At 59.5% G+C, this 56,689-nt stretch carries 53 protein-coding genes and 1 tRNA gene (2 of these 54 only partly in view); 18 read left to right on the forward strand and 36 right to left on the reverse strand.

Annotated features, from left to right (window positions below; genetic code table 11):
- The 3 genes from RS75_RS00480 to RS75_RS26725 form a co-directional block, all read left to right on the forward strand.
- Positions 1-321 carry the 3' end of a dihydrodipicolinate synthase family protein gene (locus RS75_RS00480; protein ID WP_045016310.1) on the forward strand. It extends 552 nt beyond the left edge of the window, so only the last 321 of its 873 coding nucleotides appear in the window; its start codon lies beyond the left edge, outside the window; the stop codon is at positions 319-321.
- A gap of 207 nt (positions 322-528) precedes the next feature.
- Positions 529-618: transfer RNA gene (locus tag RS75_RS00485), tRNA-Ser, on the forward strand.
- A gap of 412 nt (positions 619-1,030) precedes the next feature.
- Positions 1,031-1,393 carry a hypothetical protein gene (locus RS75_RS26725; RefSeq protein ID WP_045016311.1) on the forward strand — a complete coding sequence of 121 codons (363 nt, stop codon included), beginning with the start codon at positions 1,031-1,033 and terminating at the stop codon, positions 1,391-1,393.
- Between the two features lie 88 nt (positions 1,394-1,481).
- Here RS75_RS26725 and RS75_RS00495 read toward each other — a convergent pair whose 3' ends face one another.
- Positions 1,482-2,444: a LysR family transcriptional regulator gene (locus tag RS75_RS00495; RefSeq protein ID WP_045016312.1), complete on the reverse strand. Its 963-nt coding sequence runs from the start codon at positions 2,442-2,444 to the stop codon at positions 1,482-1,484.
- A 155-nt stretch (positions 2,445-2,599) separates the two neighbouring features.
- Between RS75_RS00495 and RS75_RS00500 the strand changes: the two genes are divergently transcribed.
- The 5 genes from RS75_RS00500 (at position 2,600) to RS75_RS00520 (ending at position 6,925) form a co-directional block, all read left to right on the forward strand.
- The gene (locus tag RS75_RS00500; protein WP_045016313.1) at positions 2,600-3,736 is read left to right on the forward strand and encodes an iron-containing alcohol dehydrogenase; all 1,137 of its coding nucleotides are present in this window, start codon (positions 2,600-2,602) and stop codon (positions 3,734-3,736) included.
- 37 nt (positions 3,737-3,773) lie between these two features.
- Complete coding sequence (locus RS75_RS00505; RefSeq protein WP_084686313.1) at positions 3,774-5,108, forward strand: MFS transporter; 1,335 nt, start codon at positions 3,774-3,776, stop codon at positions 5,106-5,108.
- 159 nt (positions 5,109-5,267) lie between these two features.
- Positions 5,268-6,134 carry an alpha/beta fold hydrolase gene (locus RS75_RS00510; protein WP_045016314.1) on the forward strand — a complete coding sequence of 289 codons (867 nt, stop codon included), beginning with the start codon at positions 5,268-5,270 and terminating at the stop codon, positions 6,132-6,134.
- 225 nt (positions 6,135-6,359) lie between these two features.
- Positions 6,360-6,569 (forward strand): cold-shock protein, encoded by a 210-nt coding sequence (locus tag RS75_RS00515; RefSeq protein WP_045016315.1) that lies wholly within the window; start codon positions 6,360-6,362, stop codon positions 6,567-6,569.
- Between the two features lie 131 nt (positions 6,570-6,700).
- Positions 6,701-6,925 carry a hypothetical protein gene (locus RS75_RS00520; protein WP_045016317.1) on the forward strand — a complete coding sequence of 75 codons (225 nt, stop codon included), beginning with the start codon at positions 6,701-6,703 and terminating at the stop codon, positions 6,923-6,925.
- 104 nt (positions 6,926-7,029) lie between these two features.
- Here the strand turns inward: RS75_RS00520 and RS75_RS00525 are convergent, their stop codons facing one another.
- Together RS75_RS00525 and RS75_RS00530 are read right to left on the reverse strand one after the other, a co-directional pair.
- A complete protein-coding gene (locus RS75_RS00525; protein ID WP_045016319.1) occupies positions 7,030-8,031 on the reverse strand; it encodes an NADP-dependent oxidoreductase in 1,002 nt (333 codons plus the stop codon).
- A gap of 143 nt (positions 8,032-8,174) precedes the next feature.
- Positions 8,175-8,762, reverse strand: a complete 588-nt coding sequence (locus tag RS75_RS00530; protein WP_045016321.1) for a TetR/AcrR family transcriptional regulator — start codon at positions 8,760-8,762, stop codon at positions 8,175-8,177.
- 108 nt (positions 8,763-8,870) lie between these two features.
- Here RS75_RS00530 and RS75_RS00535 point away from each other — a divergent pair, with 108 nt between their 5' ends.
- Entirely contained in the window at positions 8,871-9,677 is an 807-nt protein-coding gene (locus tag RS75_RS00535; RefSeq protein WP_045016323.1) for an oxidoreductase, read from the forward strand.
- Positions 9,678-10,131: 454 nt separating this feature from the next.
- Here the strand turns inward: RS75_RS00535 and RS75_RS00540 are convergent, their stop codons facing one another.
- A complete protein-coding gene (locus RS75_RS00540) occupies positions 10,132-11,004 on the reverse strand; it encodes a GNAT family N-acetyltransferase (RefSeq protein WP_045016325.1) in 873 nt (290 codons plus the stop codon).
- Between the two features lie 464 nt (positions 11,005-11,468).
- On the opposite strand from RS75_RS00540, the gene RS75_RS00545 reads away from it, so the two are divergent.
- Entirely contained in the window at positions 11,469-11,945 is a 477-nt protein-coding gene (locus RS75_RS00545) for an Lrp/AsnC family transcriptional regulator (RefSeq protein WP_045016681.1), read from the forward strand.
- A 124-nt stretch (positions 11,946-12,069) separates the two neighbouring features.
- Here RS75_RS00545 and RS75_RS00550 read toward each other — a convergent pair whose 3' ends face one another.
- Positions 12,070-13,002, reverse strand: coding sequence for an ornithine cyclodeaminase family protein (locus RS75_RS00550; RefSeq protein WP_045016327.1), 933 nt, complete (start codon positions 13,000-13,002; stop codon positions 12,070-12,072).
- Between the two features lie 265 nt (positions 13,003-13,267).
- On the opposite strand from RS75_RS00550, the gene RS75_RS00555 reads away from it, so the two are divergent.
- The 3 genes from RS75_RS00555 (at position 13,268) to RS75_RS00565 (ending at position 16,872) form a co-directional block, all read left to right on the forward strand.
- Entirely contained in the window at positions 13,268-14,137 is an 870-nt protein-coding gene (locus tag RS75_RS00555; protein ID WP_045016329.1) for a GNAT family N-acetyltransferase, read from the forward strand.
- Between the two features lie 12 nt (positions 14,138-14,149).
- The gene (locus tag RS75_RS00560) at positions 14,150-15,328 is read left to right on the forward strand and encodes an alanine racemase (protein ID WP_084686327.1); all 1,179 of its coding nucleotides are present in this window, start codon (positions 14,150-14,152) and stop codon (positions 15,326-15,328) included.
- A gap of 86 nt (positions 15,329-15,414) precedes the next feature.
- A complete protein-coding gene (locus RS75_RS00565) occupies positions 15,415-16,872 on the forward strand; it encodes an aldehyde dehydrogenase family protein (protein WP_045016333.1) in 1,458 nt (485 codons plus the stop codon).
- An 89-nt stretch (positions 16,873-16,961) separates the two neighbouring features.
- On the opposite strand, the gene RS75_RS00570 is transcribed toward RS75_RS00565, so the two are convergent.
- The 11 genes from RS75_RS00570 to RS75_RS00620 form a co-directional block, all read right to left on the reverse strand.
- Entirely contained in the window at positions 16,962-18,275 is a 1,314-nt protein-coding gene (locus tag RS75_RS00570; RefSeq protein WP_045016335.1) for an NAD(P)/FAD-dependent oxidoreductase, read from the reverse strand.
- 385 nt (positions 18,276-18,660) lie between these two features.
- Positions 18,661-19,389, reverse strand: a complete 729-nt coding sequence (locus RS75_RS00575; protein ID WP_045016337.1) for a ribonuclease activity regulator RraA — start codon at positions 19,387-19,389, stop codon at positions 18,661-18,663.
- A 34-nt stretch (positions 19,390-19,423) separates the two neighbouring features.
- Positions 19,424-20,221, reverse strand: a complete 798-nt coding sequence (locus tag RS75_RS00580) for an NAD-dependent epimerase/dehydratase family protein (protein WP_045016339.1) — start codon at positions 20,219-20,221, stop codon at positions 19,424-19,426.
- 16 nt (positions 20,222-20,237) lie between these two features.
- A complete protein-coding gene (gene araD, locus RS75_RS00585; RefSeq protein WP_045016341.1) occupies positions 20,238-21,962 on the reverse strand; it encodes an L-arabinonate dehydratase in 1,725 nt (574 codons plus the stop codon).
- A 39-nt stretch (positions 21,963-22,001) separates the two neighbouring features.
- Complete coding sequence (locus tag RS75_RS00590; protein ID WP_045016343.1) at positions 22,002-23,081, reverse strand: ABC transporter ATP-binding protein; 1,080 nt, start codon at positions 23,079-23,081, stop codon at positions 22,002-22,004.
- 23 nt (positions 23,082-23,104) lie between these two features.
- Positions 23,105-24,148 (reverse strand): carbohydrate ABC transporter permease, encoded by a 1,044-nt coding sequence (locus tag RS75_RS00595; protein ID WP_045016345.1) that lies wholly within the window; start codon positions 24,146-24,148, stop codon positions 23,105-23,107.
- Entirely contained in the window at positions 24,141-25,109 is a 969-nt protein-coding gene (locus RS75_RS00600; protein ID WP_045016347.1) for a carbohydrate ABC transporter permease, read from the reverse strand. The genes RS75_RS00595 and RS75_RS00600 overlap by 8 nt, the downstream gene beginning before the upstream one ends.
- Positions 25,110-25,168: 59 nt before the next feature.
- Positions 25,169-26,437 carry an ABC transporter substrate-binding protein gene (locus RS75_RS00605; RefSeq protein ID WP_045016349.1) on the reverse strand — a complete coding sequence of 423 codons (1,269 nt, stop codon included), beginning with the start codon at positions 26,435-26,437 and terminating at the stop codon, positions 25,169-25,171.
- A 22-nt stretch (positions 26,438-26,459) separates the two neighbouring features.
- Positions 26,460-27,533, reverse strand: coding sequence for a Gfo/Idh/MocA family protein (locus RS75_RS00610; RefSeq protein ID WP_045016351.1), 1,074 nt, complete (start codon positions 27,531-27,533; stop codon positions 26,460-26,462).
- Positions 27,530-28,546 carry a Gfo/Idh/MocA family protein gene (locus RS75_RS00615; RefSeq protein WP_045016353.1) on the reverse strand — a complete coding sequence of 339 codons (1,017 nt, stop codon included), beginning with the start codon at positions 28,544-28,546 and terminating at the stop codon, positions 27,530-27,532. Before RS75_RS00615 ends, RS75_RS00610 begins: the two co-directional genes overlap by 4 nt.
- Complete coding sequence (locus RS75_RS00620; RefSeq protein ID WP_045016355.1) at positions 28,539-29,591, reverse strand: Gfo/Idh/MocA family protein; 1,053 nt, start codon at positions 29,589-29,591, stop codon at positions 28,539-28,541. The genes RS75_RS00615 and RS75_RS00620 overlap by 8 nt, the downstream gene beginning before the upstream one ends.
- A gap of 106 nt (positions 29,592-29,697) precedes the next feature.
- Between RS75_RS00620 and RS75_RS00625 the strand changes: the two genes are divergently transcribed.
- Together RS75_RS00625 and RS75_RS00630 are read left to right on the forward strand one after the other, a co-directional pair.
- Positions 29,698-30,411, forward strand: coding sequence for a GntR family transcriptional regulator (locus tag RS75_RS00625; RefSeq protein ID WP_045016356.1), 714 nt, complete (start codon positions 29,698-29,700; stop codon positions 30,409-30,411).
- 37 nt (positions 30,412-30,448) lie between these two features.
- Positions 30,449-31,372, forward strand: a complete 924-nt coding sequence (locus tag RS75_RS00630) for an SMP-30/gluconolactonase/LRE family protein (protein ID WP_045016358.1) — start codon at positions 30,449-30,451, stop codon at positions 31,370-31,372.
- Positions 31,373-31,441: 69 nt separating this feature from the next.
- Here the strand turns inward: RS75_RS00630 and RS75_RS00635 are convergent, their stop codons facing one another.
- From RS75_RS00635 to RS75_RS00645, 3 genes are read right to left on the reverse strand one after another with little or no spacing between them, the layout of a single operon-like run.
- A complete protein-coding gene (locus RS75_RS00635) occupies positions 31,442-32,038 on the reverse strand; it encodes an NUDIX domain-containing protein (protein WP_045016360.1) in 597 nt (198 codons plus the stop codon).
- A 27-nt stretch (positions 32,039-32,065) separates the two neighbouring features.
- A complete protein-coding gene (locus RS75_RS00640) occupies positions 32,066-32,911 on the reverse strand; it encodes a PhzF family phenazine biosynthesis protein (protein WP_045016362.1) in 846 nt (281 codons plus the stop codon).
- Between the two features lie 50 nt (positions 32,912-32,961).
- A complete protein-coding gene (locus tag RS75_RS00645) occupies positions 32,962-33,591 on the reverse strand; it encodes a LysE family translocator (protein ID WP_045016364.1) in 630 nt (209 codons plus the stop codon).
- 152 nt (positions 33,592-33,743) lie between these two features.
- Between RS75_RS00645 and RS75_RS00650 the strand changes: the two genes are divergently transcribed.
- On the forward strand, positions 33,744-35,069 hold the full coding sequence (locus RS75_RS00650; RefSeq protein WP_324607180.1) for an aminotransferase-like domain-containing protein: 1,326 nt from the start codon (positions 33,744-33,746) through the stop codon (positions 35,067-35,069).
- Positions 35,070-35,126: 57 nt separating this feature from the next.
- Complete coding sequence (locus RS75_RS00655; protein ID WP_045016368.1) at positions 35,127-35,735, forward strand: nucleotidyltransferase domain-containing protein; 609 nt, start codon at positions 35,127-35,129, stop codon at positions 35,733-35,735.
- A gap of 46 nt (positions 35,736-35,781) precedes the next feature.
- On the opposite strand, the gene RS75_RS00660 is transcribed toward RS75_RS00655, so the two are convergent.
- Positions 35,782-36,564, reverse strand: a complete 783-nt coding sequence (locus tag RS75_RS00660; RefSeq protein WP_045016370.1) for a pyrroline-5-carboxylate reductase — start codon at positions 36,562-36,564, stop codon at positions 35,782-35,784.
- Between the two features lie 115 nt (positions 36,565-36,679).
- Positions 36,680-37,534: a LysR family transcriptional regulator gene (locus tag RS75_RS00665; RefSeq protein WP_045016372.1), complete on the reverse strand. Its 855-nt coding sequence runs from the start codon at positions 37,532-37,534 to the stop codon at positions 36,680-36,682.
- A 165-nt stretch (positions 37,535-37,699) separates the two neighbouring features.
- Between RS75_RS00665 and RS75_RS00670 the strand changes: the two genes are divergently transcribed.
- The gene (locus tag RS75_RS00670) at positions 37,700-39,217 is read left to right on the forward strand and encodes an MFS transporter (protein WP_045016374.1); all 1,518 of its coding nucleotides are present in this window, start codon (positions 37,700-37,702) and stop codon (positions 39,215-39,217) included.
- Between the two features lie 28 nt (positions 39,218-39,245).
- Here RS75_RS00670 and RS75_RS00675 read toward each other — a convergent pair whose 3' ends face one another.
- From RS75_RS00675 to RS75_RS00745, 15 genes are all read right to left on the reverse strand, one after another.
- Positions 39,246-40,427: an acyl-CoA dehydrogenase family protein gene (locus RS75_RS00675; RefSeq protein WP_045016376.1), complete on the reverse strand. Its 1,182-nt coding sequence runs from the start codon at positions 40,425-40,427 to the stop codon at positions 39,246-39,248.
- Between the two features lie 113 nt (positions 40,428-40,540).
- Positions 40,541-41,644: an LLM class flavin-dependent oxidoreductase gene (locus RS75_RS00680; RefSeq protein WP_045016378.1), complete on the reverse strand. Its 1,104-nt coding sequence runs from the start codon at positions 41,642-41,644 to the stop codon at positions 40,541-40,543.
- Between the two features lie 142 nt (positions 41,645-41,786).
- Entirely contained in the window at positions 41,787-42,866 is a 1,080-nt protein-coding gene (locus RS75_RS00685; RefSeq protein WP_045016380.1) for an LLM class flavin-dependent oxidoreductase, read from the reverse strand.
- Positions 42,863-44,593 (reverse strand): dipeptide ABC transporter ATP-binding protein, encoded by a 1,731-nt coding sequence (locus RS75_RS00690; protein WP_045016382.1) that lies wholly within the window; start codon positions 44,591-44,593, stop codon positions 42,863-42,865. The genes RS75_RS00685 and RS75_RS00690 overlap by 4 nt, the downstream gene beginning before the upstream one ends.
- Positions 44,572-45,420, reverse strand: coding sequence for an ABC transporter permease (locus RS75_RS00695; RefSeq protein ID WP_045016384.1), 849 nt, complete (start codon positions 45,418-45,420; stop codon positions 44,572-44,574). Before RS75_RS00695 ends, RS75_RS00690 begins: the two co-directional genes overlap by 22 nt.
- Positions 45,417-46,421, reverse strand: coding sequence for an ABC transporter permease (locus tag RS75_RS00700; RefSeq protein ID WP_045016387.1), 1,005 nt, complete (start codon positions 46,419-46,421; stop codon positions 45,417-45,419). The genes RS75_RS00695 and RS75_RS00700 overlap by 4 nt, the downstream gene beginning before the upstream one ends.
- Positions 46,422-46,450: 29 nt before the next feature.
- Positions 46,451-48,100, reverse strand: a complete 1,650-nt coding sequence (locus RS75_RS00705; protein ID WP_045016389.1) for an ABC transporter substrate-binding protein — start codon at positions 48,098-48,100, stop codon at positions 46,451-46,453.
- 477 nt (positions 48,101-48,577) lie between these two features.
- Positions 48,578-50,887 (reverse strand): molybdopterin guanine dinucleotide-containing S/N-oxide reductase, encoded by a 2,310-nt coding sequence (locus RS75_RS00710; RefSeq protein ID WP_045016391.1) that lies wholly within the window; start codon positions 50,885-50,887, stop codon positions 48,578-48,580.
- 18 nt (positions 50,888-50,905) lie between these two features.
- Entirely contained in the window at positions 50,906-52,312 is a 1,407-nt protein-coding gene (locus tag RS75_RS00715; protein WP_045016393.1) for an FAD-binding oxidoreductase, read from the reverse strand.
- Between the two features lie 132 nt (positions 52,313-52,444).
- Positions 52,445-53,047 (reverse strand): 2-hydroxychromene-2-carboxylate isomerase, encoded by a 603-nt coding sequence (locus RS75_RS00720; protein WP_045016395.1) that lies wholly within the window; start codon positions 53,045-53,047, stop codon positions 52,445-52,447.
- Positions 53,044-53,622, reverse strand: a complete 579-nt coding sequence (locus RS75_RS00725; protein WP_045016397.1) for a TetR/AcrR family transcriptional regulator — start codon at positions 53,620-53,622, stop codon at positions 53,044-53,046. The genes RS75_RS00720 and RS75_RS00725 overlap by 4 nt, the downstream gene beginning before the upstream one ends.
- A gap of 49 nt (positions 53,623-53,671) precedes the next feature.
- Positions 53,672-54,700, reverse strand: a complete 1,029-nt coding sequence (locus RS75_RS00730) for a ketopantoate reductase family protein (RefSeq protein WP_045016399.1) — start codon at positions 54,698-54,700, stop codon at positions 53,672-53,674.
- A gap of 344 nt (positions 54,701-55,044) precedes the next feature.
- On the reverse strand, positions 55,045-55,329 hold the full coding sequence (locus RS75_RS00735; protein WP_045016401.1) for a copper-binding protein: 285 nt from the start codon (positions 55,327-55,329) through the stop codon (positions 55,045-55,047).
- Positions 55,330-55,351: 22 nt separating this feature from the next.
- Complete coding sequence (locus RS75_RS00740; protein ID WP_045016402.1) at positions 55,352-55,825, reverse strand: cupredoxin domain-containing protein; 474 nt, start codon at positions 55,823-55,825, stop codon at positions 55,352-55,354.
- Between the two features lie 40 nt (positions 55,826-55,865).
- Positions 55,866-56,689, reverse strand: the 3' portion of a protein-coding gene (locus tag RS75_RS00745) for a multicopper oxidase family protein (RefSeq protein WP_045016404.1). 526 nt of this gene lie beyond the right edge of the window; 824 of the gene's 1,350 nt are visible here — the last part of the coding sequence; its start codon lies beyond the right edge, outside the window; the stop codon is at positions 55,866-55,868.

Raw genomic sequence — 56,689 nt, forward strand, 5'->3', positions numbered from 1 at the left:
TATTCCGGTCCGGATCATCTCGTTCTCTGGTCGTTGCAGAACGGTGCCGCAGGCTGCATCTCTGGCCTCGGCAACGCGCTACCGGATGTTCTCGCTGGCATTCTCAGCGCCTTCAACACGGGCGATATCGCCGAGGCGGAACGCCAGCAGTCGATTTATACCGCCTTTCGCACCGATCTCTACGCACTCGGTTTTGCGCCTGCCATGGTCAAGCGCTCGCTCTACCTCCAGGACCCATCCGTCGGCGCCAGCCGGCAACCCGCCCTGCTGCCGGATCAGGAACAGGATAAACAGATCCTGGAAATCTTACGGCGTTATTAACGGCTGTGACACCATGGCCGATGTGGCGCGCGCGGGTGACCGCGCCTGTCGCGCCACCTGAAAAATATCCGAAAAAATGGCTAAAAGGCGAAGCCCCTCTCCAGCCCCGGTTACGACGAACAATTTGTGACACAAACACGAAATTCCCCTTGTCAGCCCCGCTATTGATGTTTATGAGGAGCGCGCAACGCAAGCGTTCGCGCATGCGGAGAGGTGGCAGAGTGGTCGAATGCACCGCACTCGAAATGCGGCATACCTGCAAGGGTATCGTGGGTTCGAATCCCACCCTCTCCGCCATAATTTGCCTTGGTTGCCAAGCAATTCTGACGGTGTTCAACCGTATTCATCTCGCGGCTCAGCCACAGTGCTGGACCCAAAAATTGGGCTTCCTTACCGATAAATTATTCCATGCGCTACCAAACTGAGATGGACGTATGAAGAAGAGCGATTTGCAGCTTGATTTACGTCACTACGACTTTCGCGACCCACGTTACGCAAAGCGCGCCGACGCCCGCAACTGCTTTTGCTGCACCCTTCGCCCAGCTCTGAGCTTGTAGCGGAACCGATATTCATCGGAGATCAGGATGGCGACGATCCCGAAAATTGGGATGTCGGGAAGTGCAGGTTCATATCCCCCATTGCCTCTCGCGGCAGAGGCGCTATCATAATTGTGTTGTAGGAGCTTTGGGAGGAGCGATACGTGAGACGGATGTGGCCAGACGAATTTGCCTTTCTGCTTGATGGTGCGGAAGAGGTTGACCTGCATATTCCAGCGGTGGCGCACGACGATAGTTCGCCCGGAGAAGCGATATCCAAGAAGGCCTTGAAAGCCCGCATCAGTCAGCAGGATTTTGAGAAGATCTGGCCTCTGGCAGAGTCTCGTTATCGGCTGAAAGGGAGGTTTTCGGGCAAGGCGATTACGCTGATCGCCAACAACCCTCATTACCAGAAATGGCATCCCTCCGACGGTGGCAGCGTCGAGAGCGTGTCCGATAGCGGTCAGAAATACACGACGCGCTATGTGATCGTGCACTTTCTCGTTGATGATGTTCGCGAGTCTGTCGAAGCCTGAAGCCCGCAGGGACGGTTCTTGCCAGCGATTGGTTATTGACCCCGAAAGAGATTGACCTTGTCTGCAAGGGCTCCTTCGGGGTTGTCTCCTACACTAACTTCGCCGCCGACTGGCTTAGGCTCGAGCGCGCCACTCCAGCCACCAGCTCTTCGATGAAAAGTGCTGCATCCTCAGGGAGATCGTATGAGCGGCGGGTGATCACTTCGTATGGATCGCTTTTCGATCGGAGATGCATGGGCAGCGTGCAGGCCATTCCGAAATTTACGAAGAATGTCGCCACATCGCTCGACAGCAGGGCAACCGTGTTCGGATTGCCCTGGATGAGAGACATCGTTGCCAGCGCGGAGCGGGTTTCCAGCAGCGCTGACGGGAAGGGTAGCCCGGCATTGCGGTATTCATGCTCAAGGGAGATGCGCATCGGCATCGACGCCGTGTAGACGATCCAGCGTGAATCCGCGAGCTCTTCGAGCTGAACTCGCTTGCGCCCGACAAGGGGGTGGGCCGGGTTTGCGACAACCGCCAGGAGTTCGTCATGGAAGGTCGTGACGTTGTAGAGCTGCGGCGTTGAGCTTACCGAACTTCGACCGATCGCGAGGTCCAGCAGCCCGCGATCCAACTGCCTGAGAAGTTCCGCACTCGTATCCTCGATGATCTCGAAGGACGTTTGGGGAAAACGCTGAAGGTGCCGCTGGATGACTTCGGTCACGAATGGGACGGCGCCCATGATCGTTCCGACGCGAAGCCGGCTCCAGTTGCCTCCCGCCATTCCATCCAGTTCCTGCTCCATCTTGCCAAGCTGGGCAAGCATGGTTTTCGCGTTCCGGATCACGCACTCGCCCGCTGCAGTCGGCAGCAGCCCCCTGTTGGTGCGATGAAAGAGCTTTCGTTCCACAAGCTCCTCGGCCTCCTGAAGGGATTTCGTCGCTCGAGGCTGACTCATTCCGATCATCTCGGCTGCCCGCTTCAGCGACCCGTTGTCATCGATCGCGGCGATCAGTGAAATCTGTCGGAGGGCGAGCCGCGAAAGCGGCGAGCTACGTGATGTCCGCACTACCAAATTCTCCTTTGGTTATATCAGTATCCGAATATAGTACATTTACAGTGTCGCACAGCCTAATATTTAGCTCTATTGACCGGAATTTGATCTCTGCGCATTGCGGCGCGGAAATTCGAGTTGCCAATTTAAAATACCGAAGGGAGAGGCATATGGGCCTAATCAACTACGTCACTCGCGTACAGTTCGGCTATGGCGAGCTGTCATCTCTCAAATCCGAACTCTCCATCGCCGGCATCTCGCGCCCGTTCGTGGTAACCGACAAGGGCGTCCGCCAGCTTGGCGTCCTGGCGAAGATTGAGGCAATCCTAGGGGAAAACCCGGCTGGAGTGTTTGACGACACCCCTGGCAATCCAAACGAAGCGGCGGTCAGGGCGGCGACTGAGCTGTTCCAGGCGGCAGGGGCAGATGGCATTATTGCTATCGGTGGCGGTTCTGCGCTCGATCTGGCGAAGGCGGTGGCGATCCTTGCCGCGCATGGTGGTTCGTTGAAAACCTACGCGGCGATCGAAGGCGGCGTCGAGCGGATCACCGCGAAAACCTTCCCGACGATAGCTATCCCGACGACAGCGGGGACGGGCAGCGAAGTCGGCCGTGGTGCGATCATCATTCTCGATGACGGCCGCAAGGTGGGCCTTCTGTCGGCTTACCTCGTTCCGAAGGCCGCAATCGTGGACCCCGAACTGACGTTGACCCTGCCAGCGAAACTGACGGCGGCGACGGGCATGGACGCGATTTCCCATTGCATTGAAACCTACCTCGCCCCCTCGTCCAATCCGCCCGCGGATGGGATCGCACTCGAAGGACTTCGGCGCGGATGGGCAAACATACGTCGCGCCACCCAGCAGCCGGATGACCGGGACGCCAGGTCGAACATGGCGATAGCGGCAACCATGGGCGCGATGGCTTTCCAAAAGGGGCTTGGGTGCGTCCACAGTCTGAGCCACTCGCTGGGGGGTATCAACCCCACGCTGCATCACGGAACGCTGAACGCGATCTTCATGCCGGCCGTGATCGACTTCAACCGCTCGGCACCGACATCGGTCAGCGAAGACAAGTACCGTCACATCGCTCGGGCAATGGGATTGAATTCGGGCGACGAAATCGGAAGCGCAATCAAGGCCATGACGAAGACCATCGGCTTGCCGACGAGCCTCTCCGAGATCGGAGTGACCAGAGACCTGTTCGAGCGGATCATTATCGGAGCGCTGGCGGATCACAGCCATAAAACCAATCCGCGCGACGCTACATCCGATGACTACACAACAATGCTGGAAGCCTCGTTCTGAGGCTCGACGACTTAAACACGACTAAAGGGAGGAATGGATGACGATAACCGTGGCAGATGAAACGGCATATGCAGGTACAAGGAAAGAAGATCAGGTGACGGATGCCGACCGTCAACGCGCCTTGATGGGATCAGCGGTCGGATCGACGATTGAGTGGTACGACTACTTTCTCTACGGAACGATGTCGGCATTCGTGTTTGGCAAACTGTTTTTCCCGTCGGCCGATCCCGTGGTCAGCCAGTTGCTGGCCCTCACGACCTTCGCGCTGGCCTTTCTGGTGCGGCCGCTCGGCGGCATCATCTTCTCGCATATCGGCGACAGGATCGGGCGCAAGAAAACGCTTGCCGTCACGTTGAGTCTGATGGGCTTTTCGACCGTGGCGATGGGACTGCTTCCGACATACGAGACAATCGGAATCGCCGCTCCGATCCTCCTGACGATCCTTCGCTTGCTGCAGGGCGTGGCGCTTGGCGGTGAATGGGGAGGCGCGGTCCTGCTGGCCGTCGAATATTCTCCGCGCAAGAAGCGGGGGTTCTTCGGAGCCGTTCCCCAGACTGGCGCGGTTCTGGGCCTTGCGCTCGGCAACGCGGTAACGTCGCTCCTTGGCTACCAACTGGGCGATGAGGCGTTCCTCTCATGGGGCTGGCGCATCCCGTTCGTTCTGTCGATCGTCCTCGTATTCGTCGGCATGTATATCCGGAACCGCGTCGACGAAACGCCGTCGTTCCGCAAGGTCCTGCACACTCAGAAAGCTCAAAAGGTTCCCCTGTTCGAAACCTTCCGGACGCACAAGCGCGAAGTGTTCGTCGCCATCGGAGCAAAGTTCGTGGAGACCTCCACTTTCTTCCTCTACGCGACGTTCACGATCTCCTATCTGGTCGGTCTTGGCTACAATAAGGTCACGATCCTGAACCTTGTCCTGCTGGCGTCGCTGTTCGCATTTCCGATGATGCTGGTATTTGGCCGCCTTTCCGACAGGATTGGAAGAAAGAAGGTTTTTGTCGGAGGTACTATCGCCCTGATCCTCTGGGCGTTCCCCTACTTCTGGATGCTCAATCAGGGTTCGCTAGTGCTTGTCGGTGTTGCAATCTTCGTCGGGCTCGGCATCATTTGGCCCACCTATGGCGCGATGATCGGAACCGTGCTGGCCGAGGCTTTCCCCGCCGATATCCGCTACACCGGCATGTCGCTCGGTTATCAGGTAGGGGCTGCTCTAGTGGGAGGCCCGATGCCTCTTATCGCCACTGCTCTGCTCACGGCCTATAGCGGCAGCTACATTCCCGTTGCGCTCTTTATTATCGGTTGCGCGATCGTATCGCTGGTTGCCATGGCATATACCGAGGATCGGACCGGAGCCGACCTCGACGCATAGTTGATTGTGTCCGCTACCACCGGGCGGCTCCAATGCCGCCCGGTGCAGGCCGTTTTGGCAGAAACCAGTTCGCGGGCAGCAGCGGATGGCGTTCGCATATGCTGTGCAACCCGAGCTATTTGCCACGCGTTACGCTCCTGTCTCTAAAGGAGCAATGCAATGGACAGGCGCATCAGGCATCGCTTAACCCCCGTAGCCGGGATTGAAACCTTCTATCGAGAGGCCGGTCCGCCGGATGCGCCGGTCATCTTATTGCCGCATGGCTATCCCTGCTCATCCTTCGAATTTCGAAACCTGATGCCGGAACTGGCGGACAGATGGCGGTTGATCGCGCCAGATTATCCCGGCTTCGGTTATAGCGACACTCCCGAGAGCTTTTCCTACACGTTCGACGGCTACGCCGGGTGGCTCAATGCGTTTGTCGAGAAACTGGATCTCGATCGATTTGTTCTCTACCTGCATGATTTCGGCTCTCCCATCGGAGCGAGGCTGGCCATCATGAAGCCTGAGCGGATTGTTGGGCAAATCATCCAGAACGGCGACATTCCTTACGAGGACGCGTTGGGGCCGAAATACGCCGACATTGAAAAAACATGGTCCTTGCCTGAGGACCGTATGCGCGCGGAACTTCGCAACGCCGTGACCGAGGAAAACTTCCGGGACGAGTTTCTTAACAATGTTCGCCCGGAACTAATCGCGCTTATTCCACCGGACCTTTGGCAGCTGCATTGGCGCCTGATGACAGAACGGAGGAAGGATATCGCTGCGGAGCTTCTTTCCGATTTGAAGAGGAACCGGGCCTGGTTTCCCATCCACCGGCGCTACCTGCAAACATATCAGCCACCGACCCTCATTCTTTGGGGCCCTCAGGATCATTACATGCCGGAAGAGTCGGCCCGGGCCTATCTCCGAGATCTGCCTGATGCCGAACTTCATCTACTGGACGGCGGGCATTGGCTATTGGAGACGAACCTCAAAGAGGTCGTCCCGCGTGTAAGGGCCTTCCTGGCGAGCCTTGACGTGTAACTGCCTGCACAGCACAACCTTTTGACGAGAGCTGCCGCGGCTCATAACTAATAGTTGACGCCATCGCATAGGCAGGATATAAGGAGCAGTCGAATTTGCTTGCTTAGCTTTGCTTATCGCGCGACTGGCAACGCGTTCTGAACGAACCTTTCCTTTCAAAATCGCTCTTATCGTCCGCAGCGCCACAAGTGCTGTGGTTCCTCTATCGCTATGAAAGGGTTCATCATGACCACTGGCACAGTTAAATGGTTCAATTCCACCAAGGGCTTCGGCTTCATTCAGCCTGACAATGGCGGCGCTGATGCGTTCGTTCATATTTCTGCCGTCGAGCGTGCAGGCATGCGCGAACTCGTGGAAGGCCAGAAAATCGGCTTTGATCTGGAGCGCGACAACAAGTCTGGTAAAATGTCGGCCTGCAATCTGCAAGCTGCCTGAATGGGTCTGCGCTTCCCTTTGACCACGGATGTACTGGCATTGCCGGAAGCACGCCAACCCAATCAAGGCCAGGCAATTTGCCTGGCCTTTTGTTTTTCGCTCGCTTGCCGAGCCTTATCACCGGAATACCCATGACAGAAAAATACAGTATTTCTCGCCAAAAGGCGGAGATCGCCTTCAGCCACATCCAGACGCCATTTTTTGGTAAGGAAAACGCGCTCGAAGAGCTCTCTTCTATTGAGCAATCCCGCGAAGCCAAGACCTTGCGGCTTCGGGAAGCACGCCTTGCAAAAGAGCTCTCGGATCGTACCTCAGCTACCTCCGCTCTCCTTGCCAAACGCGCCCGCGCGCGGTGATCGCTAGCGACGCCTGAACGCGTCCAGCGAAGATTTGCCTCTGACTTACACGCAGAAAATGCGCTGCGCAGTATTTCCGCCTGTCCATTGTAAAGGAAAGGCCGCTACTGCACCTTGACCACGACCTTGCCCTTCGCTCGCCCCGTTTCGACGTAGGCCAACGCATCGGGTGTTTGGTTGAAGGGGAATATCTTGTCCACGACCGGGCGCAGCGCGCCGCTATCGATCAGCCCGGCGATCTGCTCCAGCTGCCGGCCGTCGCCGCGCATGAACAGGAAAGAATAGTGAACGCCACGGCTTTTTGCCTTCCTGCGCACGCTACGGCTCAACAACCGCACGACGAGCTTCAGGAGCGCATTCAGCCCGATATCCCTGGCGAATGACGGGTCCGGCGGGCCTGAAATGGAGACGAGGTGGCCGCCCGGCTTGAGGATGTTCAGAGATTTCGCAAGTGTCTTCGGATCCTGACTATTCAGCACGACGTCGTAGCCGGAGAGAAGCTTTTCGAAATCCTGGCTTGTATAGTCGATCACCACATCCGCGCCGAGACTTTTGACGAGAGCCACATTCTTCGCACTGGTGGTCGTTGCGACCGTTGCGCCCAGATGCTTGGCAAGCTGGATCGCGATTGTTCCAACACCGCCCGAACCGGCCTGAATGAAGACTTTCTGACCGGGCTTCACCTTTGCCACATCGACGAGGGCCTGCCACGCCGTCAGCGCGACCAGCGGGATGGACGATGAGTCCTCCATCGTCAGCGTATGGGGCTTCAGCGCGGCGTCGTCTTCATGGATGGCGATGAATTCCGCAAACGTACCGATGCGGTGATCCCTCGGCCGGGCATAGATCTCGTCGCCAACCTTGAAGCGGCTGACGCCGGGGCCGACCTTGACGACAGTCCCGGCAACGTCGTGGCCAAGCGCGAAGGGCGGACGGTAGGGCAGGAAGAGTTTGAACTCGCCGTCCCTGATTTTCGAGTCGAGCAGGTTTATCGCCGTGGCATGAACGCGAACGAGGATGTCGTCGTTCTGAACCTGCGGATCCGGCAGTTCGGCGAGGCGTAGCTCGCCATTCTTCTTATACTTATCAACGACATAGGCTTTCATTTGGAAATCTCCGGTCTGTGTTGTTTCTTGCCTGGCTAGGCTTTGTTTTCGCCATGTGGTTTGCGCAGGATCAGATATGGTTGAGGGCAATGGCTCTATGTTAGCGCCGTCCAAAAGCGGGGACGACGCGCCCAGGTGTTCGATCAGGCTTGAGAAGCTCCTGTACGCGGAAGAGCCGCGAGGACGCTGATCGCGTCTTTCCCAGCCTGAAGAATGCGTTCCGACATGTCCTTATCGACCGCGCGCGCCAGTTGAAGCGTCCCGATCAGGGTCGCAAAAATCGCGCATGCCACATCTTCCTTTGCCTCCATATCTGCCGGAAGCGCATCGGCGAGCAGGAGCACGAGCGCGCGGGACTGTTCGGCATACATGCCGCGTGTCTCTACCGGCTGTCGGGCGAGCTCAGGCAGCAGTGCTGCGGAGGCGCAGCCCTGTCCCGGGTCGTCCCGGTGCCCGGGCGAAAGATAGAGGTCGGTCAGGTGAGTAAGCCCGCCTTCGTCCAGCACCTGGCGCAACCATACAGCCTGCGTGCTCAGGGCGTCCGAAATAGTTTCCCGAACGAGATCGGCCTTCGAGGGAAAGTGGGGATAAAAGGCGCCGTTCGTCAGCCCGGCATCCTTCATGATCGTCGCGAGACCAGAGCCCGCAATTCCATCCTTCCGGAACCGTTCGACAGCGACGTCCATGATCTTGCGGCGTGAGGTGTCTTTCCGGCCTTTTTCGTATCGCATGACGATGCTTCCGTTTTTCTATTGCATTACGATCATAATATCATTAAATGAGCATAATGCAACTGGTCTCTGGAGCTTAAATCCGAGACGTTCACCCAAGGAAAAAACATGGACGCCGTCAGAACTGCAATTGTAACCGGGGCATCCTCCGGCATAGGCTACGCCACCGCTGAAGGTCTCGCCGGCGCGGGGTTCAGGGTTTTCGGAACAAGCCGGAAACTCGCCAGTGACGGACCCAAGGGGGTAACGATGCTGGTATGCGATGTGACCGATGAGGCGTCCGTGTCGGCGCTGGTCGCAGAGGTGGTCTCGCGGGCGGGGAAGATCGATCTTCTCGTCAACAATGCCGGCATCGGCATGTTCGGTGGCGCAGAGGAATCCTCGGTCGCGCAGTCTCAGGCCCTATTCGACGTCAATGTTTTCGGCACCATGCGGATGACGAACGCCGTCCTGCCCGTGATGAAGAGCCAGGGCGGCGGCCGCATCCTCAACATAGGCTCTATCCTCGGTGTCATCCCGGCGCCGTATTCGGCGCACTACTCCGCCGCCAAGCATGCGATCGAGGGTTATTCTGAATCTCTCGATCACGAGGTCCGGGCCTTCAATGTCCGTGTTTCCGTCATCGAGCCGGCATATGTGCGCACTGTTTTCGATCAGAACGGCATGGAACCCGACCAGCAGAAAGCCGAATATGATGGCGCGCGCGCAGCGGTCGCGGCCCTACTGCGGGACGTCATGCCCAAGGCTGACCTGCCGGATGTCATCGTGAAGGTTGTGATAAAGGCAGCCAACGATCCTGTTCCGCGCCGACGCTACACTGCGGGCAGCGCGGCGCGCATGGTGAGCCTGCTGCGCCGGTTCGCAACAGCCGGGTTGTTCGACAAGGTTTTGCGCAAACAGTTCCGCATCGCATAATCAAACGCCAACAGGCTTTCCTCTGCCCTGCGGCGATTAATCTCGCGGCGGGGTTCACGCCTTTGCAAGAATGGCAGGCACACGGATCGATGGGGCTGCGTGCATCAATAATCTAAACTGCCATTGATACTTTCGTGTAGGAGTTTAGAGATCTATCCGTGAAAACGTTTCTTCACGTTATCAAAAGCCGCTCCAGCTGACTGGAAGCGGCATGCTTGATGAAATAAATAGAATACTGATTGCAAATACTCAGGACTATAGTTTGAGCTAGAAATACGTTGCTCGATCCCCTTAAACGCGAACACTAATCGGGTGTATCGATGTTGTTGTCAATAAAGTTTATGGGATATACTTAATTGAGCCATTGCGGCTGTGATCAATTTCGCTGTCAAGCCGAGTGGCCAGCACTCAAGTGTTCTCCAACAACGACGCGAGGGGGTTGCCTTCGTTTCCATCAACTCAAAGCGTGACCAGCCAACCCATAGACCCATGGTGCGTTCTTGGTCCGGTTCAGGAACCTTCGCCCCTTGGACATGGTGGTCGTGGTTTCGGACATAATGAGGCCGCACCGCGTCACGAATTCCGCGAAAAGCCCTTCCTCCCGCGTGTCGATACGCACATGCTGTCCTTCAAGCGACTTCAGATGCCAGGCTGTGATATGGATCGCATCCTCATCGTTCAGGGCGACAACCGGGCCGATCACCTGACCCGGCCCGAATTTGCGGCGCATTGCATAGCCGGCGATAACGCCGTTTCGCCTTAGAACACAAGTCACGGCCACTTCGGACAGCGCCGCGAGCAACTGCGCGCGCTTGGTCCCGAACGCCAGAGTGTCGAAGTCGGTCAGCTCGTCGATGCTGTCGGCGGCGAGTTCACTCAACGTCCTGTTCCCCGCAGGCAGCGTCGGAAGCACAGATGCGATGCCTTGGTGCAGGAATACCGTCGCCTCCTTTTCGAAACCGAGCGAGATATACAGTGGGTAGGCGGCCCTGGTGGAGTTCAGGCTCAGATCTCGGCCATGGCAACGCGCCATTACCTGCTCCATCAGCCAGCGGCCGGCACCATGAGCTTGGGCGCGGGGAGTTGTAATGACCAGTCCGACAGTGGCAAAATTCTCTCCATGTGGAAACCACATGGCGCTGCCGAAGACCCGGCCGATCCCGTCAACGGCGGCGATACCTTGCCCTACACGTCGCAGGAATTCCCAATCATCAGGCCGATGAGGCCAACCGACGCCAATGGAGAGCGCGTGCAGCGACTGCAGATCAACCTCGCTGATGTCCTGCGCCACCAAGTCAAAGGATTTCACGCGAACCGATTTTGCCACTGGCCATCCCCCCTTTACAATCACATGGACCGGCGAACCTGTGAGGGCAACTCCGGCCGGCTACACAAATGCAATGCGATAGCGCCGTTTCAAAAGGTAGGGCGTATTTTCAAGCAGGATCAACCGCATTTGACCCCTTGTTCGATATCTTTTGCCAAAAGTGAAAGCTGTGCGGCAGAGAACTCTTTCCCGCGACGGCATACTCTGCGATCAGGCGGGCAATCGATCCGCAAGTCTGGAAACACGAGCTGAGAAGTAATGATAGGTTTCTGCACGCTGATCTCGCGAAACTTTTGCCTGGCAGTTTCCCGGTGCTGGCTTCTGTGAACTGTTCAAGACAGCGACTGCTGCGGTCTGTTCTTTCGCTCTTGACTGACCGAAAAGGTACGGGGAATGCTGAGGTTGTGCGAGCGGCATGGCCTTGACGAAACCGGCCGAATGCAGGCGTCGAAAGGGAGATGGACGTGAAGCTTGATCGTATCGACATCCGGATTCTGCATGAGTTGCAACACAATGGCAGGCTCACGAATGTAGAGCTATCGGATCTCGTACATCTGTCGCCCAGTCCGTGCCTCGTACGCGTCAAAAGGCTACAGCAGTTAGGCTATATTTCCGGTTATTCGGCGCAAATAGATCTGGCAAAACTAGGCCCGACCGTGACGATCTTCACAGAAGTCACGCTCAGTAACCACCGTCAAAACGACTTCTCCCGGTTCCAGCAGGCGATCGAGAAAATCGAGCAAGCAATTGAGTGCCATCTGATGTCAGGCGGCTATGATTACCTGATCAAATTCGTTACCGCCACCATCGGTGATTACCAGGAGTTGATGGAAGGGCTGCTCGATGCAGATATCGGCATCGACAAGTACTTTAGCTTCGTCGTGATGAAATCGTCGTTCGTCAAACATCATCTTCCTCTCAACGACCTGTTTGGAGGTTGAACCGGCGGATGTCCGCCACAGAGGACCTCGGAATGCGTGGTCTTTACCTCGCCGACAGACTATGCCAATCCGCATTATCCCCGAGGCGCTTTTAACCGTCTGCGTTTCTCGCACCAGCCGGACGTCAAAGTCCCCGAGCTTTGATAAGCGCATCGGCAATAAAAAGATCCTGAAGAGCTATGCCGGAACTGTCGAACACCGTGATGGCGTCGGCGGATCTGCGGCCGGCCACCTGATTTTCGATAACCGCGCCAATTGGCGTAATGACAAGATCACCGGCTGACACCTGCTCGCGGATATGCTGGAAGTCGCCTATCGTCACCGATTGCGCTGGTAAATCACAGAAGAGATCGGCTTTGAAAAACAGCTCTGTCGGAAGTTCCCGCTTGCCGGGAGCGTCTGAACCCATGCTTGCAATATGGGTTCCGGGGCGTACCCAGTCCGCATTGAACAGTGGCTCGCGTGCAGGGGTCGCGGTGACGATAATATCCGCTGACGAAACCGCTTCCTCGGCCGAAACAATCGCAACGCGAAGACCTGTGGCTTCGATCTTCTCTGCGAATGCTTTCTGGCGCGCCGAGGGGCGTGCAGCAATATAGACTTTTTCGATCGGGCGGACGCGTGACAGCGCGGCTACCTCAAAGAAAGCCTGATTTCCTGCGCCGAATATAGCAAGCGTGCCAGCATCGGTGCGGGCAAGAAGATCAGCCGCCACCGCGTCGGCGGCAGCCGTTCTATAGGCGTTGACCGTTCCGGCTTCGACGACGGCCCTCAGGCGGCCGATATCCTGGTCCAGCAACAAGATCGTCGAATTATGACGTGGAAGGCCACGCTCGGGATTTTTCGCCCAGAAGGATCCCACTTTCACACCCGTCAAATGTGGCGCGGAGCCGGATTTTATCGAAAACGTATTGGTCGCTGTGGCGGCGCGTCCAAGCACGGCGGGAAAAATCCGGGCCTCTTCGCCGATGACCGCCACGAGCGCGGACCGGACCGCCGCATAGGCGAGTTCGTGTGTAACAAGGGCCGCAGACTCCTCCTCGCTGATATAAATCATGCAATTGTCTCCTGCTTTCGGACTGTGGCTCTTGTGCGTTCGCAAACACTTTCGACAAGCGGCAGGGCGTTGCCGCTCCTCCTCGACGAAGATCGAAGCACAAGTGTCATTCATCGCACTGATTTTGTCACAGGAGGTGCCGATTGGCGGCTCAGAACGCATGAAATCGCTGAATTAGGCACGCAATACGGCAGGAAAACTCGATTTTTTCGAAGATACTGGCGAAGACTTGGAAGTCCTCTCGAAAAACAGAGACGCCTGAAAAATGCCCATCAGCGACAATGACAAAATCATCCGTAACGGCGATATCAGCCTCTCCAGGCTTGAGCCTCGTCACCTCGCAGGCGCATTGAAACTCTCCCAAGAATTTTCTTGGCCGTACCGTTTCGAAGACTGGGAGTTTGCCGCCAGTTTGGGGGATGGTTTCGTACTTGAACAGGCCGGCGAAGTTGTCGGTACGGCACTATGGTGGTGCTACGGCGCACATCATGCCACCGCTGGAATGATCATCGTGACCGCCAGGGTCCAGGGCGGCGGTCAAGGCTCTCGCCTTTTTAATGCATTGCTGGAAGCGACGCAGGATCGAGACATCCTGCTCAATGCGACGGAAGAGGGGTTGCCGCTTTATCAACGACGTGGGTTTTCGCCTTGGGACAAGATCCTACAGCATCAAGCTGTTTTGACGGTTGCACCGGATACTGAGTTTCACGAAGACATTCGTCCTGCCACCGGCGACGACTTGAAAGCCATTCAAGCTTTCGACGAGCGCGCAATCGGAATGCCCAGGCAACAGCTGGTAACAGCGCTTGCCGATATCGGAGACACACTCGTAATCGTTCAGGGTGACGATTTGCTCGGTTATGCCATCGCGCGAAAATTCGGTCGCGGTTATGTCATCGGACCTGTCGCCGCCAACAATGCAGATGACGCAAAGCGCCTGATCCGCGCACATCTTGCCAAGCTCGGCGGCCAGTTCGTTCGAATCGACGTTTATGCCGAGGACGGCTTGAGCGACTGGCTGTGCAGCTTCGGTCTACAGCCTGTTGGCGAGGCCGTGTCCATGGTTCGGGGAAGCTTACCCGCACCTGTTTCCCCCGCTCATATGTACGCGGTCGCAAACCAGTCGCTCAGCTAGGAGAGAAAGATGATGGATAGAACTTGGACTGATGCTGCGCTGGTCGATGGCACGATGCCAATCGATGCGGTGCCTACTCCGTCGCTGTTGCTCGACGAAGCCAAGCTCGCGCGAAACATTCAGCGGCTCGCCGAACATGTGAAGGGGCTCGGCGCTTCCTTGCGCCCTCATATGAAAACCGCCAAGAGCATCGATGTCGCTCGTCGGATTTATCCCGCTCAACCTGGGGCAATTACGGTCTCGACCCTTGCCGAGGCGGAGTATTTTGCCGATCACGGGTTTCTCGACATTACGTACGCCGTTGGCGTTTCCCCAGCCGCTGCCAAAAGGGGGCTTGAATTATGCCGCCGTACCGGCGCAAACCTCAAGTTCCTGCTCGATACGGTAGAACAGGCGGACGCGCTCGGAGCAGCTGGAAAAGCAGCCGGTATCGTCCCTTCCGCTTTCATCGAGCTTGATGTCGATGACCATCGCGGCGGCTTGAAGCCGGATGATCCGATGCTGATCGAGGTCGCGGATCGTCTTGCGGCCGCAGGCGCCGATCTGGTTGGCGTTCTGTCCCATGCAGGCGAATCCTACGCACTTGATTCACGACACGCCTTGATCGCCGCAGCCGAAAACGAAACGGCTGCGACTGTGCGTGCGGCCGGAATATTGCGTGCTCGGGGCCATGCCTGTCCGATCGTCAGTGTCGGTTCAACGCCGACGGCGCATTTTGCGCAGAACCTCGATGGCATCACAGAGGTGCGGGCCGGGGTCTATATGTTTTTCGATCTCGTCCAGCACGGCGTTGGCGTGTGTGCGCTTGATGACCTGGCGATTTCGGTGCTGGCTACTGTCATAGGCGCCAAGCCCGAAAAGGGTTGGGTTCTGATCGATGCTGGCTGGATGGCGCTTTCGCGTGACCGCGGTACGTCCGGTCAGAAGGTTGATCAGGGATATGGCGTCGTGTGCGATGTGCGTGGTCAGGTCTATGAGGATCTAATCGTTGTTCAGGCGAGCCAGGAACACGGCATTCTGGCGATGCGGCAGGGTTCGGCGCAGGCCATGCCGGAATTACCGATCGGCACGAAGGTTCGTATCCTGCCCAACCATGCATGCGCGACGGCTGCGCAGCATGATTTCTACAATGTCGTCAAAGGCGAGAGCCCGTGGATCCAGGCGCGCTGGAGCCGGCTGCGCGGCTGGTAGCGCGTTTTCGAAAACACCATCGGGGCTATCCGCCCATGATTTCGGCCGCTTCTCGACGGCATTTGCCACATAAAGGATCTATTGCGATGACCGCACCTCTCCAACACCTGATCCGAAACAACAGACTTGACCACTTCTTCATCGACGGCAAATGGAAACCTGCCTTGGGAACCGGCAAAGGCCGCGTCACAAACCCGGCGACTGAGGAGGTTATTGCTGAGATTGCCCTCGGGAATGCGCAGGATGTCGACGCTGCCGTGGCCGCTGCCCGTGGCGCATTTTCCTCCTGGTCGCTTACCACTCCGCAACATCGCGCTGACTTGCTTGAGAAACTCTGCAGGGTCATCGAGAAACGAAGCGAGATGTTCGCGCAATGCCTGACGCTGGAAATGGGGGCGGCGATCGGTTATGCGCGCAGCGCGCAGGTGCCGCTTGCAATCGCGCATGTGGCGACGGCCCGTGAGGTCCTCCTTTCCTTTCCCTTCGTAAAGCAGCGTGGACATACGGCCATCGCCCATGAGGCGATCGGTGTCTGCGCCCTGATCACCCCATGGAACTGGCCGCTTTACCAGATCACCGCAAAGGTAGCTCCGGCACTGGCTGCGGGCTGCACCGTCGTTCTGAAGCCCAGCGAACTCGCTCCGCTGGATGCGCTGCTTTTTGCCGAAGCTGTCGAGGAAGCCGGTTTTCCCGCTGGTGTTTTTAATCTGGTGAACGGCGATGGTGCCGTTGTTGGCCAGCGCATGTCGGCCCATCCGGACGTCGATATGGTTTCGATCACCGGCTCGACCCGGGCCGGTATTTTGGTCGCGCAGGCTGCGGCCCCAACCGTCAAGCGTGTGGCGCAAGAGCTCGGTGGCAAGTCTCCTAACGTCATATTACCCGACGCTGACCTCGACCGAGCCGTCCCACTCGGCGTCGCTGCCGCCTTTCGCAATCTGGGGCAATCCTGTAGTGCGCCGACCCGCATGATCGTGCCGCGCGCCCTGTTGCCGAAAGTCGAGGCGATCGCTGCAAGAGCTGCGGCGGAAATCGTCGTCGGAGATCCGTTGGCTTCAGACACGACCCACGGCGCCATGGCCAACCGGACGCAGTTCGACCGGGTTCAGACGATGATAAGTACAGGTATCGAAGAAGGTGCAAAGCTGATCGCCGGGGGAGTGGGCCGGCCCCACGGCTTTGAATCAGGATTTTTCGTGAAGCCGACGATTTTTTCCGACGTTCGATCGGATATGAAGATCGCCGAGGAAGAAATATTCGGACCGGTCCTTTGCATCCTCCCGTATGACAGTGTCGATGAGGCCATCGCGATCGCCAACAACACTGTCTACGGTCTCGGTGCCCACGTGCAGGGCAACGACATCACGGCCGTCAAGCATGTCGCTTCCCGCATCCGCTCGGGGCAGGTTCATCTCAATTATCCTGCATGGGATCCGCATGCACCCTTCGGTGGTTTCAAGCAGTCCGGCAATGGCCGCGAATACGGCGTTGAAGGGATGACGGAATATCTGGAGGTAAAATCGATGCTCGGTTACTTCGATTGATCGGCGGCAGCGGCGGCAGGCTGGCTGCGCCCAATCCTCCGCCGTGCCAATTCAACAGCTGTGTCTTCGTAGACGGGATGCCCGGGCGATCACCTCTGGTCCCACCGGTCCCGCATTCCATAATACCAAACGGCTAATGGAAGAAACCAGGGCTTACCGTTGAAGTAAGGGCGGGTCTCGAAGCTGAGTTCGCTGTACACCGTCTTGCCCTGGTCATTACCGAGCATTTTGTTGGCGATTTTTCCACCGAGCCAGCTGGAGCGCGCCACGCCTGTGCCATTGTAACCACCGGCGAAAAACATTCCGTCAATGGTGTCGACGTGCGGAAAGTGATCGAAGGTGAACCCCAATTGGCCGTGCCAGTAGTGGCTGATTTTGTGCGCCTCCAATTCCGGAAAGATTCTGACAAGGAGGCTGCGAAGATAGGTTGCGTTTGCCGTGTTGCTTTTTACCGTCCCGCTCATGTCGAGAACGCGTCCACCCAGTATGATGCGCGTCCCATCTGGTGAAGGGCGATAATAAGTCACGACGCGCTGGCTGCCGGCAAGCATTTGCCGTTTTGGCATCAGCTTGCTCATGAGCTCCGGTGGCAGCCGTTCCGTCGCGACCAAGCCGCTACCTACCGGGATGATGCGCCGCTTGAGATACGGCAGCAGCCCGCCGCTATAACCATTGGTCGCTATCAGAACTTGGCGTGCCGTGACATCCCGACCGAGGATCTTGAATGCAAAGGCACCGCCTTGCTGCTGAAGATCGGTTACGCGGGCATTGCTGAAGACGCGTACGCCGAGGCGTTGGGCGGCTTCCGCCAGGCCTTTGACATATTTTGCTGGATGAAGCCCGGCATAACCAGGCATGGCCACCCCGCCATGATAGAGATCGGAACCGACTTCCCTATGCTGTTCTGAACGTGGAACCATGTAGGCGTCGCACGGCAGCACTTTGCGAATACGCTCTATGTTGCTGCCCAGGCTGTCGTAGATACGTGGGGTCATTGCTCCCTTGAAATATCCAACTACTTTGAGGTCGCACGCGATCTGTTCCTTTGCGACGACGTCCTTAACATATTGCAGCGATTCAAAACTCTCCTCAACGACCCGCCGGGCCATGTCTGTGCCGTAGGTCAATGCCGGGTCGAAGAATGCCCATCCCGGCCCGAGGAAGCCACCGTTTCGCGACGAAGCGCCCCAGCCCGGCGCATCAGCGTCGTAAACAGCGACCTGCTTGCCCGCCCTGGCCAGAACAAGGGCCGCATTAAGACCCGTGAAACCACCACCGATGATTGCGACTTCAGTGAAGGAGGAAATGTCGTCGGCGCTGGATTTATCCGGACGGGCCTCATCCCACCAAAAAGGACTGGCGACGGCATCGTCGGTGAAGAAGGGGGCTTTCAAACTGGACATCGTCGTCACTCACAAAGCGGGGTGTGGCGCAGAAAGCGCTGCATCCGAAATTTCGCCGCAAACCGGACCTCGTCGACCGACCGCTGGCAAGATGCTTTAAGAAGACGACGGATATCGCAACATTTGATGTTGGATATCGTCATGGCACAGAACAAAATGACGTTGCGCGCCCGTTGCAGCGCATCAGTTGCTGAACGGGTCAAATGGACATCAAATCTGAGAGATGTAGCTGGTTGCATGGCGGGCCATCCGAAGAGCCGCGACGCATGCGTGGAATACGCAGTGGGTGGCGCAGTTCGGAGGACGCCCACGAACTCGCCCGCATGGGCGGATACCACCCATGCGGAGTTCTCCATCAGATCATCGATGGCAGAGGATGCTTATCTCAACCGTTCGATTTTCCCGAACCGTCTCTCTGTTCGCGCCATATGGCGAATGCCTTCTGGTGCTCGTCCTTTGTGCAGGGGTAAAGGCCGATGATGGTTGCGCCGCCCTTGACCTGTTCGACGACGAAATCTTCGTAAGCGGTCATTTCCACCGCTTCCGTTGCTACTTCATCGGCAATTCCGGCGGGAATGACAATGACGCAATCCGCATCGCCGACGATGATATCGCCGGGGAAGATCGGGGCGTCGCCGCAGCCTATCGGGCCGTTGATTTCAATTGCTTCGTGTTTCGTGAGATTGGTGGGGCTGGACGGGCGGGTGTGGTAGGCGGGTATATCCAGTTCCGCAATCGTTGCCGCATCGCGGAAACCGCCATCCGTGACCACGCCGGCGGCACCACGCACCATCAGGCGCGTGATGAGAATATCGCCAGCAGATGCAGCGCTCGGGTCTTTGCGGCTATCCATGACCAGCACATGGCCGGGCGGGCAGGTTTCAATGGCGACGCGCTGGGGATGCGCGGGGTTGCGGAATTCCACCAGTTGGTTGCGGTCCTCGCGGGCGGGCATGTAACGCAGGGTGAAGGCCGGTCCGACCATGTTTTCGCCCTTGTGGCCAAGCGGATGGACACCCTGAATGACCTGGTTTCGCAGGCCGCGCTTGTATAGTGCGGTCGCGAGCGTAGCGACGGAAACCGTCATCAGTTTTACCCGGGTTTCTGTATTCATCTTAATCTCCTCGAATGACGTAAGTGTCTGCACATCAGTTTTTGTGGATCGGCTCGTCTATGAAAACGCCGCCCTGGTATTTCGCGATTGCGGCATCGGGGCCGGGGCGTGGAACGTCACGTTCGATATCGCCCCGGAAGCTTGCGGCGTTGTCGCGCGGCCGCCAGCCGAGAAAATCGACATGGGAATTATCCCACCAGCTATCGTCATTGGCGGAAACGCCCCAGATGACCGGGCAACCGAGTTTTGGCGCGCGAAACAGGGCTTCCACCAGGGACACCAGATCGTCGTGGCTGAGCCAGGTGGACAACATGCGCCAGTTGCTGGGCTTCTCCTCGCAGGAGCCGATGCGCACGATGGCCGTCTCCTGTCCGAACTTGGAATGGTAGAGGCTCGCCATCGCCTCGCCGAAAATCTTTGAAACGCCGTAGAGGCCATCCGGCAGAAACGGCGTTTGCGGCGATAGCTGCTCACCCTGCGGATAATATCCGATCGTGTGGTTGCTGGAGGCGAACAGGATGCGCGGCAAGCCGTTGAGCCTTGCTGCCTCGTAAAGATTATAGACACCGCGCAGATTGGCGGCCTCGATGGGATCGTAAGCTTTTTCGACGGAGATGCCGCCGAGATGGACGATGCCGTCGCAATCCTTCACCAGCGCATGGACAGCGGCCTCGTCTTCCAGCGGGCAGCGGATGATCTCTTCATTCGCGGCCGCTGCGCCCATATCAACGACATCCGAAAGACGGATGACTTCGGCAAGGTGGCCGAGCCTGCCGCGCAACATGTTGCCCAGCTTGCCGCCGGCGCCCGTTATCAGCAAACGTTTCATCATTTTGTGCGCTCTCGTATCAGAATATGTCCGGTTCGCCGGCGGTGCGGCCGAAATCGGTCTGCAGAAAATCGAAATCGCATCCGGCATCCGCCTGGGTAACGTGTTTCGAGAAGATGTAGCCGTAACCGCGTTCGTAACGTGGCGGCGGCGCCTGCCATGCGGCCCGGCGGTGTGCGATTTCCTCTTCGCTGACCAGCATGTCGAGACGACGTTGCGGCAGATCGAGCCGCACGATATCGCCGGTCTTCAGGAGCGCGAGCGGCCCGCCGACAAAGCTTTCCGGCGCAACATGAAGAACGCAGGCGCCGTAAGAGGTGCCGGACATGCGGGCATCGGAGATGCGGACCATGTCGCGATGGCCCTTCTTGATCAGCGCCTTGGGGATGGGCAGCATGCCCCATTCGGGGAAGCCTGGGCCACCCAGCGGACCGGCATTGCGCAGAACCAGAACATGATCGGGCGTCACATCCAGATTTTCATCGTCGATTGCCGCCTTCATCTCGGGATAGCTGTCGAAGACCAGCGCCGGGCCTTCATGGACATGGAGTTTCGGGTCGCAGGCGGCGGGTTTGATGACCGCGCCATCCGGGCAGAGATTGCCGCGCAGGACGGCAAGCGATCCCTCCGCGTAAACGGGATTGTCCAGCGAACGGATGACGTCGTCATTATAGACCCGCGCGCCTTCGAGATTTTCTCCCATGCTGCGGCCGGTGACGGTGAGCACGGAACAGTCCAGCCGGCTTTCGATCTGCTTCATCAGTGCCCGCAGGCCGCCCGCATAATAAAAATCCTCCATCAGATAATCTTTGCCGGAGGGGCGAACATTGGCGATGAGCGGCGTGACGCGGCCGAGTTCGTCCAGTTCGTCGAGCGTCAGCGGCACGCCGGCACGGCGGGCCATGGCGATCAGATGCACGACGGCATTGGTGGAGCAGCCGGTCGCCATGGCGACGATGGCGGCATTGCGCACGGCGGGGGCGGTGAGAATGCGATCCGGCGTCAGGTCTTCCGCCACCATTTCCACGATGCGCCGGCCGCAGGCGGCCGACATGCGCTGGTGTTCGGCATCCACCGCCGGAATGGAGGAAGCGCCCGGCAAGGTGAGGCCGAGCGCATCCGTGATCGCCGTCATGGTCGATGCGGTGCCCATGGTCATGCAAACACCGGCGGAGCGGGCAATGCCGCCCTGCACGCCGCGCCATTCCTCATCGCTGACATTGCCAGCGCGGCGCTCGTCCCAGTATTTCCAGGCGTCCGAGCCGGAGCCCAGCACCTTGCCGGCATAGTTGCCGCGCAGCATCGGGCCGGCCGGCAGATAGATCATCGGCACGCCGGCCGAGATCGCTCCCATGACGAGGCCGGGCGTCGTCTTGTCGCAACCACCCATCAGCACCACGCCGTCAAGCGGATGAGAACGGATCATTTCCTCCGCCTCCATCGCCAGCATGTTGCGGTAAAGCATCGAGGTCGGCTTGGTGAAACTCTCATCGACTGAAAGCGACGGCATCTCGACCGGGAAGCCGCCCGCCTGAAGGACGCCACGTTTCACATCCTTCACGCGTTCGGGAAAATGCGAGTGACAGGTATTCAGCTCCGACCAGGTGTTGAGAATGCCGATGACGGGCTTGCCGCCAAAATCCTCCTCCGAATAGCCCAGCTGCATCATGCGCGAGCGGTGGCCGAAACTGCGCAGATCGTCGGGCGCGAACCAGCGGGCGGAACGGAGTTTTTTGTCGGTCATGTCAATGGTCCTGCTTTCGGGGCGCGTGGCGACGGAGGCTTAGTCCTGCTTCAGCGTCAGCCCGCTTTTCGTATCGAAGAGATGGATGTGTTGCAGCGGCGCCGACATACGGATGACTTCGCCGGCCGATGTCGAGGTCTGCCCCGAAAGATGCAGCGTCACATGGCTGCCGTCACCAAGGCTTCCATAGAGATAGGATTCCCCGCCAAGCTGCTCTGCCGTGCGCACGGACATGGTCAACGCGCCATCAGGTGTGGGTTGCACATGGTTGGGGCGGACGCCGAGTGTGACCTTCTGGCCGGTCGCGTAGGAAAAACCGCTCTGCGGCAGCGGGATCAATTCGCCGGTCGCGATTTTAAGGGACGGCTCACCGTCCGTTACTACTTCGCCGGCGAAGAAGTTCATCTTCGGCGAACCGATGAAGCCCGCAACGAAGAGGTTTGCCGGGCGATTATAGAGATCGAGAGGAACGCCGAACTGCTCGAGCTTTCCCGCGCGCAGCACAGCGATCTTGTCGGCCATGGTCATGGCCTCGACCTGATCGTGGGTCACGTAGATCATGGTGTTGCCGAGGCGGCGATGCAGGCTCGAAATTTCGCCACGCATATCCACGCGCAGTTCCGCATCGAGGTTCGACAGTGGTTCGTCAAACAGGAAAACTCGCGGTTCGCGCACGACGGCGCGACCGATCGCGACGCGCTGGCGCTGGCCGCCCGACAGATCCTTCGGCCGCCGTTCGAGCAGCTGGTCGATCTGCAGCATCTTGGCCACCTGCGAAACCTTCTCGACGATGTCTTTTTTCGGCGTTCCGATGTTTTCGAGGCCGAAGGACAGGTTTTCCCGAACCGTCATATGAGGGTAGAGCGCATAGGACTGGAACACCATCGCAAGCCCACGATCGGCGGCTGGAACCGCATTCACCACGTCGCCGCCGATGACGATATCGCCGCCGGTCAGCTCCTCAAGACCGGAGATCATGCGCAGCAGTGTCGATTTTCCGCAACCGGAAGGGCCGACGAAAACACAGAACTCGCCGTGCTTGATGTCGAGGTCGATACCCTTGATGACGTCGAGGGCGCCATATGTTTTTTTGACCTGACGAAGCTCTATACTTGCCATTGTCTTATTCCCTCCCTTGAGGATTATTTACCGCCGGTGGATGCGATGCCGGTGGCGATGTATTTTTGCAGGAACATGAAGACCAGTGCGATGGGCAAAAGCGTCAGCACCGTCATGGCCAGCAGGTTGCTCCATTCCGTCGCCATTTCTCCCTGGAAGGAGTTGAGCGCCAGTTGCAGCGTGAAATTGTCGTTGCGCGTCAGCACGATCAGCGGCCACAGGAAGTCGTTCCAGCGCCACATGACGGCGAGAATGGCCAGCACCGCCAGCGCCGGCGCCGAAAGCGGCAGGATGATGCGCCAGTAGATTTTCCATTCGCTGGCCTTGTCCATGCGCGCCGCATCGAGGATTTCATCCGGAATGGTCAGCATGTACTGGCGCAGCAGGAATACCCCTGTTGGTGTGGCCGCTCCTGGAATGATAACGCCCCACAGGCTGTTGATCATGCCGAGCTGGCTGGTGATGAGAAAAAGCGGCACGAGCACGACGGTCTGCGGGATCATCAACGTTCCAACGACAAGCGCCAGGACCACGCCTCTGCCCTTGAAACTGTATTTCGACAGCGCGAAGGCTGCCATGGAGTTGACGATCAGCATGATGACGGTCGACGTCACGGTGATGAAGGTCGAGTTCCAGAAATAGAGCGGAAAGTTGAAGCGCTGGAAGAGTTCGGTGTAGTTCTCCGTCGCCAGCGCCACCTTCTCGGCAGGACGCAACTCGTTGAACGCCATCTTCATGACTTCGCCGGGCTTTGCCGGATCCACCACCTGGGCGATGAGCCCGACGCGCCTGATCATGCCGAGCTTGCGGCCTTCCTTATCGACGAAGGCCGGCAAAGGTGCTGCTTGACCGTCGATGACGACCGTTTCCTGTGCGTAGGGAAGCAGACGTGGCGGAAACCGCTGAAGATCGGCTTCCGTCTTGAAGGACGACAGGACGAGCCAGACGACGGGGCCGAACATCATCAGAACGGCAACGCCGAGATAGGCGTAAGACAGCCAGTCGGTCCAGTGCAGTTTGCCGTTTCTGCCGCGCGTGCGGGTTAGAAATGCGCCAATCCTAGCCATCGACTTTGCTCCTGTTGGCCCGGAATTGCAGGGCGGTCAACACCACGAGAACGACGGCGAGCAGCAGCGAAGCGGCCGCGGCCAGTCCGAAATTGCGCGGCGTTCCGGCAAAACCAGTCTGATAGATGAATTGAATGATGAAGGTGGTCGCCGAACCCGGACCGCCGCCGGTAAATGCAAAGACCTCGTCGAAGGTCTGCACGCCCTTGATGAGGGACAGGACAAGAACCACGAGCATGGTTGGGGCGAGAAGCGGCATCGTGATCCGGCGGAAAATCCGCCACGGGCTTGCCTTGTCCAGCTGCGCCGCCTCATAGACATCGCGCGGAATGGCCTGAAGGCCGGCGAGAAGAATGAGCGTATAAAAGCCCATATGCGCCCAGACGGACAGGAATACCGACCAGCCGAAGGCAAGGTTGGCCTCCAGCAGCCAGTCCACCGAACCGATGCCGAGGGAATCGAGCGCAGCGTTCAGGACGCCGAAACGCTGAAGTATCCACTTCCATATCAGCGCCACGACCACCGGTGAAAGCAGCACAGGGAAGAAGAAGACGGCGCGGAAGAAACCGCGTGCCCTGATGTCACGGTTGAGCACGACCGCCGTAATCAGCGAGAAGCCCACCATGAACCCGACCTGCAACACGACGAAGAAAAGCGTGTTCCAGACGGCGCGCCAGAAAAGATCGCGCTGACAGGAATTGGGATCGAAATAGTTCTGGCACAAGAGAAGGACCGAGAAGTTTTCGCCGCCCACGGATGGACGCTCCGACAGCAGGATATGTTCGCTGCCGGTCACTGAATAAGCCATGTTGAGAATGATCGGCAAAAAAGCGAAGACCGCAAACAACAGGAGATTGGGTGTCAGGAACACCCAGGCGATGCGCCGATGCCCAAGCATTTTCTGCAAGAAGGCGAAAGGCAGCTCGATGATGCCCATGACGGGCGCGAGAAGTCTGTACATTGATGGGTCCTCCTTCGATCCGGCGCGGCGCGGCAAGGGCCGCGCCGGAAGGCGATGGATCACTTCGCCTGTTTCAACGCTTCCTCAAGATCGGTCTTCGCACGCGTCATCGCGTCGTCAACCGAGCTTTCGCCAACAATCGCCTGCGTGACGCGCTGGACGGAGATATTGAACATCGCACGGTTGTTCTTGTAGCCCTGATAGGCGTAGGCGATGGGGCTGATGCCGGGGACCTGATCCAGCCATGCATTCATGGCCTTCTGTGTCGCTGGTGTCGCGCCGGTGTAGGCGATAGCCTTGGCACCGACGGCCTTCTGAGCCGGGACGTTGCGGGTACGGACGGTGAAATCGAGGTAATTTTCGTCCTGTGCGAGGAAGTTCAGAATATCCGCGACGATCTTCGGGTTCTTGGTCTGTTTGAAGCCCACGATGCCCGTTCCGCCCGGCATGCCTGTGCAGGCGGCCGGTCCGCATGGCTGCGACACGACTTCCCAATCGAAAGCATCGCCGACCTGGCTGTCGAAACGCGCCGTCTGCCAGCTGCCGGAATAATAATAGACGAGCTGACCGTTGATGAATTCCTGCGCCGCGTCGCGGTAGGTGTTACCGCCCTGGCCGGCCCAGACGTCACGCGCCATGGTGCCGTCCTTGTTCCACTCGACGAATTTCTTCACGAAGGTGGTGAAGCCCTCATCGACGAGGATCGGCTTGCCGTCGGCGTCGAAAAGTTTAGCACCGTAGGAAATAGCCGGACCGGCGATACGGTGGCCGGAGCGATCGATCGCCATGGGATACGGCGAACCGGTGGCTTTCGCCACTTCGTTTGCGGCCTTCGCCCAGTCGTCAAAGGTCGCATCCTTGCCGGGAACGGCGACTTTCGCCTGATCGAACAGGGTGCGGTTGATGAAGGCGCCGGTGATGGTAAGCTGCGTCTGCATACCATAGATGCCCTTGTCGTCGGGGCCGCTGCGATACCATTTCAGCACATCGCCGAAATTATCCTGCCAGTATTTCGCGTCCATATAGGGCGTCAGATCGAGATAATAGCGGTTGAGGCCGCCAAGATCGGTGACTGTTGCGAAATCCGGGCCGCTGCCGCCGGCCAGCTGCACCGGCAGGCCTTCGAGAAGCGCCTTGTAAGGCACCACATCCGTGACGATCTTGACGTCAGGATGCTGTTTTTCGTAACGCGCAAGAATGTCCTTCAGGACCTCGCAGCCGTTGCCGTCATAGGCACAGGTGAAACGAACTTCCTGTGCCTCAGCGGCGCCGGCAAAAGATGCCGTCCCCAGGGCCAAGGCAAACGCCAGGCTGTATTTTCTGCTCATCTGGTTTCCTCCCATTAGATGATTATGCCGTTGCGGACGCGCGCGGAGCCCAACCCTTGAACCGTTCATTTTCAGCGGTAAGCGGCAGGCGAACGACCGTGCCCTCCTGTACCGATGTGTAGATGGCGGTTACGAGTTCGATGGACTGCAAGCCGTCCGTAATCGTCACTTCCTTGCCCTCGCGACCCTCCATCGCATCGGCAATCGCCTCGACGAAACCGGTAAAGCCGTTTTCGCCATCTTCCACCGTTGCGAGAACGGCGTCGATCTGGTCCTGCGTGGTCGGTGCACGCGCGGTGAAGTGCCATTTGTCTTCCGCCGGACGATAAGGCAGCGTTCCGCTTTCGGCCGTGAAGCCTTCGAAGCAGAACCGCAGACGGGACGTGTCGTCGGCAGCACCAAGCGTGACCGAGGAGGTGGCGAGCGCGCCGCTCTTCATGCGGAAGCTGATGGCGGCGCAGTCTTCAGTTTCGATCTTGTTCACCCGTGTATCAGCCATGGCGAAGACCTGTTCCACCGGGCCGAGGACATGGCAGAGAAGGTCGTGGGCATGAATGGCGTGACCGAGGATCGCGCCGCCGCACTCACCCTTCCAGGTGCCGCGCCATGGAATATCGTAGTAGCTTGCGCCACGGTTCCAGTGCACTTCCGAGCTTGCCACATAGGCCTTGCCGGCAAGTCCGGCGTCGATGAGGGCACGCAGCTGCCGCAAGGCGTGGCCAAAACGGTACTGGAAAACCGGGAAAACCCGTCTTCCGGTCTTCTGGACGGATTCCAGCAGTGCGCTTGCCTCTTCCAGCGAGCGCACCAGCGGCTTTTCGCAGACGACGTCCTTGCCGGCCGCGTGCGCTTTCAGCGTCACCGGGAAATGCAGATGCGGCGGCAGGCAGATGTCGATGAGCGAAATGCTGTCATCGGCCAGAACTTCGTCGAGGTCCGTCGTCAGATGAATGGACGACCCTTCGCCCGCAACCGAGCGGGCGCGTTCCAGATCCAGATCGCAGATGGCCTTGACGGTGAAACGTTCCGGCAGCGCCAGATAACCGCTCAGATGTTGCGCGCCGATGCCGGCGCCGATAATGGCAACGCCGATCATCTTGCCGTTCCTTCGGCTTTGGCCTGCGCCTGAAGCGAGAGGTCGCACACCTTGAAGACGTGTTCCTGCGTCATGGCCGTTTCAGTGCGGTTGCGGATATCGTCGCACACGCGGGCAAAGTAAGGCAGGCCGGCGTCGGAGGCGTCGATATATTCGCAACGGTCGCCGTTCACGAGAATCAGCCGGTCGGTGCCTTCGGTATTGCCGACATCGACGTATTTGCGCAGTTCGATATAACCTTCGGTTCCGAGAATCGTCAGACGGCCATCGCCCCATGTCGGCAGCGCATCCGGCGTGTACCAGTCAACGCGAATGTAGCCATGGCCGCGGTCGCCACGCAACAGCACTTCGCCGAAGTCCTGAAGACCCGGATCCTTGGGATTGGCGTAATTTGCAACGGTGGCCGAAACGATTTCAACTTCGGTCGAACCCGTGAAGAACATGAACTGGTCGATCTGGTGGCTGGCGATATCGGTCAGAATGCCGCCGTAAGCCTCGCGTTCGAAGAACCATTTCGGGCGGATCTGCCTGTTAAGGCGGTGCGGCCCCACGCCGACCGTCTGAATGACGCGGCCGATAGCGCCCTGCGCAACCAGCTCGGCTGCCTTGGTGACGCTCGGCACTTCGAAGCGCTCCGAGAAATCGACAGTCCAGATTCTTCCGGTCTTGGCGACGGTCTGGCGAAGGCGATCCAGTTGGTCGAAAGTGGTGCAGCCAGGCTTATCGGACATCACGTCCTTGCCGGCTTCCATGGCGGCGATGGCAAGATCGGCGCGCTTGGAGGGAATGTCGGCAATGACGACGAGATCTATGCTCTGGTCAGCCAGCAAATCTTCCTTGGAAGCGGCGCGCGGCACATCAGGGAAGCGCTTTACGAAGCCTTCGACCACGTCCGGCTCGCCTTCCGTCCACCAGCCCGCAAATTGCGCGCCGGCATCGAGCAAGTTCTGCGCCATGCCGAAAATATGCCTGTGCTCTATGCCGAGAGCCACGAACTTGATTGGTTTACTCATCCTGCAGTTCCACTTCTTTGCCGGTTTCGGCCGAGTTTATGATCGCGTCGATCAGTCTGTGAGACAAAAGGGCTGCCTCACCGGTGACGACCGGCGGGCGACCTGAGGAGATGGCGTCCACGAAATCCTCGAAGACGCCCTGATGCCACTCATGCGTGAATGCCATGGGATCCGCACCGCCGCCGGTGCCGGATGCCGCGCCGCCAAACGTTTCCTGGCGGCCGTCGCGCCAGTCGACATGCAGCAGGCCGGATGCGAGCCGCAGGCTGGCATTATCGAAATGCAGAAGAATGGATTCGGGCGCACCGGGAAAACTTGCGGTGCTGGCGACCAGCGAACCGACCGCGCCGTTCCTGAAACGCAGGCCGGCGGAAACGTAGTCTTCCGTTTCCATCCTGTGGAACCGCGTGGTTGCTGCCATTGCCTGCACGCGGGCAACGCCGCCTGCAAGGCTGAGTGCGAGGTCTATCGTATGGATGGCCTGCGATATCAGAACGCCGCCGCCATCGCGCGCCAGCGTTCCGCGTCCCGGCTCGTCGTAATAGGCCTGGGCGCGCCACCACGGCACGGAAATCTCGCAGACGCCGAGCGCACCGAGCGCGCCGGTATCGACGAGTTCGCGCGCTTTTTGCGATGCAGCCCGCATGCGGTGCTGGAAAATGATGCCGAGCGTGATGCCCGCGCTTCGACAAAGCGCAACCAGATCACCCGCTTCCCGCGTGTTGCGGGCGACCGGCTTCTCCAGAAGAATATGTTTGCCGGCTCTTGCAAGCGGCCCGACGATATCCGCACGCGCATTGGGCGGCGTCGCGATGATGGCGAAATCGACATCGGTGTCAGCCGCAGCTTCTTCCACCGTCGAATAAACGACGACATCATGACCGGTATGTCTGGAAGCTTCGGCAGCCAGCGCTTTCGCGCGGCCGGAACCACCGTCGACGATACCTTTCAAACGAATTTTTTCAGGGCTTGCCGCACAGGCGAGCACATGCGTCTTCGCCACCATTCCGGCACCAACGATGACGCAGGTCTTGATATTTTGCATTCGGGAGCCTCCTTCCCATGGCCATTCAATTGCATACCGGTATGCCGGTTGTCAACACACCAGTGTTCCGGTATACCGGTTGTAACGAAAGACGTTTGGAGAGCGCATGCCAAAAATCCCGACGACAGGCGGTACGGTGCCGACGATGGAAAGACTGGACTTCAACCGCCCGGTTGTGGACCAGATTTATTCCGCGCTGAAATCTGCCATCCTTTCGCGGGAGCTTTTTCCGGGCCAGGCCGTGTCGGAAAACGAGATCGGCCAGTCGTTCAATTCCAGCCGCACCCCGGTGCGCGAGGCCTTGAGCCGGCTGCGTGACGACGGGCTGATCGTTACCCTGCCTAGCCGTGGGACTTATGTTTCCAAACTCTCGGAAAAACATATCCGCAGCGCCCAGTTCATTCGTGAGGCGCTTGAGGTCGCAGCGGCCCGCAGGCTCTGCCAGTCCGGCATTTCGGCCGAGGCGGACCAGGAAATCCTGCATGCCCTGGACGGCCAGCGCGCGGCGATAGAGCTTCGCGACAAAAAGGCTTTCCGCGTGCATGACGACCAGTTTCACAGCGCCCTTGCCGCCGCGACCGGCCTCGAAAGGCTGGAGACCCTGTTGATCCGGGAAAAGGCGGGACTTGACCGTCTGCGGGCGCTTGCCATTACCGACGAAGCGCACATGGCCAGACTGCTGATGGAACATGAGGCCGTCTATAGTGCAATCAAGGCGCGTGAGGAGGAGAGTGCGGTGGAGTATTTGCGCCAGCATCTCCGGCGTGTCCTCGGCATTCTGTCGCAAATCTTCGAGGCACATCAGGAATATTTCGAATAACGCCACGCTGCGCAATTCAATGGTTCAGACGAGAGACATGAAAACAGCAAATTTCGACAACGTGCCTGCGATCGATCAGGCGAGATTATTGTGCGACGAAATCAGCATTCTCGCGGAAAGCCCGGTATGGGACGAAAGACGCCAGATCCTGTTCTGGTGCGACATTCTCGGCAGGAAGGTACGTTCCGCCGGTCTGGGCGGTGTTCAGTATCGTGAATGGGCGTTCCCGGAAACCGTATCCAGCCTCGGGCTCTGTCAGAGCGATGACCTGATCGTCGCATGCGGAATGAGCATACTCATCCTCACCCCGGAAAGCGGCGAGGTACGCACCCTTCATTCCATTCCCGCGCCAGATGGCATTGCCTGTCGACTGAATGACGGACGTGTCGGCCCGGATGGAGCTTTCTGGGTTGGTACCATGCACAATGTGCCCCTCCCGCAGATGCAGCCCCATGGAGAGCTTTGGCGCGTGACGAAGAACGCGGCCGAACGCGTCCAGACAGGACTGACATGTCCGAACGGTCTCGCCTTTTCGCAGGACGGTTCCGTCATGTGGCAAAGCGACTCCGTGCAGAAATGGATACGCAAGCGGAAATTCGACAAAACCAACGGCGTCTTCGACGAAGGCGTGCTGGTTGCACAAATGGAGGAAGAGACCGGAAGGCCCGATGGCGGTTGTCTGGATTCAAGCGGCCGATATTGGAGCGCCGGCGTCTCTGCCGGCGTCTTGAACATTTTCTCGCAAGACGGCAGCCGACAGATCGGGACAATAAAGATGCCGGTTCCGCATCCAACGATGCCCTGTTTTGGCGGACCTGATTTCGGCTCGCTTTTCGTAACGTCGCATCGTCACAATATGACGGAAGAGCGGCTGGGCCAGGTGCCTCTTTCGGGCGGCGTATGGGTCATCCCGTCGGATATCAAGGGTTTTCCCGCATTCCGCTTTGATGATGGCGCTTGAAACCCAGATCGTCCCGTTCATCCCCCAAGCCCGGCTGCAACCGGCATCCGTAATATCCGCAGGTCGGGATCAGCGTGTCCCGTGCTTTTCCTGCAAAAGCCGGATGGTGAGGTGCTGAAGCAGAATAATCGTCTTGGCGTCGCGAATATCGCCGCGGCCGATCATCTGCATTGCTTCAGGCAGGGCGATTTCGAGCACAGCTATGTCTTCCCCCTCGGCAGCGGAGCCACCACCTGCGCCCACTTTATGGTTCTCGGCAAATTCGCCATAGAAGAATGCCAGATATTCCGTGACCGATCCGGGGCTCATATAGATATCGAACAGATGCGTGAGTTCGGAAACCTCATAACCGGTTTCCTCCATCAGTTCCGCACGCATGCGCGTCGCCGGGTCAGCGCCCTCCAGCAGTCCTGCGGGTGTCTCGATCAGTGATTCCAGACCGCCGTTCAAAAGGACCGGCAACCGGAACTGGCGGGTCAGCAAAACATGGTCGTTTGCCGGATTATACAACAGGCATGTCGCTCCGTTGCCGCGGTCATATGCCTCCCGGGTCTGCCGTTGCCAGCTTCCGTCCCTCAGCTGGAGTTCATATTCATATTTGGTCAGCCGTCCCCAATCATCTGCCAATACGCGTTCGGAAATGGGCCGGTAAACACTGTTATCCATCAAGTCACCTCGTTTTCTTTTCGTCTTTTAAAGGCCGTGTAACCGGCCTTCAACATGCGTGTGCGTTTCGCCGCCAACCCATATCTGGCCGCTATCGTCGCGGGTCAGGTAAATGCGGCCGTCACGGCCAAGGCGCGTCCCTTGAGCGGCCACATAGTCTTCGGCGACCACACCGGTGGCAAACAACCACTGCGCCAGCGAGGCGTTCAGGCTTCCGGTGACGGGGTCTTCGGCGATGGCGCCCAGATGATCGCTGAAGAAGGCGCGCACCTCGAAGGCGGCCGCGCCGCCTTTCGCATGGGGCCCAACCACACCGACATCGATACGGCCGGGCCAGCTGCGGACCGGTTCGAGGGCAAGCACTTTCTCCGCCGATGCAAGCCTGATCCCCAGCCAACCCGGACCATTGTCGATCCAGGCGGCATCGACGATGTCGCGGACCTCGATCCCCAATAGCCGCCGAGCCTCGTCCAGCTCTTCCGGCGTCGGTGCACCGGAACGGATAAGCGGCGGTGCGGCAAAGGAAAGCCGCCCATGCGCGTGCCGGATCGTGACCAGACCGGCGCCGCATTCCTGCACGATACCCATTTCGTTCTTGGGTGTGCCGTCGGCGGAGAGCCAGGCATGGCAACTGCCCAGTGTGGGATGTCCGGCAAAGGGCATCTCCCTGTCCAGCGAGAATATCCTGACCCGATAGTCGGCCTGCGGACGCGTGGGGGGCAGCAAAAATGTGGTTTCGGAAAGGTTGAACCACCGCGTCAATCGTTGCATTTCATCCGTCGTCAGATTGTCGGCACCGGTGATGACCGCCAGCGGATTGCCGGAAAGCGGCCCGGAACCGAATACGTCGATCATATGGATAGCAAAGGTCATGACATCGCTCTTTCAGTTCGGATCAGTTGGTAGTGCGGAAGGCCGGGCCGTCAGTTCTGCCAGACAAGCAGTTTAAGTCCTGCAACGGCAAATACCGCAGAAAGCATGGATTCGATCCAGCGTCGCAATCTCGCATAGAGCACTATCATCGAGGCGGTGGAAAAGAGCAGGGCATAACTGCCGAAAACAATGACGCCGAGGAGGGCGCAGCCGCCGATGATTGCCGGCAGTATGACGGCGGACGCGTCCGCGCGAAACCCCAGCGACATGATCGCTATCCACGACATGATGGCCTTCGGGTTTCCGATATGCATGACAACGCCCTGCCGATAGAGCGTCCGATAGCGCGGCGTCGTGCGCCGGGCATTGGTTCCCGCAAAATCGGAGACCGGTTTCAGGGCCGACCTGCCGGCGCGAAAGGCGAGATAAAGCAGGTAGACGCCGCCGACGATCTTGATGACGAAAAGCGCCTCGGCATAGGTGGTGAGAACGGCGGACAGACCGGTCGCCGTCAGGATGGCCCAGAAGAGCGAGCCGGTCATGACGCCAGCCGCTAAAACAAGGGCTGGCAGGCGGCCGTCACGCATCGCCGTTGCCATGATTGCCATGTTGCTGGGCCCCGGACTGGCGGTGGCGATGAGATAGGTGCCGTAGACGAGGGCGAGCTGGCTGGCGATCATTCGGGTTTTCTCCGGAAATCGAAAGGCTTCTCTGCGCTGTTGCGGGAGCGCCAAGAGCGTCGTCATAACCTATGTTGCACTTTCTGTTTATTGAAATAGTGTATTGTGACACTTTTATTGAGGTTGCTATCGTGCTGCTGCAATCCCCCTGGATGCCTCGCCTTGCAAACATCGAGGCGAATGCCGCCGAACGGCTGGTGCTTGCGCTTGCCGACGACATTATCGAGGGGCGGCTGACGGCCGGTGCCCGCCTGCCCGCCCATCGCGATCTCGCGTGGAAACTGGGCGTGGGGCTCGGCACGGTGACGAGAGCCTATGCCGTTCTTGAACGGCGTGGCCTGACGCGCAGCGTCAAGGGCCGGGGAACATTCGTGGCACTGCGGGAAGCGCACAAAGACCGGCAGATCGATCTTTCGTCCAACGCGCCGCCGGCCACGCTCAACCCCCGCATTCTGGCGAAGACGCTGACCGGCATCGCGCGCAAGATCGATGCGGATCATTTCAATCTCTACGCGCCGCCCGCCGGACATGTGGAACACCGCCGCGTTGTGGCCCGCTGGCTCGAGACGCTGGGGCTGCCCGCCGATCCCTCGCATCTGGTGTTGACGAGCGGCGCCCGTCAGGCGCTGTCATTGGCATTCGATCTCGCTTGCGGCCCGCACGGTCTGCTGCTGACCGAACGGATCACCTATCCCGGCGCGCTCGCACTTCTCCGGCGCAAAGGGTGCCGGATGCAGGGTGTGGAGATCGATGCCGAGGGGATGGTGCCGGAGGCGCTTGCGGAAGCGCTCCGTGGCACCAAATCGCACGGCGGCAAGGCGGTTTATCTGACACCGACACTGCATAATCCGACAACCGCTACCATGGGTGCTGTGCGGCGGCAGGCCATTGTGGATATTTGTCGCCGGGCAGGTGTCTGGATCATCGAGGATGGTGTTTATGCGGCATCCGACGCCGGTTCGCGCCCGTTGGCGGCATTGGCTCCTGATATCTCGCTGCATGTGAACGGGTTGTCCAAGTCGCTCGGTCCTGGTCTGCAAATCGGCGTGCTTGCGCTGCCGGCTGGACTGAAGGACGCAGCGGAACAGCTTTTGCAGGATGTGCCGATGCCCCCTTCGGCGCTCTCCTGCGCAGTGGTCGAGGACTGGCTGACCACCGGCGTCATCTCGTCAATCCAGCGGGATCTGCGTCATGAGGCACGGCGGCGCTCAGGTCTTGCAGTTTCCCTTCTCGGCACCGGGGAGATTGTCTCGCATCCCGATGCATACAACGTTTGGTTACCGATGGAACGCGAAGCCGCCAATCGCTTCGTATCTATCGCTGCGGCGAGCGGTATAAGGCTGACCCCTCCAGGGTCCATGATGGTGGAGCCGGAAGATCAGATAAGCGGTATTCGTCTTTGCCTCGGCGGTCCGTCATTCGACGACTTGACCGGTGCGCTGACACTTCTGGCAGGGCTGCTGAGGCGAGCGGCCTGACACTACCGGGGCTAAAATCGCTACCACGGCACCCAGAGGAAAAGAGACATTATAACCATGAGTAATCGCCCGATCGTACCCGACGAGGATGCATGGGAACCTTGGAGCCCTGCCGAGCTATCCCGGCGACTGGACGGCGTAGCAAGACCGTGGTGCGTCGTTGGCGGCTGGGCTCTCGATCTCTGGCATGGAGGCAAGACACGCGAGCATGACGATCTCGAATTCACGGTCCTGCGTGAAGATCTGGGCATTTTCCGGCGCGAATTGAACGGTATGGAATTCTACACGGTCAATGACGGCGTGCTCGATCTGTTGAGCGCCGATCGGGAACCGGCGACGGAGATCTTCCAGATCTGGTGTTTCGACCGCGCCGCTGGCCGTTGGCGGGTCGATATGATGATCGAGCCGGGAACGAATGACAGCTGGGTCTATAAGAGGGATCCACAAGTTACACGGCCCCGCGCCGAAATGGTCGCATTGACCGCCGGCGGCATCCCTTACCTCAATCCCGCCGCCGTACTTTTGTTCAAGGCAAAGCACCGTCGGCTCAAGGACGAGGAAGACTTCGCAAATGCCGCACCGAAATTGCCAGCGCCTGAACGTCGATGGCTGCGGGATTGTCTTGATCGCTTACACCCAGGCCACGAATGGGCAAAGGTGCTGTAAACGCAGACACCTTTATAGGTCTCGAAACGCCACCTCAAATGGCCGACTATTGCGTGATCCGTTGCAATACGCGGCTTAATGCCTGCTTAAGTGCGCCCGAACCGCCGTTGCCATCGAAGTCCTGCAGGACCTGCTCGTTCAGGCCGCCCTTGGTGGCGAATTCGCGGCTGAGATCGGTGAAGTCGGTATTCTTGTCGGCAAGGAGCGCTACCTCCGAGAGCCCTGCGAAGAGGGGAGCGAGATAGGCGCGGCCCTTTTCTTCCGGAAGGCCGTTTTCGGAAAGCCACTCCGTCGTCTGCTGCATGATGCCGAAATAGGTGGCCATCAGGGCGCTGGCGGCGGCGAGAAGGTCATATTCCACCTTCGTCTCGCATTCCACCGCGTTGCCGAGCACGTTGAAAATCGCCGCCGTATCCGTATCGGACGGGTAGACCGCGGTGACGCCCTTGCGCCGGGCGACGAAAGGCAGCGGGATTGCCTGGGTGAGACGCACATCCGTGCCGATCCAGTCGAGAAGGGCCTGCCGGTCGGTTGCGGCAACGACGCTTATGACCTTTTGTCCGTCGCGGAACCGCAGGGGCCGGATGACTTCCTCGGCGATCTGAGGGCGGATCGCCAGAACCACGGTGTCGCAGCCATCGACGATCGCCTGATTGTCACCGGAAACGATCACCTGCGGAAAATCGGCGGCAAGCTTTGCCGAGATATCCGCACTGCGTTGGGATACCATCACATGCGGCACGGCGACAGGCTTGCTGAGCAGCCCCCGCACCATAGCGTCGGTGATCGCTCCAGTTCCGATAAAACCAATTTTTTGGGGAAGGGACATGAAGACTCCGTGGCGGTGAGGAGCGAAGGATACATGGGTCGTGCTTGCGCAGGAAGGCAATAAAAATAATCCTGAAGCTGCCGGGAACGGCCTGATCAGGTCTTTCGGTTGTCCTTCACGATCCCGGGCGATGCTCCCGGAACGCGGCGGCGAGCGTGCGCAACGCCTCGCGGGATCTGCCGTCGGTAAGGGTGGAGAACATGATGATCTCCGTGGGGGGTAATGGCGGCAGGCCGAAACGCTGGCTCACCTCGACCGTGCCGGGCGGTGCCAGCCGGCAGGAGAAGGCCGAAATGGCGAGTCCTGCCGAAACGGCTGCGGTTACCATCGATGATGTGCCACCAAGAAAGACTTCCGTCCACGCGATGGCGGCGGAATCCAGAGCGCGGGTGGCGATATCGCGCACGCCGCAGGCGGGCGAAAGTGCTGCCAGCCGCAAGGGCTCGCCCTGACGATGCTCGAATTGCGGGGTTGCGAACCAGCCGAAATGCTCCGGTCCGAGCACTTCGCCATCGCGCCTGTCATCTTCGCGCCGGATGATCGCGGCGTCTATTTCGCCGCGGTCGAAGGCGTCCAGCAAGACACGGGAATTGTCCATCCGCACTTCTATCGTCAGTCCCGGATCATGTGCGTTGAGCCGCGCCAGCAGGGTCGGAACTTCAGGTCCTGCAACATGGGCGGCAATGCCAAGGCCGAAGCGCCGGCGAGTAGAAGAAAGGCCGGTCATGGCGCGATCATGCGCGGCGAGGAATTCGCGCGCGGGGGCGAGAAACACGGCACCCTGGGCAGACAGCCGCACCGAACGGGGGGTCCGTTCGAGGAGCCGTTGGCCGAGCCGGTCTTCCAGCCGCTTGAGCTTGACGCTGATGGCGCCCTGTGTGGTTCCAAGCGTTTCGGCGGCGCGGGTGAAGCTCTGCAGATCGGCGATGGTAACGAAGGCTTGGACGGCATCCACATCCAGCGTGGTCATATCGATAATCCTGATTTGTTATCTCTGAAATATCCAAGCATCCAATTCAGTTATGGTCAAGCTTTCACTAGTTTGCCTTCAGTTCCCAACACACGGACCGGAGCGAGCGTGTCTTTCGGATGACCGAATGTCGCCACGACGGTTCGAACCAAAAAAGGCTGAAGAATGACCCTTGCCGTTACTGCCTCGCCCGGCAGCAGAAGCGCCTTCGCGCTCGCCGCCGTCTGTCTTTCCGCCCTGATGTTCGGACTGGAAATCTCCAGCGTGCCCGCGATCCTGCCAACGCTCGAACAGGTGTTGCATGCGGATTTCCGGCAGCTTCAGTGGATCATGAACGCCTATACGATCGGCGTGACCATGGTGCTGATGGCAACCGGTGCCCTGGCTGATCGTTTCGGCCGCAAACGCGTCTTCGTCGCCAGCATCGTCGCTTTTGCCCTTTCCTCTCTCGCCTGCGGAATGACTGAAAGCGTGGCCGTACTGATCGGCGCCCGCTTTCTTCAGGGCTTGAGCGGCGGGGCGATGCTGGTGTGCCAGATCGCCATCCTGTCACACCAGTTCCGCACGGCCCGTGAGCGCGGCATGGCGTTCGGCTGGTGGGGTATAGTCTCCGGTGTGGGGCTGGGTTTCGGGCCGATCATTGGCGGCGCCATCGTTGCGCTGTGGAGCTGGGAATGGGTGTTTCTCGTTCACGTGGCACTCAGCATCGTGACATTGCTGCTTGCCGTGGGTGGCGTCAGAGAATCACGCGATCCGGAGGCGACCCGTCTTGATCTAGCCGGTATCACCACGCTCTCGGTTGCCGTGTTCTGTCTCGCCTTTTTCATCACACAGGGGCCGGAACTCGGCTTTGCCAGTGCAAAAGCGCTTTTGATCCTCGGCATCTCGGTTGCGAGTTTCATCACCTTCGTCATCGTGGAAAAGCTCACTCCGAGACCGATGTTCGACTTCTCCGTGTTCCAGATCCGGCCTTTTTCCGGGGCGATCGTCGGCTCGGCGGCGATGAACATCAGCTTCTGGCCGTTCATGATCTATCTGCCGATCTGGTTTCAGGCGGGCCTCGGTTATGACAGCGTCACCGCCGGTCTCGGCCTACTCGCCTACACGCTGCCTGCGCTGGTCGTGCCGCCGCTGGCCGAGCGCCTGTCGTTGCGTTATCAACCCCGTCTCGTCATCCCGGCCGGGCTGTTCACCATCGGTCTCGGCTTCATGCTGATGAAATTTGGCAGCGTTGCCGCAAATGCGAGCTGGCTGACCATGCTGCCCGGCTGCATACTGTCCGGTGTCGGGCTTGGGCTGACCAACACGCCGGTCACCAACACAACGACGGGTGCGGTTCCGGCCGCGCGTTCCGGAATGGCCTCCGGCATCGACATGAGCGCACGAATGATCTCGCTTGCCATCAACATCCCCATCATGGGCTTCATTCTGGTTGAGGGCGTCTGGTCGTCGCTTCGGGCGAACCTGCCGTCCAGCACGGATAGCTTCGATCTGCGTTCGCTGGCGGAGAAGATCGCCGCCGGAACCGCCGGATCGACACGGGGTATTTCGGATGCGCTCGTCCATCAGGCACTCGCAGACGGTTTCGGTCTGGTCATGCTCTATGCCGGCATCAGCGTCTGGCTGCTCGCCGCTCTCAGCTTCACGGTCTTCGGCCCGGCGCGGAAGCTTGCCCATGGTTAGGGGCGGCTTTTGCACGGGTACTGTTAATTCAGGCGGTTTTCAGGATTTGCAGGCCGGCCGGAGGCTGGGCCGTCGCAGTCTCGTCGCGGCTCCAGCGGCCAAAGGCGGCGCGGCCCAAAATGGAAATCGACGTATCTTCCTGCGGAGCATGGACGAGCACGGTCTGGATGTCGCGAAAATGCCGTTCAAGCCCCAACTCGGTGCCAAGACCTGGATTGCCGATGCCGCGCACGGCGATCTGCACGGCTTCGTGCAGCTGTCGGCCGGCCAGCAGTCTTGCCCTGATGAAGTCTTCGGCGTTGCCGTTACTGTTTTCGAGGGTGCCAAAAATGATCTGACGGGCACCGGAAACCAGAAGGTCGATTTCGCCTGAAAGCGTTATGAAACGTTCCGTACGGGCGATGGGATGGCCAAGATTGGCTGGCACACGCTCATGCGCGAAGCGGATGAATTTGGCCTGGGCGGCCTCGGCCACGCCGAGATAAAGCGCGGTCAAAGCCAGCGTGATTGCGGCGTGCGCCCGGTTGTCCTGCTGGGCCACCGATGGGTCGACGAGATCAATGACGTTTTCCGCCGGGATTTCGACATGGGCATATTCGACGTCATGCGATCCGGTGGCGCGCATGCCGAGGCTCTGCCAGTTCTCGATGACCTTGATGCCCGGCAATCCGTTCGGCACCACGAATGTTCCGATACGCGCCGGCGTTTCGTCGGTATGCGCCCAGACGAGGAAATGCGTGAGACCGTAGGCGCCCGTCACGAAGCGTTTGCGGCCGGTGATCGACCAGCCGTTTTTTGTCCGGCGGGCGAGCGTTGCAGGCAGGCCGCCGCGCGCCGGTGAACCCAGTTCCGGCTCGACGCGCGCGGCGTTGAGCAGCAGCGGCCGTTGTTTCGCATCCGTCAGAAGCCGCCTGTAGAGATCTTCGGGCCAGTGGCTTTTTGCGGCCTGGGCGAGATGGGTGAAGATCGTCATGGCGCTGATGAGGGCCACGGAGGGATCGCCCCGGCCAAGTGCCGCGAGAATATGGGCGGTCTCGGCAAGCGTGGCGCCCTGGCCGCCATAACGCGTCGCAACCGTGCTTTCGAGAAGGCCGCTCTCGTGAACGGCTCGGATACCCTTCCAGGGAAACTGGCCGGTCTGATCCGCATCCGGTGCGGCCTGTGCAAGGACGCGCACGGTTGCGTCGAGGACGATTGTATCATGGGACATGCGGGTCGAGGCTCTCTGGCTGTGGTGGAACGCCATCTCCCGGGCGAGGGGTGGCCGGCTCCGTCTGCACTTCAAAAAAGTGCCCGGTCAGACGACCGGGCCCGATCGCGGCATCAGGCTGCGGTCTTTTTCTTTGCATTTTCCCGTTCGCGAATACCCTCACGAACAAGCGGCAGGATATACCGGCCATAATCGACCGCATCGTTGTAATTGTCGTAGCCCCGGATCGAGATCAGATCGGCGCCAAGATCGATATAGTCGAGAATGGAATCCGCAATCGTGCGTGGCGAGCCGACCAGTGCTGTGGTGGCGCCGCTGGCATTGGTGGCGGTGACCGTGGGGTACCAAAGGGCGCGGTCATGCACGTCGCCGCGTGCCGCAATCTCCAGAAGCCGCTGCGAACCGACATTGGCCGGGCGTGCCGCATTGAGCGGTGCGCGCGTCACGCCTTTCTGGCGGTTCTCGTTCAGGCGATCCAGAGTTCTGTGGGCTTTTTCCCAGGCCAGTTCGTCCGTCTCCGCGACGATCGGCCGGAAGGTGACCCAGATGCGGGGGCGATCGGTCCGGCCCGCTTTTGCGGCCTCCGCATAGACCCGCTCGATCTGCTGCTTGGTTTCGGCAAGTGGTTCCCCCCAGAGCCCGAAGATATCGCAGAGCGAACCGCCGATGCGATAGGCGGCATCAGACGATCCACCGAGCGAAATTGGAATAAGCCCGTTGGTGGGCCGCACCGCGCTGCGGAATTGCTTGAACTGGTAATATTTTCCATCGAAGTCGAAGGGCTCTTTGGAGGTCCACGCCAGACGCAAGATACGGATATATTCCTCCTGCCGCTCGTAACGTTCCTCCTTGTTGAGGAAATCACCTTCACGCGCCTGCTCTTCGTCGCTGCCACCGGCAATGAAGTGCACCACGACACGTCCTCCGCTCAACTGGTCGAGCGTTGCAAGCGATTTGGCGGCAACCGTCGGATAAACCGTGTTCGGCCGCAGGGCGACGATGATCTTGATGTGTTTCGTGTGCGCCAGCACCGTGGCGCCCAGCGTGAAAGGATCGAAGGACGATGAGGAATAGGGGATCAGCGTGTAGTTGTAGCCGTAATCATCGAGGACACGGGCATAACGCTCCAGGAAGACGGGATCCACGGGCGCATCGGGCAGGGGGGTGAGGTCGTTCGATGCATTGGGAAAGCTTACGCTGATAAATTCCGCGGCCATGGGAGCTCCTTCAGGTTCAATGCGGGCATGTTAGGACGTGGCGGATTGACGAGGAAGACAGGTCTTTCTTTTTCTATGGAATATGTAGAAAATATTCCCTGCGACGGCGTCTGATATAGGACCAGCAACTGCTGCGGCGTAGTCAGCGGGCGGGCGACCAGCCAAGGCTTGGGCCCACCGTTTCCGCAAGGTCGGTCAGCAGCCGTATGTTTTCGGCCAGGCCGAAGGCAGGCGGCAAAAACAGTACGACCTCATCGGCCGCTGCAAGGCCCGGATCGTTGAACACCGCTTCCAGTACCTGATCGGGGGTGCCCTGAAAGACGGGCGAAATCTGATAACCTGCGGGCTGGGCTGCCTGTTCGAGAGCGCCTTTGGGGCGAGACGCGGCAATACCCTTGGTGCGCCGTTCCAGATCATAGGCCGCATATTTTTCCCGAAGCTCGGTGGTGGTGCCAACCAGAATGGAGGCGGCGACGGCAACCGGCGGCGGTTCCGTTTCCCACGTCTTGCGCCATGTGGAGCGGAAAGCCTCGATGATGCGGGCCTGATAGTGTCCGAAAGTCTCGCCTTCGGCCTGATCGTGCTGGACGGTTCCCGAGATAAGGCCGATGCCGAGTTCCGCCGCCTGCACGGCCGAACCAATGCTGGCAGCACCTTGGCGAATACGTGAGCGCAGGGTCGGGCTGTGCGGCGTCACGCGCAGTTCGGTGCCCTCCGGATTGGCCTCTCCTCCTTCGATACGGTGCAGGACATCGCCTGCGATCGCCGAGAGGAAGCGGGCCTGACGGCGTCTGGCTTCCGTTCGGCTATCGGTGTCAACCGTGCCGAATACGGCATCGAAGGTGGCGTTTGCGCCGGTCGAGATAGCAAGTTCCAGCCGCCCGTCGATCAGCAGGTCGGTCGTGCCGGCCGCCTCGGCGAGCAGGATCGGATCCTGATAACGCATCGGGATGACCGCAGAACCCAGCGTGATATGGCGGGTGTGCTGGCCGGCGGCGGCGAAGAATGGAAGTGGTGAGGACAGATAATGGTCGAAATGCCGCTGATAGGCCCAGCCGGACTGATAGCCCAGTTGTTCGGCGGCCTTGAACAGCTCGATACCCTCGCGCAGCCCCTGCGCCGGTCCCGCATCGTCGTTGAAGGAGACCCGGGTGTTGAAGCCGAGTCGCTGTTTGGGACGGAAGGGTGCAGGCTGGGTATCGGCGGGCGCGGCGATGGTCATGCGATCTTTTCCTTGTCGAGAACCCGCCGGGGCGAAGCCTGTGGCACACGGGCGATGGTAGCTGCGCCTGACGGGATCGATTCCAGCAGCGACGCGGTATAGGGATGCTGCGGATTATCGAAGATATCGACGACCGTTCCATGTTCGACGATACGCCCTCGCTGCATCACCGAGACGGTGTGGGCGAGCTGGCGTACCAGCGCGAGATCATGGGAGACGAAAACATAGGTCAGGCCGAGCTTCGCCTGCAGCGAAAGCAGCACTTCGACGATGTCGGCCTGGACGCTGACATCAAGTGCGGAGGTCGGCTCATCGAGCACGATCACATCAGGCCTGAGAACCAGCGCCCGGGCAATGGCCACGCGCTGACGCTGGCCGCCCGAAAGGGCCGCTGGTTTGCGGGTGAGCAGATGTTCGCTCAAGCCTACATTGGCCAGAGCCTCGCGGACAGTTTCGAGCCGTTCAGCGCGGGTTCCGATCTTGAAGCGATCAAGCGGCTCGCGCACCAGCTGCTCGATATTCCAGGTCGGATCGAGCGAGGTAAACGGGTTCTGGTAGACGAACTGGAGGTGACGCCATGTTGCACGCAGCGATGTGTGGGAGCGGCCGGTCAATTCTTCGCCGGCTACCGATATCGTGCCGGTGTCGGGTTCCTCGAGGCCGAGCAGCAGCCGGATGGTCGTCGTCTTGCCAGAACCGGATTCGCCGACCAGGGCATGGGTGGTGCCGGCAGGCACGTTGAAGGATACGTTGTTGACCGCCGTCAGTACCCTGTCGCCAACCCTGAAATTCTTGGTGACGGCGTTGATCGCGATCTTGGGCTTCGTGGCGGCATCGGCCTTCAGCAAACGGAAGCCTGGGTCGCGCAGCCGGGCGTAGCGGTCCGGATTGAGGGCCGGGACGTCGGCATGCAGTTTCCTTGCATAGGCGGAGGCGGGTGCGGAAAAGACCGATGCGGTGCTTCCGGCTTCCTGAACGGTGCCACCCTTCAGGACCACCAGCGAATCCGCCCGTTCGGCGGCGATCGCCAGATCGTGGGTGATGAGGAGCAGGCTGATACCCAGTTCCTGCTGCAACCGCGAAAGCAGATCGAGGATACGTTTCTGGATCGTCACATCGAGCGCCGAGGTCGGCTCGTCCGCGACCAATAGCGAGGGACGGGGCAGAACCGCAAGGCCGATGAGCACGCGCTGCAACATGCCGCCGGACAATTGGTGTGGGTAGGAATCGTAGACGACATTCGGATTGTCGAGCCCCACCTGCGCGAAAGTCTCGAGAATGAGCGCCTTGCGGATCACCTTGTCAGGCTCATCGAGCAGTGCTGCGGCTTCCATTGCCTGCGCGCCGATTGTCCTGACCGGGTTGAGCGAATTGCCGGGGTCCTGCGGGACAAAGCCGATGGCGCGTCCGCGCAATGGCCGGAAATTGCGCTCCGGTAACCCCAGTATCTCCTGATCACCGAAGGTGACGCGGCCGGTCGCATGTCCTCCGCTCGGCAAAAGTCGGAGGATCGCGCGGGCGATCGTCGACTTGCCGGAGCCGGACTCGCCGATGAGGGCAAGGCTCTTGCCGCGCCCGAGTTCGAAGGAGACGTTGCTGACAACCTCTTGTCGCCCGTAGGCAACCGAAAGGTCGTCGACCCGAAGAAGCGGGGCCGCTTGCAACGGCTTGGGCACGATGGCCAGGGGGCGGGCGATAGTGGTGGTCAGTCTGTCTTGCGTAGCCATCGGCTGATCCTGTTCACAGAGAGGACGGTCGCGATTGTGACGAAGGCGGGGGCGTATACCAGCCACGGCCATTTGAGGTAGTCCTTGCCGATCGAGATCAGCAGGCCCCAGTCGGAGGCGGGCGGCGGGTCGCCGTATCCGAGAAAGGCAAGGCTTGCGATCACCAGGATCGACTCGCCGAACTGCAACACGGCAAGCGGCAGCACCGAGCGTGACGCGTTCGGCAGAACGTGGCGCAGAAGGATGAACCAGCGCGAGCCGCCGAGCAGGAACGAAGCCTCCACGAATGTCGCCTGTCTGGTCTTGATGACCTCCGCACGCGTGACGCGGGCAAAGACCGCCACGGCCGAGACGCCGGTGGCGATTGCGGCATTGATGGTCTCGAAGCCGATGGCGGTGACGACAATCACCGCCAGCAGGAATTTTGGAATCGCCAGGAGTACGTCGACCAACCGGGCAAGGACGATATCGACCCAGCCGCCGAGAAAGCCCGCGAGAAGCCCGATGAGACCGCCGGCGAAGACGCCGATGACCACGGCGACCAGCGCGCTCGATACGGAGGAGGACGTTCCATAAACGACGCGTGTATAGACATCGCGACCGAGGTGGTCGGTGCCGAACCAGTGTGCGAGGCTTGGACCGAGCAACTTGTCCGCCGGCACGCCGACGACCGGGCTGTGGCTGGTAAACAGGCCGGGCGCGAGCGACCAGGCGATGACGAGCGCGATGATGGCGAAGGACAACGCGACGGTTAGCGGTATCCGCAGCGTCGTCAGCCGGCTTGCGGGGCTGGCGCTCGGCAGGGAGGCGTTTGAGAAGAACGTCATGGTGTCACCGCCTTGGTAGTGGAAGCCTCGTCGGCGGTGGTCGGACGACGCTTTTGCCCGCCGAGAATTTGCACGCGCGGGTCAAGTAAGGGGTAAAGCAGATCGGCAATCAGGTTGATGAGCACGAAAACCACCGCTCGCAGCGAGACGATCGCCTGCAACACGGGCAGATCTTGCGTGCTGACCGAGCGTTGCACGAGACTGCCGATACCGGTTCTCCCGAACACAGTCTCGGTGATCAGCGAGCCGCCGAGAAGCTCGCCTATGGTCAGCGCCACCACCGTTACGACGGGCAATGAGGCGGGCTTGAGCAGATGCTTCGTGAAGAGGCGCAGCTGCCCGATGCCGCGACCGCGCGCGACGGCGGCGTATTCCTGCTCGGCTTCTTTATCGAGATTTGCGATGAGCACTTCGGCAATCTGCGCTGAAACTGGAATTCCCAGCGCGACTGCCGCAAAGAGCGTCGCCCAGAAACTGTTGGGATCGATCACCCGGAATAGGCCGATCTGGAAGCCGAAGACGTGGATGAGCACCAGCCCGATCACGAAATTGGGCACGGACAGGAACAGGGAAGGAAACCCTCTCAGCAAGCCCTGCCCGAACCGTTTGGGTACGACCTGGGTTCCATAGGCAACCGCCATTGCCAGCACCAGGGCGACCGCAAGACCTGCCGATGCGAGAATAAGCGTCGAGGGCAACACCTCGGTGATCAAGGTCGCCACGGGCCGATTGGATCGCATCGAGAGACCCAGATCGCCTGTCAGAAAACCAGACAGGGCCGACCACAGCTGCACGATGACCGGTCTGTCCAGCCCCTGCGCGGCGATGATTTCCGCGATCTCCTGCTCCGTGAACCCGTTCTGAGGGTTGCGCAGCACGCTGGTGATCGGGTCGCCAGGCAGGATGCTGACGACCACGAAGGTGAAGACATAAGCCAGCAGTATGACGACGACCGCCTGGCCAAGCCGCTTGGCGGCGTAGGTTAGGTAGGCATTGCTCATGCCGGTGACCTCCTTCACGTTTGTGTCCGTCAGTCGCTGATGGAGGCGGTGTAGTAGCTGGCATAAGCCACGCCATTATACACTTCGCCCTTCAGCTTTGGTGACTGCACGTAGATCCGCTGCACGATCTGTGTTCTGGGAATGAAATAGCCCTGCTCGAGGACGTATTTCTGCAACTCGTCGAGAAGCGGGCTACGCTCATCAACGGAACCGGCCCCGGCGATCTTGTCGCGCAGCCCATTGAGCGTCGTGTCGCGGTCGTCGAGGGCGAACCAGTTCTCGCCATTATTGGCGTTGGTGAGAATGCTGGCGACGGTGCCTGCATCGATGAAGCTGCGTGTCACCTCATAGGTTGGCACGGCCGCACCGCCGAATTTGACCTTCTCACCGAAGGTGACGACATCGTAAGCGCGGATAGCGACTTTCCAGCCGATCTTGCCGAGTTGCTGGGCGATGAGTTCATCGACCGACTTCGAGGTTGCGAGATAGGGATTGGAGTGGATCGTCAGCGACAGCGGTTTGCCGTCCTTCGTCCGGATGCCGTCGGCGCCCTTCACCCAGCCGGCCTCGTCGAGCAGCTTTTCGGCCTTTGCGGGATCATAAGCGAGAAGACCGCTGTGATCGGTCGCACCCGGCACGTTGCTCTGGATGAAGGATGTGGCGAGTTTCCAGTCCGGGGTATAGACGGTGTCGATGATTTCCTGCCGGTTAATGCCGGTCTGAAGCGCCTGACGAACCTTCACGTCATCATAGGGAGGAAGCTTGGTGTTGACCGCCCAGCCATTCACGAAGCCGAGATAACGCGGTGTCGCGACGGTAAAGCCCTCCTCGTGCAGCGACTTCAGCTCCTGAGGCGAAGCATTGTATGCGACATCGGCCTGGCCGGACTGGACGGAGGCGACACGCAGGGAGGGTTCCAACACGAGCTTGTAGGTAATGGAATCCAGGAAGGCCGGTCCGGTATGGCCGACGGCTGCCGGACCCCAATTGTAATCCTTGCGTTTGACCAGCTTGACGTAATCGCCTTCCTTCCAGGATTCGACCACATAGGGGCCGCTGCCGGAGGTCTTGCTGAGGTCCGCCTGCTGGGTTGCGGGCTGCGCGATGGTCTTCGGGGAAATCAGGATCGAGCCATGATAGCCGAGCGTCGGAATAAAGCCGAGCGTCGGCTTCTTGAAGAAGACCTTCACCGTGGTCGCGTCCACCGCCTCGGCGCGGTCATAGGTCTTGGGGAAAAGACCGATCGGGTTGATGCCTTCGTTCTTGCGGCCAGCATACCAGATGTCGAGATTGGCAACGACCGCCGATGCATCGAGAGGCGTGCCATCGGAGAAGGTCACGCCGCTTTTGAGGTGAAGTGTGAACTCGGTGGCCGTGTCATTCTGCTCCCAGCGCTCGGCAAGCCATGGGCTGACCTTGCCGTCGGCATCGACATAAAGAAGCTTGTCGGCCACATGGCCCCAGATGTGGCCCTGAAAGCTGGAAATTGCGCTATTGTTCGGGATCCAGGTATCGCCAAGTGAATCGATAAGGAAGGTGATGTCACCGCCGTTGTGCGGACTATCGGCGGCCTCAACCGGAGCAGGTCCCACCGCCGTCAGAAGCGCGAATGCGCCTGCAAGAGTGGTTGTTAGCAGACCCCGGCGAGAAAAGGGAAAAAGGGAAGAACGTACAGTCATTAAAAAAATCCTGATTGGCGAGTTATGTCTTTGTGATTTCAGGGCCACCGTTGCGCTTCACGTCTGCAAATTGCGCATACGGGAAGGCGTTCACACGACAGTCCTGCCGGTGGTTCCAATGTCCTGAAATCGGGATAAATGTGCCTGCGTGACCTCTGGGAGGGTCCGACCGATGTTACGGCGTTGCCGTTACTGTTCAGCCCTTGACGGCTCATTCGATCGCAGGCCGTGCTTGCTGATACATCGTGCGGTCATGACGCGGTCCCTTTGTTTTTGAAATTCGGATCTTGATGCATAGCGTAGCACGGTAGCCTGAAGGAGAAAGACCAGTTGTTCTTTTTCTATCGAATTAATGGATTATTTTGCCGCAGTTTCCGAAGGTGGTAGGATCAGCTTTTCCGACGCTCGTTTCGCCCGGCGATGGGCCTTTTCGGCCGGTGTCGGAACGCGGTGGCCGTAGGTAGGCCAGCGAGACGATCACCGCCCCGTTGTCTCTTTTGCAAATGTCATCTTTTCGAAAATCCGCACCGGCGGTGCTTCCCCGGCAAAACGTTCGACCTCGACTCTGGTGATCTGCCCGGTCGAACCCTGCGCCAGTTTCGAGGTGCCGATATCGCGCGTCAAAATGTTGGGATTGCCGTGAATGCACATGGCATGTTCCGCTTGCGGGTCATGCGGTTCGAACCACGCGCCGGTTGCCAGTTGCATCACGCCGTGGCGCACATCCGTGCTCAGAACGGCTGCGGCAAGGCAGCTGCCGCGGCTGTTGAACAGTCGGACGATATCGCCATCGGCAATGCCGCGCCGGGCGGCGTCTTCGGGGTTGATGCGCACCGGTTCCCGGCTCCTGATTTTGGTGGAGCGGCTGAAAGCGCCGTAATCGAGCTGGCTGTGCAGCCGCTGATGCGGCTGGTTGCACACCAGATGCAGCGGATGGAGGGCTTCGTCTTCCGATTTCGACCTGCCGGGATACCATTGCGGATGGCCACCGCAATCGTCATAGCCGAAACCCTCGATCGTCTGCGAGAAGATTTCGATTTTTCCGGATGGGGTCTTCAGCGGGAAGGCCGAGGGGTCGTCCCGGAAGGCCCGCGCAGGCCCGCCATCATCCGGCTTGAGCGGCAGGCTTATTTCTCCACGCTCCCAGAATGTCTCGAAATCGGGAGCCTCATGCCCGCCCGCCGCCAGCGCCCCACGCGTTGTTTCATAAAGGAAGGCAAGCCATTCCCGGCTGCTGCGGTTTTCGGTGAAGGCTTCGACTTTGCCGAGGCTGCGTGCGATCTCGGAGAAGATTTCATAGTCATCGCGCGCCTCGCCAACCGGCTCGATCAGCTTTTTCATCGCGATCATCAGAGGATCGCGGTCAGCCGCGCCAATATCGTCGCGCTCGAGTGTCGTTGTCGCCGGCAGCACGATATCGGCATGCCGCGCCGAAGATGTCCAAGCGGTCTCGTGGACGATAATGGTTTCCGGCCTTCTGAAGGCAGCCCGCAGCCTGTTGATATCCTGATGGTGGTGAAACGGGTTGCCGCCCGCCCAGTAAACCAGCCGGATATCGGGATAGCGCATCCTCTGGCCGTTATAGTGATATTCCTCGCCCGGATTGAGCAGCATGTCGGCAATACGCGCGACCGGAATGAAATCCGCGACCGGATTTTTGAACTGGCTGAGGGTTGGCAGGGGAACGGCCAGCAGGTGCTTGCCGACATTGCCCAAAGCGCCGAGAGAATAGGAATATCCGCCGCCGTCCAGGCCCATCTGCCCAAGCATGGCGGCCAGCACGATGCCCAGCCAGACCGGTTGCTCGCCATAATCGGCGCGCTGAAGCGAATGGCTGACGGTGATCAATGTTCTCGTGCTCGCCATGGCGCGGGAGAGTCTTTTGATCGTGTCCGTGTCGATGCCGCAAATGCCGGACGCCCATTCCGGGCTTTTCGCGACGCCATCGGTCCGACCCAGCAGGTAGTCCTCGAAACGCTGGTAGCCGACGGTGTAGCGGTCGAGAAATCCGCGATCATGCAGGCCCTCGGTGACGAGAACATGGGCAAGGCCGAGCATCAGGGCAACATCGGTACCGGGAATGATCGGCAGCCATTCTGCGTTCAGGTCTTTTGGAAAATCGTCTTTCAGCGGGCTGATCAGCACGAAACGTGCGCCGCGTGCACGCGCGCCCTTCAACTTCTGCGGTACGACATGCACGCTATTGCCGCCGCCATGCACGTCCGTGTTCTTGATCGCCATGCCGCCGAAGGCGACGATCAATTCGCTGCTGCGCTCGATCGCATCCCAGGTGACGCTCTTGCGGTCGAAGTGATCATAGGGTCCGAGCACATGCGGAATGATGACCATTGCCGCGCCGGAACTATAGGTATTGACGGAGCGCACATAGCCGCCAAGCACGTTCAGAAAACGGTGAACCTGGCTCTGGGCGTGATGGAAACGGCCGGCGCTCGACCAGCCATAGGATCCGCCGAATACGGCCCGGGGGCCGTGATTTGCATAAACGCGCTGAAGCTCCTTCGCGACGATATCCGCCGCCTGCGGCCAGCTGACTTCCACATACTCATCCGCCCCCCGCATCTGCGCGTTGCCGGGCCTTCCCTCCAGCCAGCCGCGCCGGATCGCCGGACGGCGGATTCGTGCCGAGCTATCGGCGATCGCCGGCAGATTGCCGAGCAAGGGCGAAGGGCGCGGATCGCTGGGATGCGGACGGATATCGAGCTTACCGTTGTTGTAACGGCCGGAAAACGCACCCCAGTGAGAGCTGTGGGTCCTATAATTATCCATCTGCGAAATCCCGCGTGGTCAGAGTGTTTCTCGGCGGCCGGGCAAGTCCTGGCTCGGCAGGATTTTGCCCGGATTCATGATACCGGCCGGATCGATGGCGTTTTTGATGACGGCCATGAGGTCCACGGCATCGCCGTGTTCCTGTCGCAGATAAGCGATCTTGCCGGTGCCGACCCCATGCTCGCCGGTGGAGGTGCCGCCGACCGAGATGGCGTGCTGCACCATCTTCTTGTTGATCGCGGCCACCTCATCGAGTTCCGTCTGGTTCGAAGGATCGACAGCGAAGACCACATGATAGTTGCCATCGCCCACATGGCCGAGAATGGCGGCGGGCACGCTGCAGTCGCGCAGCAGTTCACGGGTCCTGACGATGCAGCCGCTCAATTCGGAGACCGGCACACATACATCGGAGGACCAGCCCTTGGCGTTCGGGCGCTGGGAAACTACGGCGTAAAACGCATTGTGACGCGCCTTCCACAGGCGGTTACGGTCTTCCGGCGCATTCGCCCATTCGAAATCCCGGCCGCCATTGTCTTCCACTATGGCGGCGACCATTTCGACCTGCTCCTGCACGCCGGCCGGCGAACCGTGGAATTCGAAGGCGAGCGTGTCTTCGACTTTGAGGGAAAGATTGGAATAAGCGTTGACGGCTTCGATCAGGCCACGGTCCATCAATTCCATTCTGGCGACGGGAATGCCGAGCTGTACCACTGCGATGGCTGCGGCAACCGCCTGTTCGACGCTTTCGAAGGAGCAGAGTGCTGCCGAGATGGTTTCCGGAATCCCGTAAAGTCGCAACGTCACTTCCGTGATGATGCCGAGCGTTCCTTCCGAGCCGACGAACAGTCGCGTCAGATCGTAACCTGCCGATGACTTGCGTGCTCGTCCACCGGTGCGGATCACCTGACCAGTCGGCAAAACGACCGTCAGCGACAGGACGTTTTCACGCATGGTACCGTAGCGCACGGCATTGGTGCCGGACGCACGCGTTGCGGCCATGCCGCCGATCGAGGCGTTGGCACCCGGATCGATCGGAAAGAACAGACCCATGTCGCGCAGGTGCGTATTCAGTTGCTCGCGTGTGACGCCGGCCTCCACCGTGCAATCGAGATCCTCGGCGCTGATACGAACGATTTTCGACATGCGTGACAGATCGACCGAGACGCCGCCGCGCACCGCCGTCAGATGTCCCTCGAGCGAGGTGCCGGTGCCGAAGGCGATGACGGGAACACCTTCAGTGGCGCAAAGCCGCACGATTTCCGCCACCTCGTCCGTGCTTTCCGCAAAAACGACGGCGTCGGGAATAGCCGGCGTATGGTGGGATTCGCCACGGCCATGCTGTTCCCGCAATGCCTGCGCGGTGGAAAAGCGTTCACCGAAACGGTTGCGCAACGCTTCTGAGAGAAAGGAAGACAGCGCGCTCATCGCTCGGCTCCGGATCTATCTGTGCGACGCCGGTTGAGAGGAAGAAACATGAGAAACTCCGCAAAAACAGTCTGGAGACAGTCGAAAACCGGGCGCAGCCTGATGGCAAGGAGCGCCCGTTTCCGGCAGGGATCAGGCGACCAGTTTTTCGCCCTTGAGATGACGTTCGAGGAAGGGCAGGCTGTCCTGCCCCCAATAAAGCTCGCCCTCGTAACGGAATGTCGGAAGCCCGAACACGCCCGCCGTCTTCGCGGCCTCGTAATTGGCTTTCCAGATTGTGGCGACGTCGTCGCTTCCACCACGTTCGTCCAGCGCCGTGCCATCGAAACCGGCCCCGTCAGCGATTGCGCGGCGGATTTTGGCGTTGCCGATGTCTTTACCGCCTTCCCAGAAGGCCTCCTGGAGCGCCTTGGTCAGCTTCAGCCAGTCCTTGCCCGCATCGATGGCGGCAATGACCATGAAGCCGGCCGGGGTGGGATCGGAAAGGGCAGAGCGGTTGTCGAAGTTCAGCGATTTGCCGCGCAGGGCAGCCCAGCGCTTCAAATCCTTCGTCCAGTAGGCGCGGCGCGCCTCCGGGCGGTTGCGCGAATAGATCGCGCCATTATCCTCGATCAGCGGGATGACATAGGGCCGGATCGTGGCGTTCTGTTCACCGGCAAGGGCGGAGAAAGGCTCCAGCCCGAGGAAGGACCAGGGGGAGCCGATGCCGAAGAAATAGTCGATGGTCTTTGTCATGCCTTGTCTCCTGAGGATGTCTGGCCGGTTGCGAGATCGAACACCGAGAGCGCGCAATCCTGGGCGATGAGAACGGCATGTGGATCGCGCCCGACCGCAACCGTGGCAAGCGCGCCCTCATAAAGAAGCGAAAGATGGGAGGCGGCCTGATCCAGCCGGACCCCGGCCTTCAACATGACAGCCTCGAAGATGTCCCGCACCATCCGTTTATGGGTTCTCGCCACGGTGACGACCCGTTCGGAATCACCATGTTCGGCGACCGCGAGTGCAAAGGCGCAGCCTCTGAATTCGGGGCTGTCCGCTTTCTCGTAAAGCCGCTCGAAAATCACCTGGATCTGGTCCCGCGGATCAATCGTCGCGGCCAGAACATCCCGCAGCGAGCGAATGACGCGGTCGTGGCGATCCTGGAGATAGGCTGCAACGAGATGATCCTTGGACGGAAAATGTCGATAGAGAGTAGCTTTTGCGACCTTTGCTTCTTCGATGATGCGGTCGATCCCGACTGCCCGGATACCTTCGTTGTAAAATAGCGCACCGGCGGCGGTGATAATCTGATCTGGAATGGCTTCTCTCATTTTATCGCTTCAGTCTTGTGGGTTTCATGTGAGGAACAGGCCGCACGCATCATTGCACGGCGGCAAGACCGATCTTGTCGCGATCCTGGAATTGTCCGGCGAGAGACCGGATCGCGTCGAGTGGCGCCGCCTTCGCGAAACCGCCCTGCTGTGCAAGCCTGCCGGCGAGAGACTGGATGGCCTCGTTATATGGTGTCGCGATGTTGTGCAGACGCCCGAGCAGCACGATTTCCCCGTTGAGAAAATCGACCTCGCTGGAAGCACCCCGGGCGAAGCTCTGCCAGGTCGATTGCTGGCCGGGCTCGATGCCGCTGTTTTGAGCAATATTCCAGCCTGAAATGTCGATGGTACGCTCGGAAGGGGAGGCGAGATTGTATCCGGCTGCCTCAAGGGCCTGACGGGCTTCATGGACCAGCGCTTCGCCGATCGATGCCCTCTGGTCGTCCTCTCCGTCGAACAGATCCAGCGCATTGCGGACGTTGTGAAGCAGTTTTGCCGATTTCCAGCGGCGGATATCGTTGCTGGTTTCCGCAAGATAATCGGCGCGAATAAGGTCTGCGGCGATCTCAATTGCCGTAGTGTCGGAACCGGCCGGGAAACGTCCTATGGTGACCACGCCGACTTGCGGATTGCCGGCCGCCGCAACTGCGCCCGTTTGCGTAAACCGTGCAGGGGTCAGAATGCTGGCAGCATAAACATTGGCGAAGGTCCTGAGCGCCAGCGCTTCCGTCGCCAGACCGTTCTGAAAGGTAACCAGCGGTAATCGGGCTGCCGTCGTGCCCTCTGCTCCCGATACCTGACGCCATGACCAGTCTGCCAGCGTGGCTGCCGCATCCTGGGTCTTGACGGTTAGCAGCAGGATGTCATCGAGCGTCAGTTCCGGCGGATCGGATACATCGAAGGCATTCAGCCTTATCTGCCGCGTGCCCGAGGGGCGCTGATAGCTCAAGCCGTGTTTGATGATGGAAGCGATTTGTGCACCGCGTCCGATCAAGGCGTATTCGATGCCGGAAAGCTCGAACTGTGCGGCAAGGCTCGCGCCGACCGCGCCTGCGCCAATGATAACGTATCGTGTCACCTTTTCTCCAATTCAACCGGACCGATATTGCTCCGGTATCCAACGCAGCCGCGCAGATTGCCGGGTCGATACAGGATTTCACTCACCATCGGTCCTCCTTGAGAGCGACCGATGGTGACAGCTAAACTAGGCATGAGAAGTGTTTCAAGAAAGACAGGTCGTTCTTTTTCTATCTATTTTGTAGAAAATAATTTGGCATGGGAGCGCTTTGCGATCACCTTATTCCCGACCCCGGTCCAGAATTGTCCGAGGGTAACAAATTGTGTGGGTTCGATCGCCACACGTTTAATCGCGCACGCCTGTGCCTGTCCGGTCAGTCACGGGCGTGCGCGGGTTGATATGCCTTACTTCACCTGGGCGACGACCAGCTTGCCGTCCGCACGTTCGGCGACGAACTCGATGTTCGCGCCTTCCCTAAGCTTGGCGAGCAGCGCGTCGTCCTTAACGCGGAACACCATCGTCATGGCCGGCATATCGAGGTTCTTCAGTTCCTCATGGATGATGGTGACTTTCTTGGCCGTGGCGTCGACCTTCTTCACCGTGCCCTTGGTGAATTCCTGTGCGAATGCGCCGAAGGGAGCGGCAAGCAGGAGCGCTGCTGCAAAGGAGATTTTAACGATCGTCTTCATGGTCAGATTCCTTTTTGATGGGTTATTTTGCCGAGACTTTGAGATCGCCACGCATGCCGGCCTCGTAATGTCCGGGTTTCAGGCAGGCGAATTCGAACATGCCGTCATTGGTGAATTTCCAGATGATTTCCCCGCTTTCGCCGGGAGCAAGGCTGATCGCATTCGGATTGTCATGTTCCATCTCCGGGGCCTTTTCCATCGCGGCCTTGTGCTCCAGATTGGCGCTCTGTTCGTCGAGAATGAATTCATGGTCCAGTTCGCCGACATTCTTCACGGCAAAGCGTACGGTCTTGCCCTTCTTGAATTCGAACTTGGCGGGCGTGAACAGCATCTTGCCATCAGGCGTTTCCTTCATGGTCACCTGAATTGTCTGGGTAACCTTGGATTTGTCGCCGGGTTCGCCGATGGCCATCGCATGGCCGCCGCCATGGGTGCCCGATGCGAAGGCGGGCGTGGCAAGAGCGGTGAGAAGCAGTGCAAGTTTCAGTCTGGTCATTGCGTGGTTTCCTTGGTCTGTGGGGTTGTGGTCTGCACGATCAGCCGTGTTTCATCGGTTTCGGTGTGATCTGTGTTTTTGGGTCATTGGTTTTTTCGGTATCCGGCACGTCGCCGGTCCATTCCCAGGCCTGGGTTCCCTGAGGATTTTCGTACCAGCCGGGATCGGTGTAATCTCCTGCGGAGATGCCTTCGCGGACCTTCACCACGGAGAACATGCCGCCCATTTCGATGGGACCGTGCGGACCCCAGCCGGTCATCATGGGAACGGTGTTCTCCGGGATTTCCATTTCCATCGCGCCCATATCGGCCATGCCGGCGGTGCCCATCGGCATATATTCCGGCTGGACCTTGCGGATTTTTTCAGTGACGGTCTTCTTGTCGACGCCGATGAAGGTCGGGACGTCGTGCCCCATCGCATTCATCGTATGGTGCGACTTGTGGCAATGGATCGCCCAGTCACCGACATATTTGGCGTCGAATTCATAGGCCCGCATCGCGCCGACAGGTATGTCGATGCTGACCTCCGGCCAGCGCGCCTCCGGGCGCACCCAGCCGCCATCGGTGCAGGTCACTTCGAAATCATAACCGTGCATGTGGATCGGATGGTTGGTCATGGTCAGGTTGCCGACGCGCACGCGGACCCGGTCGTCCTTGGAGACCACCAGCGGATCGATGCCCGGAAACACCCGGCTGTTCCATGACCACAGATTGAAATCCGTCATCGTCATGATTTTCGGCACGTAGGAGCCGGGGCTGATGTCGAAGGCGTTGATCAGGAATACGAAGTCCCGATCAACAGGCATGAATGTCGGGTCCTTCGGATGGATCACGAAGAAACCCATCATGCCCATCGCCATCTGCA

Origin of the sequence: Rhizobium nepotum 39/7 (assembly GCF_000949865.1) — a bacterium.
Classification (GTDB): domain Bacteria; phylum Pseudomonadota; class Alphaproteobacteria; order Rhizobiales; family Rhizobiaceae; genus Agrobacterium; species Agrobacterium nepotum.

What these genes read in the sequence shown, in the direction of transcription:
- RS75_RS00525 (WP_045016319.1), bottom strand. Translation starts at nt 8,031, where the DNA reads ATGAAAGCCTATGTCGTTGATAAGTATAAGAAGAATGGCGAGCTACGC.
- RS75_RS00615 (WP_045016353.1), bottom strand. Translation starts at nt 28,546, where the DNA reads ATGAGTAAACCAATCAAGTTCGTGGCTCTCGGCATAGAGCACAGGCAT.
- RS75_RS00715 (WP_045016393.1), bottom strand. Translation starts at nt 52,312, where the DNA reads ATGAGCGCGCTGTCTTCCTTTCTCTCAGAAGCGTTGCGCAACCGTTTC.
- RS75_RS00605 (WP_045016349.1), bottom strand. Translation starts at nt 26,437, where the DNA reads ATGAGCAGAAAATACAGCCTGGCGTTTGCCTTGGCCCTGGGGACGGCA.
- RS75_RS00590 (WP_045016343.1), bottom strand. Translation starts at nt 23,081, where the DNA reads ATGGCAAGTATAGAGCTTCGTCAGGTCAAAAAAACATATGGCGCCCTC.
- RS75_RS00610 (WP_045016351.1), bottom strand. Translation starts at nt 27,533, where the DNA reads ATGATCGGCGTTGCCATTATCGGCGCCGGCATCGGCGCGCAACATCTG.
- RS75_RS00670 (WP_045016374.1), top strand. Translation starts at nt 37,700, where the DNA reads ATGACCCTTGCCGTTACTGCCTCGCCCGGCAGCAGAAGCGCCTTCGCG.
- RS75_RS00650 (WP_324607180.1), top strand. Translation starts at nt 33,744, where the DNA reads ATGCCTCGCCTTGCAAACATCGAGGCGAATGCCGCCGAACGGCTGGTG.
- RS75_RS00735 (WP_045016401.1), bottom strand. Translation starts at nt 55,329, where the DNA reads ATGAAGACGATCGTTAAAATCTCCTTTGCAGCAGCGCTCCTGCTTGCC.
- RS75_RS00655 (WP_045016368.1), top strand. Translation starts at nt 35,127, where the DNA reads ATGAGTAATCGCCCGATCGTACCCGACGAGGATGCATGGGAACCTTGG.
- RS75_RS00705 (WP_045016389.1), bottom strand. Translation starts at nt 48,100, where the DNA reads ATGACTGTACGTTCTTCCCTTTTTCCCTTTTCTCGCCGGGGTCTGCTA.
- RS75_RS00645 (WP_045016364.1), bottom strand. Translation starts at nt 33,591, where the DNA reads ATGATCGCCAGCCAGCTCGCCCTCGTCTACGGCACCTATCTCATCGCC.
- RS75_RS00720 (WP_045016395.1), bottom strand. Translation starts at nt 53,047, where the DNA reads ATGACAAAGACCATCGACTATTTCTTCGGCATCGGCTCCCCCTGGTCC.
- RS75_RS00520 (WP_045016317.1), top strand. Translation starts at nt 6,701, where the DNA reads ATGACAGAAAAATACAGTATTTCTCGCCAAAAGGCGGAGATCGCCTTC.
- RS75_RS00550 (WP_045016327.1), bottom strand. Translation starts at nt 13,002, where the DNA reads ATGATTTATATCAGCGAGGAGGAGTCTGCGGCCCTTGTTACACACGAA.
- RS75_RS00570 (WP_045016335.1), bottom strand. Translation starts at nt 18,275, where the DNA reads ATGTCCAGTTTGAAAGCCCCCTTCTTCACCGACGATGCCGTCGCCAGT.
- RS75_RS00555 (WP_045016329.1), top strand. Translation starts at nt 13,268, where the DNA reads ATGCCCATCAGCGACAATGACAAAATCATCCGTAACGGCGATATCAGC.
- RS75_RS00630 (WP_045016358.1), top strand. Translation starts at nt 30,449, where the DNA reads ATGAAAACAGCAAATTTCGACAACGTGCCTGCGATCGATCAGGCGAGA.
- RS75_RS00505 (WP_084686313.1), top strand. Translation starts at nt 3,774, where the DNA reads ATGACGATAACCGTGGCAGATGAAACGGCATATGCAGGTACAAGGAAA.
- RS75_RS00660 (WP_045016370.1), bottom strand. Translation starts at nt 36,564, where the DNA reads ATGTCCCTTCCCCAAAAAATTGGTTTTATCGGAACTGGAGCGATCACC.
- RS75_RS00640 (WP_045016362.1), bottom strand. Translation starts at nt 32,911, where the DNA reads ATGACCTTTGCTATCCATATGATCGACGTATTCGGTTCCGGGCCGCTT.
- RS75_RS00500 (WP_045016313.1), top strand. Translation starts at nt 2,600, where the DNA reads ATGGGCCTAATCAACTACGTCACTCGCGTACAGTTCGGCTATGGCGAG.
- RS75_RS00690 (WP_045016382.1), bottom strand. Translation starts at nt 44,593, where the DNA reads ATGGCTACGCAAGACAGACTGACCACCACTATCGCCCGCCCCCTGGCC.
- RS75_RS00695 (WP_045016384.1), bottom strand. Translation starts at nt 45,420, where the DNA reads ATGACGTTCTTCTCAAACGCCTCCCTGCCGAGCGCCAGCCCCGCAAGC.
- RS75_RS00710 (WP_045016391.1), bottom strand. Translation starts at nt 50,887, where the DNA reads ATGGATAATTATAGGACCCACAGCTCTCACTGGGGTGCGTTTTCCGGC.
- RS75_RS00535 (WP_045016323.1), top strand. Translation starts at nt 8,871, where the DNA reads ATGGACGCCGTCAGAACTGCAATTGTAACCGGGGCATCCTCCGGCATA.
- RS75_RS00560 (WP_084686327.1), top strand. Translation starts at nt 14,150, where the DNA reads ATGGATAGAACTTGGACTGATGCTGCGCTGGTCGATGGCACGATGCCA.
- RS75_RS00575 (WP_045016337.1), bottom strand. Translation starts at nt 19,389, where the DNA reads ATGAATACAGAAACCCGGGTAAAACTGATGACGGTTTCCGTCGCTACG.
- RS75_RS00680 (WP_045016378.1), bottom strand. Translation starts at nt 41,644, where the DNA reads ATGGCCGCGGAATTTATCAGCGTAAGCTTTCCCAATGCATCGAACGAC.
- RS75_RS00725 (WP_045016397.1), bottom strand. Translation starts at nt 53,622, where the DNA reads ATGAGAGAAGCCATTCCAGATCAGATTATCACCGCCGCCGGTGCGCTA.
- RS75_RS00600 (WP_045016347.1), bottom strand. Translation starts at nt 25,109, where the DNA reads ATGTACAGACTTCTCGCGCCCGTCATGGGCATCATCGAGCTGCCTTTC.
- RS75_RS26725 (WP_045016311.1), top strand. Translation starts at nt 1,031, where the DNA reads ATGTGGCCAGACGAATTTGCCTTTCTGCTTGATGGTGCGGAAGAGGTT.
- araD (WP_045016341.1), bottom strand. Translation starts at nt 21,962, where the DNA reads ATGACCGACAAAAAACTCCGTTCCGCCCGCTGGTTCGCGCCCGACGAT.
- RS75_RS00580 (WP_045016339.1), bottom strand. Translation starts at nt 20,221, where the DNA reads ATGATGAAACGTTTGCTGATAACGGGCGCCGGCGGCAAGCTGGGCAAC.
- RS75_RS00685 (WP_045016380.1), bottom strand. Translation starts at nt 42,866, where the DNA reads ATGACCATCGCCGCGCCCGCCGATACCCAGCCTGCACCCTTCCGTCCC.
- RS75_RS00595 (WP_045016345.1), bottom strand. Translation starts at nt 24,148, where the DNA reads ATGGCTAGGATTGGCGCATTTCTAACCCGCACGCGCGGCAGAAACGGC.
- RS75_RS00565 (WP_045016333.1), top strand. Translation starts at nt 15,415, where the DNA reads ATGACCGCACCTCTCCAACACCTGATCCGAAACAACAGACTTGACCAC.
- RS75_RS00635 (WP_045016360.1), bottom strand. Translation starts at nt 32,038, where the DNA reads ATGGATAACAGTGTTTACCGGCCCATTTCCGAACGCGTATTGGCAGAT.
- RS75_RS00620 (WP_045016355.1), bottom strand. Translation starts at nt 29,591, where the DNA reads ATGCAAAATATCAAGACCTGCGTCATCGTTGGTGCCGGAATGGTGGCG.
- RS75_RS00515 (WP_045016315.1), top strand. Translation starts at nt 6,360, where the DNA reads ATGACCACTGGCACAGTTAAATGGTTCAATTCCACCAAGGGCTTCGGC.
- RS75_RS00510 (WP_045016314.1), top strand. Translation starts at nt 5,268, where the DNA reads ATGGACAGGCGCATCAGGCATCGCTTAACCCCCGTAGCCGGGATTGAA.
- RS75_RS00665 (WP_045016372.1), bottom strand. Translation starts at nt 37,534, where the DNA reads ATGACCACGCTGGATGTGGATGCCGTCCAAGCCTTCGTTACCATCGCC.
- RS75_RS00530 (WP_045016321.1), bottom strand. Translation starts at nt 8,762, where the DNA reads ATGCGATACGAAAAAGGCCGGAAAGACACCTCACGCCGCAAGATCATG.
- RS75_RS00625 (WP_045016356.1), top strand. Translation starts at nt 29,698, where the DNA reads ATGCCAAAAATCCCGACGACAGGCGGTACGGTGCCGACGATGGAAAGA.
- RS75_RS00740 (WP_045016402.1), bottom strand. Translation starts at nt 55,825, where the DNA reads ATGACCAGACTGAAACTTGCACTGCTTCTCACCGCTCTTGCCACGCCC.
- RS75_RS00700 (WP_045016387.1), bottom strand. Translation starts at nt 46,421, where the DNA reads ATGAGCAATGCCTACCTAACCTACGCCGCCAAGCGGCTTGGCCAGGCG.
- RS75_RS00675 (WP_045016376.1), bottom strand. Translation starts at nt 40,427, where the DNA reads ATGTCCCATGATACAATCGTCCTCGACGCAACCGTGCGCGTCCTTGCA.